55 protein-coding genes and 4 pseudogenes (1 of these 59 running past the window's edge) are annotated in these 55,009 nt (G+C 73.5%); 31 read left to right on the forward strand and 28 right to left on the reverse strand.

Annotated elements, in window-relative coordinates; translation table 11 throughout:
- The 4 genes from Q5694_RS02680 to Q5694_RS02695 all read right to left on the reverse strand — a co-directional run.
- A protein-coding gene (locus Q5694_RS02680; protein ID WP_333930315.1) for a GNAT family N-acetyltransferase crosses the window boundary here: on the reverse strand, positions 1-857 show its 5' portion. 229 nt of this gene lie to the left of the window's left edge; only the first 857 of its 1,086 coding nucleotides appear in the window; the start codon lies at positions 855-857; its stop codon lies beyond the left edge, outside the window.
- 115 nt (positions 858-972) lie between these two features.
- Positions 973-1,356, reverse strand: coding sequence for a hypothetical protein (locus tag Q5694_RS02685; RefSeq protein ID WP_333930316.1), 384 nt, complete (start codon positions 1,354-1,356; stop codon positions 973-975).
- 240 nt (positions 1,357-1,596) lie between these two features.
- Positions 1,597-2,655, reverse strand: coding sequence for an LLM class flavin-dependent oxidoreductase (locus Q5694_RS02690; protein WP_333930317.1), 1,059 nt, complete (start codon positions 2,653-2,655; stop codon positions 1,597-1,599).
- Complete coding sequence (locus Q5694_RS02695) at positions 2,655-3,161, reverse strand: SRPBCC family protein (protein WP_333930318.1); 507 nt, start codon at positions 3,159-3,161, stop codon at positions 2,655-2,657. The genes Q5694_RS02690 and Q5694_RS02695 overlap by 1 nt, the downstream gene beginning before the upstream one ends.
- A 313-nt stretch (positions 3,162-3,474) precedes the next feature.
- Between Q5694_RS02695 and Q5694_RS02700 the strand changes: the two genes are divergently transcribed.
- Positions 3,475-4,827, forward strand: coding sequence for a diacylglycerol/lipid kinase family protein (locus tag Q5694_RS02700; protein WP_333930319.1), 1,353 nt, complete (start codon positions 3,475-3,477; stop codon positions 4,825-4,827).
- Positions 4,828-4,944: 117 nt separating this feature from the next.
- Here the strand turns inward: Q5694_RS02700 and Q5694_RS02705 are convergent, their stop codons facing one another.
- The 3 genes from Q5694_RS02705 to Q5694_RS02715 form a co-directional block, all read right to left on the reverse strand.
- The gene (locus Q5694_RS02705; protein ID WP_333930320.1) at positions 4,945-5,271 is read right to left on the reverse strand and encodes an antibiotic biosynthesis monooxygenase family protein; all 327 of its coding nucleotides are present in this window, start codon (positions 5,269-5,271) and stop codon (positions 4,945-4,947) included.
- Positions 5,272-5,414: 143 nt separating this feature from the next.
- Positions 5,415-6,242 (reverse strand): hypothetical protein, encoded by an 828-nt coding sequence (locus Q5694_RS02710; protein ID WP_333930321.1) that lies wholly within the window; start codon positions 6,240-6,242, stop codon positions 5,415-5,417.
- A 158-nt stretch (positions 6,243-6,400) separates the two neighbouring features.
- Complete coding sequence (locus tag Q5694_RS02715; protein WP_333930322.1) at positions 6,401-6,550, reverse strand: hypothetical protein; 150 nt, start codon at positions 6,548-6,550, stop codon at positions 6,401-6,403.
- A 166-nt stretch (positions 6,551-6,716) separates the two neighbouring features.
- Here Q5694_RS02715 and Q5694_RS02720 point away from each other — a divergent pair, with 166 nt between their 5' ends.
- The gene (locus tag Q5694_RS02720) at positions 6,717-7,145 is read left to right on the forward strand and encodes a hypothetical protein (RefSeq protein ID WP_333930323.1); all 429 of its coding nucleotides are present in this window, start codon (positions 6,717-6,719) and stop codon (positions 7,143-7,145) included.
- Between the two features lie 247 nt (positions 7,146-7,392).
- Positions 7,393-9,033, forward strand: a complete 1,641-nt coding sequence (gene pgm / locus Q5694_RS02725; protein WP_333930324.1) for a phosphoglucomutase (alpha-D-glucose-1,6-bisphosphate-dependent) — start codon at positions 7,393-7,395, stop codon at positions 9,031-9,033.
- Between the two features lie 180 nt (positions 9,034-9,213).
- Here the strand turns inward: pgm and Q5694_RS02730 are convergent, their stop codons facing one another.
- Positions 9,214-9,705 (reverse strand): DUF5949 family protein, encoded by a 492-nt coding sequence (locus Q5694_RS02730; RefSeq protein ID WP_333930325.1) that lies wholly within the window; start codon positions 9,703-9,705, stop codon positions 9,214-9,216.
- Positions 9,706-9,857: 152 nt separating this feature from the next.
- Here Q5694_RS02730 and Q5694_RS02735 point away from each other — a divergent pair, with 152 nt between their 5' ends.
- Positions 9,858-10,145 (forward strand): zinc-ribbon domain-containing protein, encoded by a 288-nt coding sequence (locus Q5694_RS02735; RefSeq protein ID WP_333930326.1) that lies wholly within the window; start codon positions 9,858-9,860, stop codon positions 10,143-10,145.
- A 430-nt stretch (positions 10,146-10,575) separates the two neighbouring features.
- Here Q5694_RS02735 and Q5694_RS02740 read toward each other — a convergent pair whose 3' ends face one another.
- Positions 10,576-11,010, reverse strand: a complete 435-nt coding sequence (locus tag Q5694_RS02740) for a hypothetical protein (RefSeq protein ID WP_443040796.1) — start codon at positions 11,008-11,010, stop codon at positions 10,576-10,578.
- A gap of 166 nt (positions 11,011-11,176) precedes the next feature.
- On the opposite strand from Q5694_RS02740, the pseudogene Q5694_RS02745 reads away from it, so the two are divergent.
- The 6 genes and pseudogenes from Q5694_RS02745 to Q5694_RS02770 all read left to right on the forward strand — a co-directional run.
- Positions 11,177-11,632 (forward strand): annotated as a pseudogene (locus tag Q5694_RS02745) (SRPBCC family protein); the annotation flags it as partial.
- 345 nt (positions 11,633-11,977) lie between these two features.
- Entirely contained in the window at positions 11,978-12,985 is a 1,008-nt protein-coding gene (locus tag Q5694_RS02750; RefSeq protein ID WP_333930327.1) for a trypsin-like serine peptidase, read from the forward strand.
- 133 nt (positions 12,986-13,118) lie between these two features.
- Positions 13,119-13,322 (forward strand): annotated as a pseudogene (locus Q5694_RS02755) (DUF7638 domain-containing protein); the annotation flags it as partial.
- 195 nt (positions 13,323-13,517) lie between these two features.
- Positions 13,518-14,303, forward strand: a complete 786-nt coding sequence (locus Q5694_RS02760) for an SDR family NAD(P)-dependent oxidoreductase (protein WP_333930329.1) — start codon at positions 13,518-13,520, stop codon at positions 14,301-14,303.
- Between the two features lie 153 nt (positions 14,304-14,456).
- Positions 14,457-15,683 carry a glycoside hydrolase family 64 protein gene (locus Q5694_RS02765; RefSeq protein WP_333930330.1) on the forward strand — a complete coding sequence of 409 codons (1,227 nt, stop codon included), beginning with the start codon at positions 14,457-14,459 and terminating at the stop codon, positions 15,681-15,683.
- 199 nt (positions 15,684-15,882) lie between these two features.
- Complete coding sequence (locus Q5694_RS02770; protein ID WP_333930331.1) at positions 15,883-16,308, forward strand: DUF6003 family protein; 426 nt, start codon at positions 15,883-15,885, stop codon at positions 16,306-16,308.
- Between the two features lie 51 nt (positions 16,309-16,359).
- Here the strand turns inward: Q5694_RS02770 and Q5694_RS02775 are convergent, their stop codons facing one another.
- Together Q5694_RS02775 and fxsT are read right to left on the reverse strand one after the other, a co-directional pair.
- Complete coding sequence (locus tag Q5694_RS02775; RefSeq protein ID WP_333930332.1) at positions 16,360-17,325, reverse strand: YihY/virulence factor BrkB family protein; 966 nt, start codon at positions 17,323-17,325, stop codon at positions 16,360-16,362.
- A gap of 162 nt (positions 17,326-17,487) precedes the next feature.
- Entirely contained in the window at positions 17,488-19,509 is a 2,022-nt protein-coding gene (gene fxsT / locus Q5694_RS02780; protein WP_333930333.1) for an FxSxx-COOH system tetratricopeptide repeat protein, read from the reverse strand.
- Between the two features lie 245 nt (positions 19,510-19,754).
- Here fxsT and Q5694_RS02785 point away from each other — a divergent pair, with 245 nt between their 5' ends.
- On the forward strand, positions 19,755-20,639 hold the full coding sequence (locus Q5694_RS02785; protein WP_333930334.1) for an alpha/beta fold hydrolase: 885 nt from the start codon (positions 19,755-19,757) through the stop codon (positions 20,637-20,639).
- Between the two features lie 399 nt (positions 20,640-21,038).
- Here Q5694_RS02785 and Q5694_RS02790 read toward each other — a convergent pair whose 3' ends face one another.
- Together Q5694_RS02790 and Q5694_RS02795 are read right to left on the reverse strand one after the other, a co-directional pair.
- Entirely contained in the window at positions 21,039-21,410 is a 372-nt protein-coding gene (locus Q5694_RS02790; protein ID WP_333930335.1) for a TraR/DksA family transcriptional regulator, read from the reverse strand.
- Positions 21,411-21,465: 55 nt separating this feature from the next.
- On the reverse strand, positions 21,466-21,795 hold the full coding sequence (locus Q5694_RS02795) for a TraR/DksA family transcriptional regulator (protein WP_333930336.1): 330 nt from the start codon (positions 21,793-21,795) through the stop codon (positions 21,466-21,468).
- 387 nt (positions 21,796-22,182) lie between these two features.
- Here Q5694_RS02795 and Q5694_RS02800 point away from each other — a divergent pair, with 387 nt between their 5' ends.
- From Q5694_RS02800 to secD, 3 genes are all read left to right on the forward strand, one after another.
- On the forward strand, positions 22,183-23,148 hold the full coding sequence (locus Q5694_RS02800) for a HAMP domain-containing sensor histidine kinase (protein WP_333930337.1): 966 nt from the start codon (positions 22,183-22,185) through the stop codon (positions 23,146-23,148).
- Entirely contained in the window at positions 23,145-23,798 is a 654-nt protein-coding gene (locus tag Q5694_RS02805; RefSeq protein ID WP_333930338.1) for a response regulator transcription factor, read from the forward strand. Before Q5694_RS02800 ends, Q5694_RS02805 begins: the two co-directional genes overlap by 4 nt.
- A gap of 653 nt (positions 23,799-24,451) precedes the next feature.
- Positions 24,452-26,704 (forward strand): protein translocase subunit SecD, encoded by a 2,253-nt coding sequence (gene secD, locus Q5694_RS02810; protein ID WP_333930339.1) that lies wholly within the window; start codon positions 24,452-24,454, stop codon positions 26,702-26,704.
- 209 nt (positions 26,705-26,913) lie between these two features.
- Here the strand turns inward: secD and Q5694_RS02815 are convergent, their stop codons facing one another.
- Positions 26,914-27,243 (reverse strand): helix-turn-helix transcriptional regulator, encoded by a 330-nt coding sequence (locus Q5694_RS02815; protein WP_333930340.1) that lies wholly within the window; start codon positions 27,241-27,243, stop codon positions 26,914-26,916.
- A gap of 108 nt (positions 27,244-27,351) precedes the next feature.
- Between Q5694_RS02815 and Q5694_RS02820 the strand changes: the two genes are divergently transcribed.
- A complete protein-coding gene (locus tag Q5694_RS02820; protein WP_333930341.1) occupies positions 27,352-27,756 on the forward strand; it encodes an STAS domain-containing protein in 405 nt (134 codons plus the stop codon).
- Between the two features lie 100 nt (positions 27,757-27,856).
- On the opposite strand, the gene Q5694_RS02825 is transcribed toward Q5694_RS02820, so the two are convergent.
- From Q5694_RS02825 to Q5694_RS02845, 5 genes are all read right to left on the reverse strand, one after another.
- The gene (locus Q5694_RS02825; RefSeq protein ID WP_333930342.1) at positions 27,857-28,651 is read right to left on the reverse strand and encodes a GAF and ANTAR domain-containing protein; all 795 of its coding nucleotides are present in this window, start codon (positions 28,649-28,651) and stop codon (positions 27,857-27,859) included.
- A 196-nt stretch (positions 28,652-28,847) separates the two neighbouring features.
- Entirely contained in the window at positions 28,848-29,612 is a 765-nt protein-coding gene (locus Q5694_RS02830) for an alpha/beta fold hydrolase (protein ID WP_333930343.1), read from the reverse strand.
- Positions 29,609-29,815: a mycothiol transferase gene (locus Q5694_RS02835; protein WP_333930344.1), complete on the reverse strand. Its 207-nt coding sequence runs from the start codon at positions 29,813-29,815 to the stop codon at positions 29,609-29,611. Before Q5694_RS02835 ends, Q5694_RS02830 begins: the two co-directional genes overlap by 4 nt.
- 163 nt (positions 29,816-29,978) lie before the next feature.
- Entirely contained in the window at positions 29,979-30,506 is a 528-nt protein-coding gene (locus Q5694_RS02840) for a DUF4232 domain-containing protein (RefSeq protein WP_333930345.1), read from the reverse strand.
- 194 nt (positions 30,507-30,700) lie between these two features.
- Entirely contained in the window at positions 30,701-31,225 is a 525-nt protein-coding gene (locus tag Q5694_RS02845; protein WP_443040797.1) for a MarR family winged helix-turn-helix transcriptional regulator, read from the reverse strand.
- Positions 31,226-31,309: 84 nt separating this feature from the next.
- Between Q5694_RS02845 and Q5694_RS02850 the strand changes: the two genes are divergently transcribed.
- Positions 31,310-31,963 (forward strand): maleylpyruvate isomerase family mycothiol-dependent enzyme, encoded by a 654-nt coding sequence (locus Q5694_RS02850; RefSeq protein WP_333930346.1) that lies wholly within the window; start codon positions 31,310-31,312, stop codon positions 31,961-31,963.
- Positions 31,964-32,408: 445 nt separating this feature from the next.
- Entirely contained in the window at positions 32,409-33,194 is a 786-nt protein-coding gene (locus Q5694_RS02855; protein WP_333930347.1) for a DUF899 family protein, read from the forward strand.
- A gap of 485 nt (positions 33,195-33,679) precedes the next feature.
- On the opposite strand, the gene Q5694_RS02860 is transcribed toward Q5694_RS02855, so the two are convergent.
- The 4 genes and pseudogenes from Q5694_RS02860 to Q5694_RS02875 form a co-directional block, all read right to left on the reverse strand.
- Positions 33,680-35,065, reverse strand: coding sequence for a hypothetical protein (locus tag Q5694_RS02860; RefSeq protein WP_333930348.1), 1,386 nt, complete (start codon positions 35,063-35,065; stop codon positions 33,680-33,682).
- Positions 35,066-35,307: 242 nt separating this feature from the next.
- Positions 35,308-35,767 (reverse strand): annotated as a pseudogene (locus tag Q5694_RS02865) (pyridoxamine 5'-phosphate oxidase family protein).
- Between the two features lie 114 nt (positions 35,768-35,881).
- Positions 35,882-36,426, reverse strand: a pseudogene (locus Q5694_RS02870) (DinB family protein).
- Positions 36,427-36,498: 72 nt separating this feature from the next.
- Complete coding sequence (locus Q5694_RS02875; protein ID WP_333930350.1) at positions 36,499-36,888, reverse strand: cupin domain-containing protein; 390 nt, start codon at positions 36,886-36,888, stop codon at positions 36,499-36,501.
- Between the two features lie 151 nt (positions 36,889-37,039).
- Here Q5694_RS02875 and Q5694_RS02880 point away from each other — a divergent pair, with 151 nt between their 5' ends.
- The 9 genes from Q5694_RS02880 (at position 37,040) to Q5694_RS02920 (ending at position 45,303) form a co-directional block, all read left to right on the forward strand.
- Entirely contained in the window at positions 37,040-37,465 is a 426-nt protein-coding gene (locus Q5694_RS02880; RefSeq protein ID WP_333930351.1) for a hypothetical protein, read from the forward strand.
- Positions 37,466-37,541: 76 nt separating this feature from the next.
- A complete protein-coding gene (locus Q5694_RS02885; RefSeq protein WP_333930352.1) occupies positions 37,542-38,303 on the forward strand; it encodes a ZIP family metal transporter in 762 nt (253 codons plus the stop codon).
- A gap of 155 nt (positions 38,304-38,458) precedes the next feature.
- Positions 38,459-38,752 carry a hypothetical protein gene (locus tag Q5694_RS02890; RefSeq protein WP_333930353.1) on the forward strand — a complete coding sequence of 98 codons (294 nt, stop codon included), beginning with the start codon at positions 38,459-38,461 and terminating at the stop codon, positions 38,750-38,752.
- Positions 38,753-39,020: 268 nt separating this feature from the next.
- On the forward strand, positions 39,021-39,584 hold the full coding sequence (locus Q5694_RS02895; RefSeq protein ID WP_333930354.1) for a snapalysin family zinc-dependent metalloprotease: 564 nt from the start codon (positions 39,021-39,023) through the stop codon (positions 39,582-39,584).
- A 494-nt stretch (positions 39,585-40,078) separates the two neighbouring features.
- Positions 40,079-42,142 (forward strand): discoidin domain-containing protein, encoded by a 2,064-nt coding sequence (locus tag Q5694_RS02900; RefSeq protein ID WP_333930355.1) that lies wholly within the window; start codon positions 40,079-40,081, stop codon positions 42,140-42,142.
- Between the two features lie 47 nt (positions 42,143-42,189).
- A complete protein-coding gene (locus Q5694_RS02905; protein WP_333930356.1) occupies positions 42,190-42,429 on the forward strand; it encodes a hypothetical protein in 240 nt (79 codons plus the stop codon).
- Positions 42,430-42,876: 447 nt separating this feature from the next.
- The gene (locus Q5694_RS02910; protein ID WP_333930357.1) at positions 42,877-43,623 is read left to right on the forward strand and encodes an SDR family oxidoreductase; all 747 of its coding nucleotides are present in this window, start codon (positions 42,877-42,879) and stop codon (positions 43,621-43,623) included.
- Between the two features lie 75 nt (positions 43,624-43,698).
- Positions 43,699-44,628, forward strand: a complete 930-nt coding sequence (locus tag Q5694_RS02915; RefSeq protein WP_333930358.1) for an SDR family NAD(P)-dependent oxidoreductase — start codon at positions 43,699-43,701, stop codon at positions 44,626-44,628.
- Positions 44,629-44,664: 36 nt separating this feature from the next.
- The gene (locus tag Q5694_RS02920) at positions 44,665-45,303 is read left to right on the forward strand and encodes a TetR/AcrR family transcriptional regulator (protein WP_333930359.1); all 639 of its coding nucleotides are present in this window, start codon (positions 44,665-44,667) and stop codon (positions 45,301-45,303) included.
- A 171-nt stretch (positions 45,304-45,474) separates the two neighbouring features.
- Here Q5694_RS02920 and Q5694_RS02925 read toward each other — a convergent pair whose 3' ends face one another.
- The gene (locus Q5694_RS02925; protein WP_333930360.1) at positions 45,475-47,094 is read right to left on the reverse strand and encodes an FAD-binding oxidoreductase; all 1,620 of its coding nucleotides are present in this window, start codon (positions 47,092-47,094) and stop codon (positions 45,475-45,477) included.
- A 67-nt stretch (positions 47,095-47,161) separates the two neighbouring features.
- Here Q5694_RS02925 and Q5694_RS02930 point away from each other — a divergent pair, with 67 nt between their 5' ends.
- From Q5694_RS02930 to Q5694_RS02945, 4 genes are all read left to right on the forward strand, one after another.
- A complete protein-coding gene (locus Q5694_RS02930) occupies positions 47,162-47,809 on the forward strand; it encodes a TetR/AcrR family transcriptional regulator (protein WP_333930361.1) in 648 nt (215 codons plus the stop codon).
- A gap of 116 nt (positions 47,810-47,925) precedes the next feature.
- Entirely contained in the window at positions 47,926-48,384 is a 459-nt protein-coding gene (locus tag Q5694_RS02935) for a PPOX class F420-dependent oxidoreductase (protein ID WP_333930362.1), read from the forward strand.
- A gap of 198 nt (positions 48,385-48,582) precedes the next feature.
- Positions 48,583-49,440, forward strand: a complete 858-nt coding sequence (locus Q5694_RS02940) for an endonuclease/exonuclease/phosphatase family protein (RefSeq protein WP_333930570.1) — start codon at positions 48,583-48,585, stop codon at positions 49,438-49,440.
- 114 nt (positions 49,441-49,554) lie between these two features.
- Positions 49,555-50,172 carry a TOPRIM nucleotidyl transferase/hydrolase domain-containing protein gene (locus Q5694_RS02945; RefSeq protein ID WP_333930363.1) on the forward strand — a complete coding sequence of 206 codons (618 nt, stop codon included), beginning with the start codon at positions 49,555-49,557 and terminating at the stop codon, positions 50,170-50,172.
- A 79-nt stretch (positions 50,173-50,251) separates the two neighbouring features.
- On the opposite strand, the gene Q5694_RS02950 is transcribed toward Q5694_RS02945, so the two are convergent.
- Positions 50,252-51,133, reverse strand: a complete 882-nt coding sequence (locus tag Q5694_RS02950; RefSeq protein WP_333930571.1) for an NAD(P)-dependent oxidoreductase — start codon at positions 51,131-51,133, stop codon at positions 50,252-50,254.
- A gap of 144 nt (positions 51,134-51,277) precedes the next feature.
- On the opposite strand from Q5694_RS02950, the gene Q5694_RS02955 reads away from it, so the two are divergent.
- On the forward strand, positions 51,278-51,877 hold the full coding sequence (locus Q5694_RS02955) for a TetR/AcrR family transcriptional regulator (protein ID WP_333930364.1): 600 nt from the start codon (positions 51,278-51,280) through the stop codon (positions 51,875-51,877).
- Between the two features lie 43 nt (positions 51,878-51,920).
- Here Q5694_RS02955 and Q5694_RS02960 read toward each other — a convergent pair whose 3' ends face one another.
- The 3 genes from Q5694_RS02960 to Q5694_RS02970 all read right to left on the reverse strand — a co-directional run bounded on the left by Q5694_RS02960 (position 51,921) and on the right by Q5694_RS02970 (position 54,929).
- The gene (locus tag Q5694_RS02960) at positions 51,921-52,559 is read right to left on the reverse strand and encodes an HD domain-containing protein (RefSeq protein WP_333930365.1); all 639 of its coding nucleotides are present in this window, start codon (positions 52,557-52,559) and stop codon (positions 51,921-51,923) included.
- A 130-nt stretch (positions 52,560-52,689) separates the two neighbouring features.
- Entirely contained in the window at positions 52,690-53,679 is a 990-nt protein-coding gene (locus tag Q5694_RS02965; protein ID WP_333930572.1) for a GlxA family transcriptional regulator, read from the reverse strand.
- A gap of 794 nt (positions 53,680-54,473) precedes the next feature.
- Entirely contained in the window at positions 54,474-54,929 is a 456-nt protein-coding gene (locus Q5694_RS02970) for a tellurite resistance TerB family protein (protein ID WP_333930366.1), read from the reverse strand.
- Positions 54,930-55,009 lie beyond the last annotated feature (80 nt).

Consider the following 55,009-nt stretch of genomic DNA (forward strand, 5'->3'; position numbering starts at 1 on the left):
ACACCGTCGGCCGCAGCGGCCCGCAGCATCCTCAGCTGCAGCACCAGGCCGGGGGAGTACCGCCCGTAGGCGCGGTCGTACGCCGGGAACCACCACGACAGCACCGTGCGCGAGCGCAGGCCGAAGTGCGCGGCCACGGGCCGCTCCCCGGCGTACAGCACGGACAGCACGCCCCGGCACTCCCGGTCCTCGCCCTGCCCGAGCAGGTCCACCAGCCGGGTGATCCACTTCTGCGCGAAACGGTCCCGCCGGCCCGTGCGCCGGTACTGCGCCGACTTCCACGCCATCAACGCCTCCAGAGCCCCGGAATCCCGGGAGTCGTAGGCGAACCGCACCTCGCCGACCCGCCGGGCCAGCCGGCGCTCCTTGGCCAGGGTCTGTCTGAGGAAGCCCGGCGACCTCTCCCGCAACCCGTCCGCGTACCGCTCGTAGCCCTCGCCGAGGTCGACGACGGGCGAGGCGAGTTCCTCGGCCGCGTACGGCTCGAACCAGCCCTGGCCGGCTTCGAGGTTGTCGAACTCCCAGGTCGACAGCCCGCACACCCGCAGCAGCCCGTGGGCGTCCAGCCGGATGCCGGGCCGCAGCACGGCCCCCTGACTGTCGGACACCCCCAGCCCGATGGCCCGCCCCCGTCCCAACGGCCCCGACTCGTAGGGGAAGTAGCCCACGGGACAGTCGTCCTCCAGCAGCACCGCCACTCTCGCCCCGGGCCTGACCCGCCCCACCGCCAGCGTGAACGCCGGGTCGAGGAAGGGGTTGGCCGGGGCACCGGACTCGGTCCGGATCTCCCGCCACATCTTCACGTCGTCCGGGCTCAGTTCGTCCGGCCGCAGAACGACGACGCGCTTTCCGGGCATCACTGCCTCCTGTGTCATCGGCGTGGGGACACACGAAGGCCTGCACGTCACCGCGATCGGGTACCGGGGCGGTACCCGGGCCGCACGGCGCAGGCCCTGGGCGGTACCGCCGCCCTCAGCAGCGGAACGCCTGCAGTTCGACGGCACGAGGAGGCGTCGCGACCGCCGCGGGAGCCCGTCCCGGTGCCGCCGCGCGGAACTCCGCGCCGTCCCGGAACGCCTTCGGCGCCCCGGCCGCCGGGGTGTCGGCACCGGCCGCGCCCCCGGTCCGGGGCACCCGCACGAGGAGATGCCGCAGCGACGGGTCCTGCTCGCAGGGAGACGGCTCCCCGGTCGCCGCGGCTCCGGAGTTCTGCGCCGGGCCGGTCGCCGCGGGCCCCACGGCCGCGGTGACCGTCACGGCGTCGGGCCCGTCGTCCGCCGGTCCGGGCGCGAGCAGGGGCAGCACCAGCAGGCAGGCCACCAGGCCCAGCACCGCCGCCCATCGTCCGCGCACCATCCGCCCCCCTGCCCTGCGCGCCGAGGGGAGGAAACCGAGCGGGCCGGTCCCTGAGGACCGGCTCCGGACCGGCCCCCCCGACACGGCCGGCTGCGCCTTCCAGTAGGTCCGAGCCCGCCCCGCCCCGTCAAGCCCCGATCGTCTCTCGGCCCCTGGCCCGGTCGGGCGCCGTCGATGGCGAGGACGTCCGGGCAACCGCTCGGACAGGTCCCCGGGTGCGCCGATGACGGCCGCGGCGCGTCAGCTCTCCGCGTTCACCTCCCGGACCAGTTCGATCGCCCTGCCGAGTGTGGCGAGCCGGGCGTCGAGCGTGTCACCGGCCGGGTAGAGACGGACCGTGTCGACACCGGCGTCGCGCCAGACGCGCAGCCGGCGCCGGACCATGTCCTGCGTGCCGATGAGGGTCGTCGCCAGCACCATCTCGTCCGTGACGAGTCCCGCGGCCCCGTCCCGGTCGCCCGCCCGCCAGCGCTCCCGGACCTCCGCGGCCACCTCGGCCCAGCCCTGGCGGCTGTAGGCCCGGTTGTAGAAGTTGGTCGACACCGAGCCCATGCCGCCCAGGCTGAAGGCGAGTTCCTTCTTCCGGCCGGCGACCATGGCGGCCAGAGCCTCTTCGTCCGGGGCGAACGCGACCTCGGCGCCCTGGCACACGTCGAATGCGGCCCGCTCCCGCCCGGCTGCGGCCAGCCCCTCCTCCAGCGGGGCGAAGTACGCCCGCGCGGCCCCCTCGGGCACGAAACTGGTGCCGAGCCAGCCGTCCGCGATCCGCCCGGTCAGCCGCAGCATGGCGGGCGACAGCGCGGCCAGGTAGACCGGCACGGGGTGCTCGGCGCGCAGTGACAGCCGCATCGGCACCGCCTCCCCACCGGGCAGCGGGATCGTGAACTCCGAACCGCTGTAAGCGACTTTGCCGCCCGCGATCACCTGCCGGACGATCTCCACCGTCTCGCGCACCCGGGCCAGGGGGCGGGCGAACGGCACCCCGTGCAATCCCTCCACGACCTGGGGGCCGGACGGACCGAGTCCCAGCAGGAAACGCCCGCCGGAGAGGTTGGACACGGTGATGGCGGTCTGTGCCAGCGCGACCGGTGTGCGCGTGCCCACCTGCATCACGCCCGAGCCGAGCAGCATCCGCTGCGTACGCGCCGCGTAGTAGCCCAGGGCGGACGGGGCGTCGGAGCCCCACGCCTCGGCCACCCAGCAGATGTCGAGCCCGAGCTTCTCGGCCTCGACGACGAAGTCGGCCTGCCGGGACCAGGAGCCGAGAGCGGACGCCTCCACGGTCGTGGCCGTGCGCATCACGCCTCCGCCCGCCGCTTGACGTGCTCCAGCGTGGCGGTCATGCCCCGCTCGAACTCCCGCAGCCGCACGAACACGATCTTCTGCTCCTTGCCGGGCATCGCGTCGATGGCGACGGAGAGCCCGGAGCGGCCGGGCCCCATCCGCATCCACTGGGACAGGTCCGTGCCGCCGTCCCCCGCGCGGAGGCCGAACCGCCAGAGCGCGCCGGGCTCGGCGGGGTCCCCGACCGCCCAGGCGAACAGCCGCCCGGGGTCGCAGGCGACGACGGTGGAGGTGGTCTCCCACTCGCCGAACTCCTCGTGCCGGCTCCGGCCGACGAACCGGGCTCCGACGGCAGGACCGGTGCTCCCGTCGGCCCACCGGGCGGACAGCAGCTCACCGCTCATCTCCGGCATCAGCGTCACGTCCGACACCAGCTGCCACACCCGGCCCGGCGGGGCGTCGATCCAGGTCGCCACCTCCACCGTCGGCTGATCCGCGTACCGCGCGCCCGTCCATTCCATCGCGTGCCGGCCTCCTCGCCGTCGACGACCGTGACCTGCAGAGTTGCGTAACGAGACTCACTGGTCAAGAGGTGGTCGCCCCGCCGTGGGCGCCGATGGGGGCCGATGTGCACCGGTGTACGCGGGCGGTGCCGGGCGAGCCGCGTACGCTACGGGTGACTCCGCCCCGGAGGATCTTCACGTCCGGCCGGCCGACCGGCGGGGGAGCCGTCAGCGACGACGGTGGCCGAGCCGGCGCGCCGGCGGGCACCATGGTCGCGGCGGGGCGCGATCCGCCGGCCCGCCCGCGCCCGGCCTTCGAGCGGAGGACGAGATGGGATCGGCGATGAGCGAGCAGCACCACCGCCGGCAGCGATGGGCCGCGAGAGCGGCCCTGGCCGCCGCCGCCCTCGCGGTGCTGCTGCCCCTCGTCGCGGGCGGGCTGGGCGGACTGCTGCTGCTCGCGGCGGGCGCGGCCGGGCTGGCCCTGACCGCCGCCGCGCTCTGGTGGGTCCTGTCCCGGCGGGGTGTGGTCCGCATGGCGGCCGCCGCCCTCTCCCTCGCCGCCCCGGTCGCCCTCATCACCCTCTTCGCCGCGGCGAACCTGCTCTGGGTGGTGCTCCTGTCCCTGCTGCTGTGGTCCGCAGCGGTGTGGAGCGGCCGGTACGCGCTGCGCAGCACCGGACTGCGGCCGGTCCGCGTCAAGGAGTACCGCACACCGCCGCCCGAGCGCCCCTTCCTGCTGCTCAACCCCCGCTCCGGCGGCGGCAAGGTGGAGAGGTTCCAGCTCAAGGAGAAGGCCGAGGCCCTGGGCGCCCGGGTGGTCCTGCTCGACCCCGACCAGCAGCAGGACGTCACCGCCCTCGCCCGCGCCGCCGTGGCCGACGGAGCCGACCTCCTGGGCGTCGCGGGCGGCGACGGCACCCAGGCCCTGGTCGCCTCCGTCGCGGCGGAACACGGCCTGCCCTTCCTCGTGATCGCGGCCGGCACCCGCAACCACTTCGCCATGGACCTCGGCCTGGACCGCGACGACCCCGCCACCTGCCTGGACGCCCTCACCGACGGCGTGGAACTCCGCGTCGACCTCGGCTTCGCCGCCGACCGTCCGTTCGTGAACAACGCCTCCTTCGGCGTGTACGGGGCCGTGGTGCAGAGCCCCGGCTACCGCGAGGACAAGGTGGGCGCCGCCCTGGAACGGCTGCCCGACCTGCTGACCCGGCAGAGCGGCCCGCGCCTGACCGCCCGGGCCGACGGCACGACCATCGCGGACCCGCAGGCCGTCCTGGTGAGCAACAACGCCTACCGCATGGACGACCCCTTCGGATTCGGCCGCCGCGAACGGCTCAACTCCGGGCGGCTCGGCGTACTCGCCGTCCGGGTGGACAGCGCCGTCGAAGCGGCCGAACTGCTGCTCTCCCCCCGCCCGGAGGGGCTGACGGTGCTGACCGCCCACCACGTCCTCGTCGAGGCCGACGAACCGCAGCTGGAGGTCGGCCTCGACGGCGAGGGCCTCACGCTGCCCTCACCCGTCCACTGCCGCATCGCCCGCCGTGCCCTGCGCGTACGGGTGCCCCGCGACCGGCCCGGGGTGCCCGAGGCGCCGCCGCGGCTGGACTGGCGGCGGCTGCGCAAGCTGGCGGCCGCCGTCGGCCGCACCGCGGCACCCAGCCGGTCCCGCCGCGGCTGATCCCGGGCCCGTCACGCCCGAGGTCCCCCGCGCCGCCGGGCGGCGCGGGGGACCTCGACGGGGGAGGAGTTCCCGTGCCGCCGGGCACGGGAACGTCGGCAGAAGACCTCCGTCGGCTCAGGCGTCCTTCGGGCCCGCCTGCTGCACGACCTCGAAGGACCACAGGGTCGAGCCGCTCGCGGCGGGCCTGGGCCGCTCGCCGCCCTCACCTCCGCCCTGGTGCGCCGACTTCATGGGCCCCTCCATCCACGCCTGGAACGACGCCTCGTCCCGCCACCGCGTGTAGACGAGGTAGGTGTCGGTGCCCTCCACGGGACGGAGCAGCTCGAACCACTCGAACCCGTCGGAGTTCTCGACGGCGTGCGCGCGGGAGGCGAAGCGCTTCTCCAGCGTCTCCCGCTGCTCGGCGGGCACGGTCAGCACATTGATCTTGACTACGCTCATGGTCCCATCCTGCCCCATGACCCGCCGGCGGCGGTCGCCGGAACCGGTCACGGCCCACCTCCGTCCGCCCCGCACGCGCGACGGCCGCGGACGGCCTCACCGGGAGGGTCCGTGGCCGGCTGCGTCAGGCGGCGGGGCCTGGATCAGCTCTGCTTCCCGCCCTGCTCGAGGATCTTGCCGGTCATGTCGGTGACCTGCCCCGCCGGGGGTGCGTCCGCCTCGACCTCGGTGCCGAAATCGGTGAAGTCCATGACCGTGCGCACCGTGAACCGCTGCGGTGCGGAGGAGGCCTCCGAGGACGAGCGCTCCTGCGACTGCGCCGGCGCCTTGACCGTCATGTCGATCTGCTGCCGCCGCATCCGGCCCTCGTCGTCGAGCCACACGTCCATCGGCAGCGTGGGGCCGACCTGCTTGCGCAGGGTGTCGCCGTTGGGCAGTTGGGCGACATCGACGAAGACGCGGTAGTGGGTCGTGCGCACACCGCCGATCGTTTCGGTGCCCTTCTTGGTCACGTCCTTGTCGGTGACCGCCTTGGCGTACGCCGCCGACTGCGCCGGATCGCTCATCGAGCCGTCACCGGCGCCCTGCTGCGCGGCGACCTTCCCGATGTCGATCTTGATCCAGGGCTTGCCGCCGGGCGCCTGGCCCTCGGGCACCTTCTGGTACAGGATGCGGTCGATCACCCGCTGCTCGATCCGCTGCCCCTGCACGCTGAGGGTCATGACGCTGTCGCCGTCCTCCAGGTCGACGGCGCCCTGACCGTTCGCCGTCTCCGAGCGGCCCTCGGCGGAGGTCTGCACCCGCAGCCTCACCTTCGCGGTGTCCTCCTCGGCCGTCCTGTCGTAGGCCGAGCGCACCGCCTGCGTGCCCTGCTCCTCGGCCCCGGCGCTCGTCCTCGCCGCGGAGGCCCCCGCCTCGTCCTTCGCGCCGCCGCCGTCGCCGCAGCCGACCAGCACCGTTCCCGCCAGCACACCGGCGACCCCTAAGGCGCAGAGCCTCCTGCCGTTGCCCGCCCCGGCCATGAAACCAGCTCCTCTCGGATGAGTGATGCCACCCAGGTGCCCAAGACGGGCGGCAACACACCTACGGGTGCGAAGAGTTGGTCAACGGGACGAACAGGACCCTCCCGTCAGTGCCCGCGGCCCCGCAGCTTGCCGAGCAGACGCTGGGCCTGCGAGCGCTTGCGCGGGTCGGCGGCGGCCCGGCGTGCCTGTTCCATGGCCCTCCGGCCCTGTGGGCTGCGGGCGAAATCCTTGATGCGGTTGAGCATTCCGGCCATGACGCACCTTCCTCGGTGTTCGGTGTTCGGTGACCCGTGATCGGGTGCTCCGTTGTGTGTCTCCGTAGCCCGACTACCCCCGTCTCGCGGTGCTCAGGCACCCGTACCCCGACCGGCGCGCGACCGAACGGGTTTGCGTCCGGAGCCAGAGGCAAGGCGGTGTCACATGACTGAAGAGAACAAGCGCACGAATCAGAAGGCGACCACGACGCGGACGGCCGAGTCCAAGGCCCGAAGCGCCACGGACAAGGCGACCGCGCCGGCGTCCCAGGCCGCGAAGCGTGCGGCCGGCAAGGCCGGTGACGCCACGTCAGCGGCCAAGGCGGGCGCCGAGCGCACGGCCGAGACGACGAAGTCGGCGGCGCAGACCGCGGCCAAGTCCGTCGAGGCCGGGCGCCAGGCGGTCGTGACGGCCTCCGGTCATGTCGCCACCACGGCCAAGACGGCCTGGACGGTCATCGCCCACCGCAAGCTCGTCGCCGCGGGTGTCGGAGCCGGCCTCACCGTGCTGAGCGCCGCCTCCTACGCCGTGGGCCGCCGCGCGGAGCGCGGTGCGCACGGGCCGCTCACCCGGCTCACCGGCGGGCGGATCTGAGCGTGGCCGGCACGTACGGCGTGCCGGCCACGAGGGACACAGGCGGCGCGGCGCGTCACCGGTCGATCCGGGGACCCGTAGCGCCGCCCTCTCGTGCGCCCGGAGGCGCCCGCAGGCGCTGACGGGCCGGGACACCGGTGCGCGCGTGCGCATCCGGTCGTGGCCGGGGTCCCCCCTCGCGCGGTGCGGGCGTGACGGGGAAGGATGTGACGCAAGCGAAAGAACAACCCATGCGGAGGAGCGGGCCATGCAGCACCAGCGAGCGGGCAGTCCGGCCGGACCCGAGGATCTCGTCGACGTCGCCAGGCTGGTCACCGCCTACTACGCGCTCCACCCGGACCTCGACGACCCGGGGCAGCGCGTCGCGTTCGGAACCTCCGGGCACCGCGGCTCGTCCCTGGCGAGCGCGTTCAACGACGACCACATCGCCGCGACGAGCCAGGCCATCTGCGAGTACCGCGCCGAGCAGGGCATCGACGGCCCCCTCTTCCTGGGCGCCGACACCCACGCCCTGTCGGAGCCCGCGCGCGTCACGGCCCTGGAGGTGTTCGCCGCCAACGAGGTGACCGTGCTGATCGACCAGGCGGACGGCTACACGCCGACCCCGGCGGTCTCGCTCGCCATCCTCACCCACAACCGCGGCCGCACCACCGGCCTCGCGGACGGCGTCGTCGTCACGCCCTCCCACAACCCGCCCGGCGACGGCGGGTTCAAGTACAACCCGCCCAGCGGCGGCCCCGCCGCCTCCGACGCCACCTCCTGGATCCAGGACCGGGCCAACGAGATCATCCGCGGCGGCCTGAAGGACGTGCGCCGCATCCCCTACGCCCGGGCCCTCGCCGCCCCGGGCACCGGGCGCTACGACTTCCTGGGCGCGTACGTCGCGGATCTGCCCGGTGTGCTGGACCTGGACGCGATCCGCACGGCCGGGGTGCGCATCGGCGCCGACCCGCTGGGCGGGGCGTCGGTCGCCTACTGGGGCCGCGTCGCCGAGCAGCACGGTCTCGACCTGACCGTGGTCAACCCGCACACCGACCCCACCTGGCGTTTCATGACCCTGGACTGGGACGGCAAGATCCGCATGGACTGCTCGTCGCCGTACGCGATGGCCTCGCTCATCGAGCAGCGCGACCGCTTCCAGGTGGCCACCGGCAACGACGCCGACGCCGACCGGCACGGCATCGTCACCCCGGACGCGGGTCTGATGAACCCCAACCACTACCTGGCCGTCGCGATCTCCTACCTCTACGCCCACCGCGACCGCTGGCCGGCCGCCACCGGCGTCGGCAAGACCCTGGTGTCCTCCGCGATGATCGACCGCGTCGCCGCCGACCTGGGCCGCGAACTGGTCGAGGTGCCCGTCGGGTTCAAGTGGTTCGTCGACGGGCTGGTCGGCGGCACCATCGGCTTCGGCGGCGAGGAGTCCGCCGGTGCGTCGTTCCTGCGGCGGGACGGTTCCGTGTGGACCACCGACAAGGACGGCATCCTCCTGGCGCTGCTCGCCGCGGAGATCACCGCCGTCACGGGCAAGACCCCGTCGGAGCACTACGCGGCGCTGACCGCCCGCTTCGGCGAGCCGGCCTACGCGCGCATCGACGCGCCCGCGACCCGGGAGGAGAAGGCACTCCTCGCGAAGCTGTCCCCGGCGCAGGTCACCGCCGACACGCTGGCCGGCGACCCCGTCACGGCCGTTCTCACCGAGGCTCCCGGGAACGGCGCGGCGATCGGCGGCATCAAGGTGACCACGGACAACGCCTGGTTCGCGGCCCGCCCCTCGGGCACCGAGGACGTCTACAAGGTCTACGCCGAGTCGTTCCTCGGCCCCGACCACCTCGCACAGGTCCAGGACGAGGCCAAGGCCGTGGTCTTGGCGGCCCTGTCCGCCTGAGCCGGAGCACACCGCGGCCCGGAACGCCTGCGCGCGGCCCGGGCCGCGGTGTGCCGGGCGCCGGTCACTTCCGTGCGGCCGGGCTTGTGCGGGTGTACCGAGGACCGGCCGCTGCCGCGCGACCGGCATGCGGGCGCCCCGGTCACGGCCCTTTCGCGCGACCGGGCCGGGGGCCGTCACTCAGGCGCGCAGGCTGCGGGCGGGCAGGACGACGTGCGACGACGAGGTCATGGTCTCCTCGTCCGAGGTGAACGCGGCGAGGGTCCTCACGTCACCGGGCTCGGTGCCGGCCGGCCAGGGCCGGGTGGCGAAGATGAGGTAGGCGAAGCCGAGTTCGGCCACGGCCTGCAGCCAGTTCTCCGGCGGGACGAACTGCGCCCTGAGGTTCTGGACGGTCAGCACGGCCGACCCGGGCACGACGAGCAGGCTCACCGGCAGGCCGGGGCGCTGGGTGGCGTGCACGAGACCCTCTCCCGGGGGCAGCCCGGCGCCCGTCAGCAGCTGCTCGACGGCCTTCGACGTGGCCTGCGGACCACCCGGGCCGTCTCCGAGGGAGCAGGCCAGAAGGTAGGGGACGTTCCCGCCGGGGGTCGGGCCCGGCCAGGACTGCAGGACGAGGGAGCCCAGGTCGTCGGTGGATACGGACTGCGTTTCGGGTGAGATCGAGGTCACCGCGGCACGGTACCGGCGCTCCGGGCCCCGCTCGGCCCGCCGTCACCCGAGTGGACCACACGCCGCCGGGCTCTCCACACGATCGAGGGGTGCGCACCGGGAACCCGGGATACAGGACACTGGAGGAAGATCCGACCCGGGAAGGACCACACGTGATCATCTTCGGCACCAAGGGCTATCTGTACCAGCTGGCGATACTGACGCTGGTGTGCGGCCAGTGCGGCAACCCCGCCGCGCACACGCTCAGGAAGCGCGTCACGAAGTTCACCCTGTTCTTCGTCCCGCTGTTCCCGATCTCGACGAAGTACCAGACGCAGTGCACCTTCTGCGGCGCGGAACAGAAGCTGACCAAGGAGCAGGCCGAGCAGCTCCGGTCCCAGGACGCGTCGGGCCCCGGCGGCCAGGCGTACGGGCAGCCGCAGCAGCAGCACCGCTTCTGACCCACGCGCCCGATCCCGGGTCGTGACCGGCGAACCGCCCCGGGCCGGGCCCACCCGGCGCGGGCGGCCTCGCGTGCACGCACCCGCGTGACCCCGCCAGGCGTCGATTCTCGCCCGGCCCGGCTTCGGCGAAACGTCCCGGTCGGAGCGTCCCCCGCCATGACGAACGACAGCCACCTCGCGTTCAGGCCGGGCATCCTCTGCGTCGGCACCCCCGTGGTCCTGCTGACGACCGAGAACGCCGACGGGAAGCGGACCTCGCCTCCGCCTTCTCGGCGCCCTCGGGCAGTACGGCGTGCTGGGCCTGGGCGGCGACAGTCGCACTGTCCGCAGTGCGGCCACGGCTTCCGCGCGAAGACGCCGGGCACCGGCGCCCCCGCCGCCTGAGCGGACCGGGCGGCTGTCCCTGTCCGGTGCGGCCGGGGCCGGCTCAGCCCGCCGGCCGCACGGCGGGCACCGTCGCCCCGCCCCGGCGGCGGTCGTACCGCAGTGCGGCCGCCGTGGCGAGGGCGCCGGCCCCCTCCCACAGCCCGACGCCGACGAACACGCCGGGAGCCCGGCCGGTGAGGGCGGCGACCGTGAAGACCGTGCAGGTGAGGAGCCGGAAGGGCACTGTCCACCGGAAGAAGGCCCGCCAGTCGGCCAGCGCCGCCAGGACGTAGTACACGCCCATGTTCAGCGCCGCCATCGACGACGCCGTCATGAACGCGGGGGTGAGGTCCCCGGCCGCGCGGCCGCGGGGGGAGTCGAGCCCCAGCAGGGCCAACTGGGCGGCGGGCGAGACCAGGCCGACGGCTCCGAGGGCGGCGGCGAGGACGCCGAACACGGCCATGGTCCAGCCGGCGGCGGAACGGGGAAGGCGCACGCCGGGATCGTATCCGCGTTCGACGAGGTCGGTCAGGGGTGCGGCGCGATCCCCGCCCGCGGGGAGGTGGCAAACGCCGTATCAGGGGTACCCGTCGATCACGGGCCCGGACCTCAGTGGGCCGATGGGCCTCCTGCAGTCGATCAGTGAATACGGAGGCATACGGATGAGCACCGTCAAGGAAACCGTGGAAGTCGGCGTCCCCGTGCACACCGCCTACAACCAGTGGACGCAGTTCGAGGAGTTCCCGAACTTCATGGAGGGCGTCGAAGAGGTCAGGCAGGTGGACGACCGCCACAACCACTGGACGACGAAGATCGGCGGAGTGCGCCGCGAGTTCGACACGGAGATCGTCGACCAGCTGCCCGACGAGCGCGTCACCTGGCGGACGACCAGCGGCGACACCAACCAGAGGGGCTCCGTGCGCTTCGAGCGTGTGGACGACACCCACACCCGGGTGGAGCTGGTGATGGAGGTCGAGCCCAGCGGGGCGATGGACAAGGTCGCGGACATGATGGGCACGATCGACCGCCGGGTCAAGGGCGACATGAAGCGGTTCAAGGAGTACATCGAGGAGCGCGGCGCCGAGTCCGGCGCGTGGCGCGGCCGGATCCAGCCGGGCGGCGGCACCGGTCCCACCGGCGGCACCGGCCCCACCGGCCCCACGGGCCCGGTGGGCGGCACCGACCCGCTGGGCGGCACGGGCGGTACCGGCGGCATGGGCGGTTCCGGCTCCGCCTACTGACACCCACGGTTCCGGCAGGACCCGGTCTCCGCACGGAGGCCGGGTCCTTCCCTGTGCCCGCGCGCACCGTGCCACGCGGTATTTCGGCCATCGTTATGACATGCACCTGTCCATTCTGGTGTTCCGGTGGCACGCTGCCCTCTGACTGTCCGCAGTGACACCCCTGCCTGACCGGGCGGACCGGCACCCCGGCGCCCGGCCCCCACAGCAGAAGGAGACCGCGTGATAGGCAGACCCCGCAGCCCTCGCTCCTCCGGTGGCGGCACCCCCGCCCGCCGCACCCTCCTCGGCGCACTCGCCGCCGTCGCCGCCCTGCTGGCGACGGGCGTCACCGCCGCGCCCGCCGGCGCCGCACCGGACCCCGGTGTCCTGAGCCCCTCGGCGCAGGAACGGGCCCTGTCCTTCTGGACCGCCCAACGGATGCGCGAGGCCACCCCGCTCGACGTCCTGACCATCGACCCCGCCGACGTGCGCAGCGCGGCCCCGCGCAAGGGCAGGGCGGCCGTCGTGCCGCCCAGCGCACCCGCCTCGGCCGTCGGCCCCCTGGCCTTCCCGCACAGCGGCGGGCCCTGGTCCGGCGGGGGAGCGGTGACCAGGACCGCGGGCCGGGTGTTCTTCACCTACCAGGGACGCACCGCCTCCTGCTCCGGCAACGCGGTCACCAGTGCCAACAAGTCCACGGTGCTGACGGCCGGGCACTGCGTGAAGATGCAGGGCGCCTGGCACACCAACTGGGTGTTCGTGCCCGGTTACCGCGACGGCCAGCGCCCCCACGGCACCTGGACCGCGGCCAGGCTCCTGTCCACGCCCCAGTGGACGGCCAGTGAGGACATCAACTACGACATCGGCGCCGCCGTGGTCTCCCCGCTGGACGGCACGAGGCTCACCGACGCGGTCGGCGGCCAGGGCGTGGCCTTCAACACCGGCTACAGCAAAGCGATGTACGCCTTCGGCTTCCCGGCCGCGGCGCCCTACGACGGCGAGAAGTTCATCTACTGCAGCGGCACCACGTTCCGCGACTTCCTGCTCTCCGGCGACCACGGACTGACCTGCAACATGACCGGCGGCTCCAGCGGCGGTCCCTGGTTCACGCAGTTCGACGAGGCGACCGGAACAGGGCTGCAGTCGTCGGTGAACAGCTTCAAGTACAACTTCCTGCCCAACGCCATGTACGGCCCGTACTTCGGCGCGGACGCGCAGAACCTGTACCAGAGCGCCCAGTCCTCCTGACCCGCCGTCCCCTCGGCAGCCGGTCCCGCGCTGAGCCGCGGCGCGGGACCGGCTGCCGCCGTTCCCGCAAGCCAGAGGGTGGCCGGGCCTCAATTGCGTCGCGGCGCGGCGCCCCCTTGCCACAATGACCCGGATGATCGGCGAACGGGTCACCTACCGCACCGCGGACGGCATACGCGTCCCGGGAACCTGGCGGCACGCCTTCATCCGCAGCGGCGACCACTACCTCACCGACCTGTGCGTCTACGCGGACGGGCTGATCGGCTGCTGGGGCCTGGTCACCCTCGACGAGTTCGAGCGGAAACCGCGCTCCGGCTGGGTCACCACCCGACTCCCGACGCCACCCGTGCCCGGCTGACCGGCCCGACCACCGCCTCCTCGCCCCGGCTGCGGGACGCCGCCGCCCGGCTGCTGCACACCCTGGGACCCGCCCGGCACGACTGATCAGGCTGCCGTCCGCGGTGGCGCCCGCGTCGCCCGCGCCCCCGGAACGGCGCGGCGCCGTGGTCACGGCAGGCAGTACGGTCGGCCCATGACGGACACCACGCGCTTCGAGGGGTACGGAGTTCTCATCACCGGCGGGGGACGCGGCATCGGCGCCGCCACCGCCCGCCGGTTCGCACGGGAGGGAGCACGGGTCCTGGTCGCCGACCGGGACCCGGACGCTGCGGAGCGGACGGCGCGGGAACTGTCCGAGCAGGGGTTCACGGCCGCCGCGTGCGCCTGCGACGTGGCCGACCAGGAGGCGGTGGACGCGGCCGTCGCCCGCGCCGTGCGCGCCTTCGGCTCGCTCGACGTCCTGGTCAACTGCGCCGCCCACTGCTCGCCCGACCTGCCCCGGTTCGAGGAACAGCCGGACGAGTCCTGGGCGCGGGACCTGGACGTCACGCTGACCGGCGCCTACCGCTGCTGCCGCACAGCCCTGCCGCACCTGGTGGAATCCGGGCGCGGCGCGATCGTCTCCGTCGGCTCGGTCAACGGCCTGCAGGACTTCGGCAACCACGCCTACAGCGCCGCCAAGGCCGGTCTGGCCTCCCTGACCCGCACGCTGGCCGGACACGCGGCCGCGCGCGGCGTCCGCGTCAACCTCGTCGTTCCGGGCACCGTGCGCACCAGCGCGTGGGAGGGCCGGGACGCGGACCTCGAGGCCGTGCGGGGGCTGTATCCGCTGGGCCGGGTCGGGGAGCCGGAGGACATCGCCGCCGCCGTGACCTTCCTGGCCTCCCGCGACGCGTCCTGGATCACCGGGACGGCCCTGGTCGTCGACGGCGGCCTCACCGCGGTCAACACCGGTTTCCACCAAGCCCTGCACGATTGACGAACCGTCGGTTTCCGGCCTGAACCGGCGCTTCGACTTGTGAAGACTTCGACAATCTGAGAGCGCTCTCAACGCCATGTCTTGACCGGTACGGAACACGCCAGGAAAGTGTGGCGCCACCTGCTCCTCTCCCCACACCCGCAGGAGTGCGCCATGCCCGGACTCGAGTCTCCCCGCTTCACCCGCCGAGCGTTCCTCGCCGGCACGGCCGCCGTCGCGGCCACGGCCGCGGTCGGTTCCCCCACCGCCGCGGCCGCGCCCGTGACCTGTGAACTCGCCCTGGAGAACCGTTCACTGCCCGGCACCGTCCACGCCTACGTCACCGGCTTCGAACAGGGCACCGGCCGCTGGCTGCTGCTGCGCCCCGGCGGGGGCGTGTACCGGCCGGAGTCCCCGTCCCGCCCCCTGACGCCGCTGCCCGTCGACTGCGCCATCCCGCTGCGCCCGGCCGGCGCCGGCCCGGTCGTCCTGACGCTGCCTCGGATGTACGGTGCCCGCGTCTACTTCGTGCGCGACAGCAAGCTGGACTTCTTCCTCAACCCCGGACCCGCCCTGGTCGAACCGTCCTTCGCCACACCGGCCGACCCCAACTTCCACCGCGTCTGGTCCTTCGCCGAGTTCACCTTCAACTCCTCGCAGCTGTACGCCAACATCAGCTACGTCGACCTCGTGACCGCCCTGCCCATCGGCCTGACGCTGACGGGCGACGCCACACACACCGTCGCGCCCCTCCCGGCCGGCGCCGTCCAGCGCATAGCCGACGGCCTGGTCGCCCAGGCGGCCCGCGACGGACAGCCCTGGGACAAGCTGGTCGTCCGCTCGGGCGGCTCCGTCCTGCGGGTGATCTCCCCGCAGAACCACATGGCCCCGTACTTCGACCGGCCCGACCAGATGCCCTTCCGCGACGCCTTCACCGGCTACATCGACCGCGTCTGGCAGAAGTACCGCACCACCGACCTGCGCATCGACCTGCAAGGAGGGCGCGGCGTCCGCACCGGACGGGTCTCCGGCGACGTGCTGACCTTCACGGGGGGCCACTCCTTCACCAGGCCGACGTCGAAGGACGTGTTCACGTGCAACCACGGCCCGTTCACCAACAACCCCGCCGACTCCGACGACCGCAAGGCCCTCCTGGCCCGCCTCGCCGCCGGCTTCAACCGCTCCACCCTCCTCACGCACCCCGACCAGCCCAACGGCCCCGCCCCGTCCGACTACTACCGCGACCCGTCCACCAACCACTGGGCGCGACTGGTCCACGCCCACACGCCCATCGGCTACGCCTTCCCCTACGACGACGTGCGCCCGGACGGACGCCCCGACGTCTCGGGCGCCGCCCACGACCCCAACCCCCGCCGCTTCACCCTGACGGTCGGCTCGTAGGCGCTCGCGGAGCCCCACCCGGTCCCGGCCGGGTGGGGCCCGTCCGTTCCGGCCGGCGCGGCACCCGCCCGGCCCCCACGGGCGACGCTCGCCCGCCCCTGTGCCGTACGGGCTCATCTGCGCCGTCCGACGGCGCTAATCCGGACGCGGCGGGGTAAAGGGAGGTCCATCAGCCCCCCACTGTGACAAGGAGCCGGTCTTGACCGACGACGCCTACCTGTTCCTGCTGGACGACCCGTCCGCGCCGCTCGGCGTGCCCCCGGCCGCCGTCGGCGAGCTCGCCTGCATGGAGACGCCCGCGGTACGCGCCTGGCTGGACGCCCACGACGCCACGCCCACCTCCCCGTACCTGCGGCTGCTGCCGCCGGAGGAGACCGGCGCCATCCCGGCGGACGCCGAGAGCGTGCCGGTCCCGCTCGGCGACGAGGAACTCAGCCGGCTGCGCCACGCCATGACCCCGCAGTCCCTCGCCCGTCTCGAAGAGGAACTGCTCGCCTACCGCGACTGCGCCGACGGCCGCGACGGCCTCATCGGCCGTGCCCTGGCCGCCGGCGTGCCCCCGCACCGCGTCGTCGAACTGACCGGAGTGGACCCCGCCACGGTGACCGCCGCGGCGAGCAGCTGAAGACGCGGCGGGCGGCTGCCGGCCCCGGAGCCGCCCCCGATCCGCCCGGCCTCACGCGCCCGGGCCGGGATCCGGCTCGACAGCCGAGTCGATCCCGGCCCGGGCCGCTTCCAGCTGGGCGGCGAACGCGATGCCGAGGAACAGCGCCACCGCCGTCAGGTTCGCCCACAGCAGCAGCGCGATGAAAGCGGTCAGCGGCCCGTACACGGCGCCGAACGCACCGCTCTCCTCGACGTACAGCGCGAGCAGCCAGGTGGCCGCCACCCACAGCAGCAGGTGCACCGCCGAGCCGAAGGCCAGCCAGGTGTAGCCGGGCTGGACCCGCCGCGGGGACCAGCGGAAGATCACGGCGGAGGCCACCCAGGCCAGGACGAGCCCCACCGGGATCTCGAGCACGCCCCACCACCGCCCCACGCCGCCCTCCCAGCCGGCGGTCTCGGCCACGGCGTCTCCCACGGCCCGGCCCGCGACCAGGACGACGAACCCCAGGACCAGCGGCAGGCCGGCGGCCAGGGCGAGCACGAACGACCGGGCGTACTTGCGCGGAAGAGGACGGTCCCGCTCGATCCCGTAGATGCGGTTGGCGCCGCGCTCGATCTGTCCCATGGCCGACGACAGGTTCAGCAGCGCGAAGCCGAGGCCGAGCCACAGGGCCACCGTGCTCCAGACGTCGCCGTGTGCGGTGCGCCGCGTTCCTTCGAAGGCGTCCTCCACGATCTTCGCGCTCGCCCCCGGCACGATCCGGCCCAGCGTCAGCTCGATGACCCGGCCCACGGCCTCGGTGTGCACCGACGTGGCCAGCCCGACGAGCGCCACGGTGCACGGCACCAGACCGACCACCACCTGGAAGGCCAGCGCCCGTGCGTTGGTGAAGCCGTCCGCGTACCGGAACCGCGCGAAGGAGTCCATCAGGAACCGCCAGCCCCCGTAGTGGCGCAACGCGGCGAACGCTTCGTCTCCGGAGAGTTCCTCCCCGATCATGTCCCGGGTCTGCGGGACGTGCACAGCGGTTCCCATGGTGTGGACGCTCCTTGTCGCGCGGCTGCTCCCTGCCCGGATGCCCCGTAATCCTGGCCGTCCGACCTGTTGTGCCGTTCCCGACCCACGGTCCCGACCCCGGCGCTCACCCGCTCGGCACGCCGCGGCCGCTCCGGGGCCGGCCGCGCACGGGCCCGCCGCCTACGCCGTCAGCCGGTCCGCCAGGACCCGGGCCTCCTCGGTCTTGGGGTGGTCGCCGCCGAGCCGGGAACGCAGGATCCGCTCACCCCGGCGGGCGCACTCCGCCGAGGACGGTTCGCCCAGCGCCCCCAGCACCCGCGCCTTGAACAGCAGGGCGTAGCCGATGTAGAGGTGGTCGGGCGGATAGCGGACCTCGCGGATCCGCAGGGCCCGCTCGATGAGCGGCAGGGCGGCCGCCGGGTCGCCGATCTCGAAGTGGACCGTCGCCAGGGCGATCAGGTCGAAGCTGACGTACGGATCGTCCGGCCCGTGTGCCGCCTCGTCGATGTGGAGCGCCCGCTCGGCCAGCGGCAGTGCCGCCCGGTGCTCGCCGAGCATGCACAGTGTCCGTGCCAGCGTCGCGAGGTCCGTCGCGACGGCGGGATCCCCGGCAGGCAGAGCGGCCTCGTGCAGCCGCAGCGCCCGCTCGGCGAGGGGCCGTGCCGTCTGCGGCGCGCCCAGGTCGCGGTGGATCTGTGCCAGCGTGATCAGGTCGAACCCGATCTCCGCGTCCCGACCCTCCAGTGCCTCGTCGAGCGCGAGGGCGCGCTCGCACAGGGGCAGTGCCACCGTGCGGTCACCGATCGAGAGGAGGAACTCCGCGGCCAGCCGCAGCAGCTCCGCCGTCTCCGCGGTGGCGCCGGCGGGTGCGTCGCCTCGGGTCACGGCCAGCACGTGGGGGAGCAGCCGGTGCCAGCGCGGCCCGGCCCCGGGATCGCCGTGGACGTCGTGCGGTACGGCCGCCAGCAGGGCACGGCACAGGCCCGCCCGCGAGGCCGCCCGGCGCTCCTCGGTCATCGAGGCGCGGACGGCCGCCTGGACCAGCCGGTGCAGCAGCAGGGAGGAGTCCTCGCGCCGGGCCAGACCGAGCCCGGCCAGGGCGCCCACGGTCGCGTCCCAGGCCGGCGGATCCGCGGCCGACGGCACCAGCGGCTCGGGCGCTCCCGTGAACAGGTCCAGCGCGATGGGTTCCGGGGCCAGCAGGGCGCACAGCTCCAGGAGCCGCACGGCGTGGGGCTGTTCCCGCCGGAGCCGGTCCACGCCGAGCTGCCACAGCGTCGCGACGACCACCGACGGCCGGTAGGCCGGCTCGCCCCGGGCGATCATGTCGTCGAGCCGGGTGCGCAGCAGGGCCAGGTACTGCTCCGGTGGTGTGTGGTGGTAACCCATGTAACCCGCGGCCTGCTCCAGCGCGAGCGGCAGGTCGCCGAGTTGGCCGGCGATGAGGTCCGCGGTCCCGGCGCTCGTGCCGGGCACCCTCCGGACGAGGAGGTCCACCGACTCCTGTCTGCCGAACACCGGCAGGTCCAGCACGCCGCCCGCCGCCGACCAGCCGCTCACCCTGGTGGTGACGACGACGTGGCCGTTGCGCCCCAGGTCGCCCGAGGGCAGCGCGTGCAGCAGCGTGCCGGGGTTCTCCGCGTTGTCGAAGACGATCAGCCAGGGCCGGCGGTCCCGCAACGAGGAGTACACCCCGGACACGGCCTGCTCCGAGCCCACCTCCCGTAGTCCCAACTCCCGTGCGAGAGAGGCGAACTGGGTGGCGATGAGGTCGGGGTCCTCCGCGTCGACGAAGGCGACGAACCGGTACTTCGACAAGTGGCGGTACGCGTACTCGACGGCCAGTTGCGTCTTGCCGACCCCGCCCAGGCCGTGCACGACCTGCGTCGCCGTGTCGCCCGCCGAGGTGAGGCGCCGCCGCAGTTCCCGCAGGGCGTCGTCCCGTCCGGTGAAGTGGACGTTGCGGGGCGGCAGCCGGTACGTCATGGGTGCGGCCGGACGCGGCGGGGGCTCCTCGCGCGACTCCTGGCGCAGTCCGGCCCAGGCGAGGGGGACCAGCAGCAGGAGCACGACCCAGGGGTGCGTGCGCACGAAGTCGAGCGGTCCGGGCCAACGGCTCTGCCCCGACGCCGCGTTGAACGCGAGGCTGCCGACGAACAGCACCAGCAGACCGGCCACGGTGCCGACCAGTCTGCGCCACATGCGGGTCCCTCTCCGATCGCGACGACGGCCGACGCGATCGTAGCCGAGAACTCGGATCGGGGGAGGGGGCGTTGGCGGTGACCACTCCCTTGGTGGCCACGGAGGGAGCGGCCTCGCGGCACCCGGTGGCTCGTGCGTCCCGGCCTGTCGACGCCGGCCGCCGCCGGACCGGCCCGGGAGCGGCACCCGCATGGACCGGTCGCCCAGGGGCACCTGAACCGGGTCGCCGGCACCGGGGAGGCCATGTGTTCGACGGATTCGAGCTGACGCGACGTGAAGGGGCCGGAGCCCACCTGCGGGTGCGTCACGGCGGCAGCGGCCCGGCCGTCCTGCTCCTGCACGGGCATCCGCGCACCCACGCCACCTGGCACCGTGTCGCTCCCCTGCTGGCCGCGGCCGGGCACACCGTCGTCTGCCCCGACCTGCGGGGGTACGGGCGCTCCGACAAGCCCGCCACGGACGCGCACCACCGCCCCTACTCCAAGCGCGCCATGGCCGCCGACTGCGTCGCGGTCATGCGGGGGCTGGGGCATGAGCGGTTCGCCGTCGCCGGGCACGACCGGGGTGCGTACGTGGCCACCCGTCTCGCCCTGGACCACCCGCGGGCCGTCTCGGCCGTCAGCGTGCTGGACGCCGTCCCCATCGGCGAGGCGCTCCGGCGCTGCGACGCCACGTTCGCCGCCGCCTGGTGGCACTGGTTCTTCCTCGGGCAGACCGAGAAACCCGCCGAGCGCGTCATCAACGCCGACCCCGACGCCTGGTACGCGGCCACCGCCGAGCAGATGGGCGCCGAGGCCTACGAGGACTTCCGGCGCGCGATCCACGACCCCGCGACCGTGCACGCCATGTGCGAGGACTACCGCGCCGGGCTGGGCATCGACCGGGAGCACGACGACGCCGACCGGCGGGCCGGCCGGCGCATCGGCTGCCCCCTGCAGGTGCTGTGGGCCACGGGTGACGACATGGCCGACCTGTACGGCGACGTGCCGGCGGTCTGGCGGGACTGGGCGGGCGACCGCGTCGAGGGCGGTACCGTCGACTCCGGCCACCACATGGCCGAGGAGGCTCCCGAGGCCCTGGCGACAGCTCTGCTCGCCTTCTGGCGGAGCACCGGCACCGCCGGCGGGTAGACCGGTCCGGTACGGATCCGGCGGCAACGGTCCAGCGCGGTGGCGGCAGCAACGGTCGTGCGGAACCCGCGGTGCCAGGACGGGACCGGCCGGTCGTCGGCCGGCACCGTCGCTTCAGCGGGGCCCGGCCGGGACCAGGGCGAGATCGTCCAGCGGGGGCGGTGCGGGACCAGGCCGTGTCCGAGCCGGCGAGGTTGCGGCGATCGAGGACGCGGTGCGGGCACCCCGCGGGGAGGGCGCCGGTCGCGTGCAGGGCCAGGGTGGCCAGGAGGGCGCCGCCGATGCCGCGGCTGCGGATCTGCTCGGCCGTCAGAAGCGGGTCCGTGATCCTGCCGCCGGTGCCGGCCCGGACGCGCACACCCGTGCCCGCGGGCAGCAGGCGGCGCCTACGGACGGCGGTCACCGGCCGGCCTCCCTCACCTGCCGGCAGCGCCCGCAGTAGCGGGCCTGCGGCACGATCGCCAGCCGCTCGGCCGCGACGGGGCCCCGGCACAGCCCGCAGACCCCGTAGCGGCCCTCGTCCATGCGCCGCAGCGCAGCCTCCACGTCGGCGAGGACCATGCGGGCGCACGCGACGAGCTTGACGTGCACCTCGACCCGGGAGGGGACGTCGTCGTGTCGCGGCTCGTCCGTGCGGGACGGGGCTGCGACGGCGAGCTGCTGCAACTGCTCCCGGCGGAACAGGCGCTGCTCCAACAGGTTCTCCCGCAGGGCTGTGAGCTCCTCGGGCGTCAGATGCGTCGTACGGTCGGCGATGAGCCGGTGGTTCACCACTGGACCCCTCGGGCAGAGCGCTGGGAAGGAACGGCGGGGACCGGCCGCCCCGTCAGGCGGCGGCGCGGCGCTGGCAGGCAACGCAGTAGGGCGTGTACGGGAGGATCTCCAGCCGTTCCCCGGGAACGGGTTCGGCGCAGCCGAGGCAGGTGCCGTAGCTGCCGTCGTCGACCCGGGCGAACGCGTCGTCGATCTCTTCGAGGACCCGTCGGATGGCGTCCCGCTGCATCGACGCCAGATGGTCGTCCACGCTCTGCCCGGTCTCCTCGAGCGCGTGCAGCTGTGTCAGCCGGGTGCTGCGGGCGTGTTCCAGGCGCCGGCGCACCTCGGGGGTGGTCATGCGCTCGGGACGGGGGTCGGTACGAGGTGCGTCGACGGTCACTGGGCTGATCCCTTTCCGTTGGCCGGGCGGTGGTGCGCCCGGACGGGCGGCCGGGCACCGGGCGGTGCCGCCGCGGAGTCCGCTGGCGGGCGGTGCCCGGTGCGGCCACCGCGCCGGGCTGCTCGGTCCTGCTCTCCACCTTGGGCCGGGACGCGGTGCATACCCATCGGGCGCGGGACCCATTTGCGGCAGTGCGCGGGATGCAGACCCGGGCCCTGGGTACGCCGCGCTCCGGGAAATGGGGGCCGGGCCCCATATACCCGCACGGGCCGGGGCGGGCAGGCTGGCCCGGAGCGCCCGGCCGACGGCCGGGCACGGCAGCCGGTCCGGGCCGTACGACGCCCGACAGCCGAAGCGGGCCGCAGCGCGGAAGGAGACTGACGACCGGTGTCGCTGTTCTGGCGGATCTTCGCCCTGAACGCCGTCGTCCTGGGCACCGCCACGGGACTGCTGTTGTGGGCGCCCGTGACCGTGTCGGTGCCGGTGCTGCTGACCGAGGCGATCATCCTGCTGGGCGGCCTGGCGGTGATGCTGGTCGCCAACGCCGCGCTGCTGCGCTGGGGGCTGGCCCCGCTGGACCGGCTGACCCGCCTGATGACCACCGTGGACCTGCTGCGCCCCGGGCAGCGGCTGTCCGCCCGCGGCGGCGGCGAGGTCGCCGAGCTGATCCGCACCTTCAACGCCATGCTGGAGCGCCTCGAGCAGGAACGGGCCGCCAGCAGCGGCCGGGTCCTGCTCGCCCAGGAGGCCGAACGCCGCCGCATCGCCCAGGAACTGCACGACGAGGTCGGGCAGAGCATGACCGCGATCCTGCTGGGGCTCAAGCGGGCCGCGGACGAGGCACCCGGCCCGCTGCGCAAGGACCTGCAGGAGGTGCAGGAGATCACCCGGGAGAGCCTGGACGAGGTCCGCCGGCTGGTGCGCCGCCTGCGCCCCGGCGTGCTCGACGACCTCGGCCTGGTCAGCGCCCTCACCTCGCTCACCGAGGACTTCGCCACCCACACGGGGCTGCAGGTCACCCGCCGCTTCACCACCGACCTTCCCCCGCTGGAGCCGGAGACGGAACTGGTCCTCTACCGCGTGGCCCAGGAGTCCCTCACCAACGTCGCCCGCCACGCGGACGCCCGGGGGGCCGTCGTGGCGCTGCACCACTCGGAGGCGGGCGTGGTCCTGGCCGTGACCGACGACGGCTGCGGCATCAAGGCTCCGCGGGAGGGCGCCGGCATCCTCGGCATGCGCGAACGCGCCCTGCTCATCGGGGCCGCCCTGGACATCACCCCCGCTCCGCGCGCCGGAACCCAGGTCGAGCTCACCGTGCCCGTGCCCGTGCCCAGGAAGCAGTCCTGCCCATGACCGAGAACATCCGCATCCTTCTGGCCGACGACCACGCCCTGGTGCGCCGCGGCGTCCGGCTCATCCTCGACCAGGAACCGGAACTGCAGGTGGTCGCCGAGGCGGGGGACGGCGCCGACGCGATCGAGCAGGCCCGCAGCCACGACGTCGACCTGGCCGTGCTGGACATCGCCATGCCCCGCATGACCGGCCTGCAGGCCGCCCGCGAACTGGCGGGTCTCAAGCCGGGGCTGCGCATCCTGATCCTCACCATGCACGACAACGAGCAGTACTTCTTCCAGGCCCTCAAGGCCGGTGCCAGCGGCTACGTGCTGAAGTCCGTCGCCGACCGGGACCTGGTCGCCGCGTGCCGGGCGGCCATGCGGGACGAGCCGTTCCTGTACCCGGGCGCGGTGACCGCGCTGATCCGCAACTACCTCGACCGGGCCCGGCACGGCGAGGAGACCCCCGACCAGGTCCTCACCCCCCGTGAGGAGGAGGTCCTGAAGCTGGTGGCCGAGGGCCACTCGTCGCAGTCGATCGCCGACCTGCTCTACATCAGCATCAAGACGGTCCAGCGCCACCGCGCCAACCTGCTGCACAAGCTCGGCCTGCGCGACCGGCTGGAGCTGACCCGCTACGCCATCCGCGCGGGCCTGATCGAGCCGTGAGTCTCCCCGGCCGTCCGGGGACCCGGCCGCCAACTCCCCGGCCGGGCCTCCGGACACCCCGCGCGACCACCAGCCCGGTCCCCCTGTGGGCCACCGCACTGCTGGCACTCCTCCTCGCCGTGGTGCCGGGCGCCGCACAACCCGGCCGATCCGCGCATCCCGCGGGGGCGCAGCCGGTACCGTCCGCACCCGGACAGCTCGGCAAGGCGCACGAACCGACGACCGGCGGGCCGGGCGCGGGGCCCGGAGCCGATGGGTCCGCCCACGTCGGGTGTGCGGCGTCCTGCACCGTCGGGGTGGCCGGTGACGGGGTGGCCCCCGGCGGGCCGGGCGCGGGGCCCGGAGCCGATCCGTACGCCCACGACGGCTGTGTGACGGCATGCGCCGTTCACGCGGCCCACCGGCTCGAACCCCTCGGTGAGCGCACGCCGCCGCCCGGCCACCCCGTCGCCGTCGCCGGCCGGGCGGCGGCCGCCGCCGTCCTCACGGCTCCGCCGACGGCGACGCGCGCACCGCAGGGGCACCCGCGCACCCTTCACGCCTCCCCCGACCGGGGACGGTCACCTCCGGTGTCCTCCGGCGTCTGAACCCACCCTGTCCTTCACCGCGGCCGCGCCGGCCGCCGCCGCGGTGTGCCCGCCGGAGGCCCCGTCTTGATCCGTTCGTCCCGGGTGAGAGCCCTGCTCGCTCTCGTCGTCATCGCCCTGTCCCTGTACATCACCGTCACCGTGCCGGTCCGCCTCGGTCTGGATCTGCGCGGCGGCACCCAGATCGTCCTGGAGACCCGCTCGACCGACACCGCCGAGGCCGGCCCCGAGGCCACCGACCGCACCCTGGAGGTGCTGCGCGGCCGTGTCGACGCGCTCGGCGTGGCCGAGCCCACCCTGCAGCGCTCCGGCGACCGCCGGATCATCGTCGAGCTGCCCGGTCTGCAGGACCCGAGGAAGGCGGCCGGCGTACTGGGCCGTACCGCACAGCTCACCGTCCACCCCGTGACCGGTCTCGCCGACAGCGCGGCCGAGGGCTCCGGGTCCTCCTCCGAGCAGCCCCGGGAGCGGGTCCTGCCCGACGAGTCGGGCCGGCCGCTCAACCTGGGTCCCGCGGCGCTGACCGGGCAGGACGTCAAAGGGGCCGATGCCCGGTTCGACCAGCAGAGCGGCGCCGGATGGCACGTGACCGTCGACTTCGACGCCTCGGGCCGCGGGAAATGGGGTCGGCTGACCGGCACGGCCGCCTGCCACCCCGCGGGGAATCCCGAACGCCGTGTCGCCATCGTCCTCGACGAGAAGATCATCTCCTCGCCGCAGGTCGACCCGTCGGTGGTGTGCCGGGAGGGCATCACCGGCGGCGCCACACAGATCACCGGGTCCTTCGGCGACGACGAGGCACGCGAACTGGCCCTGCTCATCAGCGGCGGCGCCCTGCCCGTGCCCGTGGAGCTGATCGAGCAGCGCACCGTCGGCCCCACGCTGGGCGCCGAGGCCATCACCGCCAGCACCTGGGCCGCGGTCGCCGGCACCGGCCTGACCGCCCTGTTCATCGTCGCCGTCTACCGGCTCATGGGCGCCCTCGCGGTGCTGGCCCTGGCCGCCTACGGCCTCATCTCCTACGCCGCCCTGGCCGCGCTGGGAGCCACCCTCACGCTGCCGGGCCTGGCCGGGTTCGTGCTGGCCGTCGGCATGGCCGTCGACGCCAACGTGCTCGTCTTCGAGCGCGCCCGCGAGGAGCACGCGCAACACCGCCGGGCCAGCCCCCGCTCCGCCCTCGCCGCCGGTTTCCGCAAGGCGTTCAGCGCCATCGCCGACTCCAACATCACCACCCTCATCGCCGCCGGACTGCTGTTCTTCCTCGCCTCCGGGCCCGTGCGCGGCTTCGGCGTCACGCTGGGCATCGGCGTCCTGGCCTCGATGGTCAGCGCCCTGGTCGTCACACGGGTCCTGGCCGACCACGCGGCGTCCCGCCCGTGGGTGCGCCGCCGCCCTCACGTCACCGGCCTGACCACCGCCGGGCGGGTCAGGAGCCGCCTCGAACGCTCCCGGCCGGAGCTGATGCGCCGCCCGCGCCGCTGGCTTGCGCTGTCCGCCGCCGTCCTGGCCGTCGCCGCCTCCGGCATCGCCGTCCGCGGTGTCGACCTGGGCGTGGAGTTCACCGGCGGACGCCTGGTCGAGTACACCACCACCCGTCCCGTCGACCCCGAGCACGCGCGCGCCGCGCTCGCCGACGCCGGCTTCCCCCGTGCCGTCGTGCAGTCCTCCGGAGACAGCGCCCTGTCCGTGCGCACCGGCGAGCTGACCGATGCGCAGGCGGAGGCGGTGACCCGTACCGTCGGCACGCTCGGCGGCGACACGGAGAAGGTCCGCGACGAGCTGATCGGACCCAGCCTCGGCGAGGAACTGCGCCGCAACGCCCTCGTCGCGCTGGGCGTGGCCCTCGCCGCGCAGCTGCTCTACCTGACCGTCCGCTTCCGCTGGTTGTTCGGCACCGCGGCGGTCGCTGCCCTGGCCCACGACGTCGTCATCCTGGTCGGTGTCTTCGCCTGGCTCGGCAAGCCCCTCGACGGGGTCTTCCTGGCCGCGCTGCTGACCGTGATCGGCTACTCGGTCAACGACTCGGTCGTCGTGTTCGACCGCGTCAGGGAGCTGTGGCGACGCGAGCGCGCAGCCCCCCTGCCCGGCCTGGCCGACCGGGCGATCGTCCAGACCCTGCCGCGCACCGTCAACACCGGCATGGGCGCCGCGCTGATCCTCGCCGCCCTGGCCGTCCTGGGCGGGGACTCCCTCACGGACTTCGCCCTCGCCCTGCTCGTCGGGCTGGCCATCGGCACGTACTCGTCGGTCTTCACCGCCACCCCGCTGGCGATCGAACTGGACCGGTACGCGGCCCGTTCCCGGCCTCCCGGCCGGTGACCGGCGCGCAGGTCCGTCCCTCGCGCCGCGGACGTCAGGGCCTGTCTGACCATTCCCTCCTGCCTCGCGACGCCATGCACGCACTCTCGCCGCACCGGGCGCAGAGCCGAGTACATCCCGTACGACGCCCTACGCCCGGCACGCCGACAGCACGCACCTGACGCCGCGAGCCCGCCCTCCGGGCGACAGCGGGAATCGTCAGACAGGCCTTAGGGGCCGGCCGGCCCGGTGTGGCGGTCGGTCTCGTCCTGGACGAGGAGGGAGAGCAGGGAGGCGACGGGCAGACCGGCTTCGGCGGGGTGGCGCAGCACCTTGCCCGGTTCGACGCGGTAGGTGTTGCTGCGCCCGTCGCGGGTGTGGGAGAGGTACCCGTCGTGTTCGAGGTCGGCGATGATCCGGGAGACGGCCCGTTCGGTGAGGCGGCAGCGGGCGGCGATGTCGCGGATGCGGGCGTGGGGATTGTCGGCGATGGCTGCGAGCACGCGCGCGTGACTGGTGATGAACGTCCATCCGCTGTGGGACCGGGGCACTGCGACCATGACCTGCATCTTAGACGCACGTGGTTGCCTGAACCCCGATACATGACATACTTTTCCGGCAACGGACGACCGCCTCCCGCAGGGGAGAACCACAGAAGGAGCCCGAAGGTGCCGTGGGAAGAGGCCGCCGAGACGGCGCTCGTGAGCAACACCGGCGGAACGCCGCTGTTGCGGCGGCAGACGACCGGGCATCCCGCGCAGGCGGCCTCGGTGCACCAGTACGCCAAGGGCGGGGCCTGGGTCGTCGCCGCGCGCGGCGCCTACGACCTGGACTCGATCCAGCCGCTCGCGGACGCGCTGGCGAGCGCGGTCCGCAACCACCCGACCGTGGTCCTGGACGCCTCCGGCGTGACGTTCGCCGACTCGACGTTGCTGAACCTGCTGATCGTCACGCACCAGGCCGGCGACCTGCGCCTCGTCGCACCGTCGGTCCACCTCCGGCGGCTCTGCGAGATCACCGGGGTCGACCGCCTGCTGGACATCCGCGAGACGCTCGACGCCGCCACCGGGTGAGCCGGGCCGGACCCACGAGAGCACGTGGCGTCCGGTTCAGGCCGCAGCCGTCGCCCGGACGCGTACCCCGATCGCCGCGGCCCGCTCCGACCGGCGGAACCTAGGCCGTGCCCGGCGGGTCGCGCAGCACGTCCGCGGTGATGTCCGCCAGCGACCGGCCGCTGCGGAACGCCTCCGCACGCATCAGGGCCAGCGCGTCCTCCTGGCTCAGTCCCCGCCGGGTCACCAGAGTGGCGACGGCACGCGCGGTGTCGAACCAGTGGGCGCGGACGACCGCCCTCGGCTCCCAGTCCGGGGCCTGCGACCCGGTGACGATCATCTCCCGGGTCGTCATGAGCGCGGCCGTCACCGCGTCGGCCACGTCCGACGCCTGCACCAGGTCCTCCTCGTCGAGCGCGTGAGCCCTCAGGGCCAGCAGGTCGACGGTGCCCAGTACGTAGTCGCCGAAGAAGAGGGGCAGCGCGTACACCGACCCGATGCGCGGCAGCTTCTCGCGCATCAGCGCCCCGAACAGGGGCCAGGGGGTCAGCTCGTGGCGCAGGTCGTGCACGGCGACCGGCTCACCGGTGTGCGCCGCGGTGATGCAGGGGCCCTCCAGCAGCGTGAACTGGAGCTCCTCCAGCTGGAGTGCGGCGTCGTCCGACGCGGCGAGCAGCTGGCGGGACGGGGTGTCGGTGAGCAGTGAGAGAGTGGCGCCGTCCACGCCGAGCCCGTCCCGCACCGCCTCGCACACCCGTCTCGGTACGTCCTCGAGCGAGGCGCTCGCCGCCGCTTCCGCGACCATCCGCGCCGCCTTCACCGCCTCGACCGTCATCGCGCCCCCCGGTGCGCGGGCGTACGGGTGAGCGGGGAAGAACAGGGGGTTCCGCACGAGCGGGTGGCGGCGTCCCGCCATGTCCCCCCGCGGGGTGACGACTGCGGCATGTGTGGAGGAAAGGCCATGGCCGGGAAGTACCCGGCCTGGCCGTGAAGATGCCGCCGGACGTGCGGCGCCCGGTGAGGGAGACGGGGGCCGCGCGATGCCGGCCGGCCGGGTCGCGGCGCCGGCCGTGTCCGCGGCAGGCGGATGCCGAGGGCGGATCGGAAGGGTGTCAGAACGGCTGGTGCCGTGCGCCGTCCAGCACCGCGGCCGTGACGTCCGGACGGCGATGCGGGAACGCGTGCGCCCCCCGCACCATCACGGCCCGCCCCCGGCCGGCCCGCCCGGCCAGGTACCGCACCCACCCGGGCGGGCTGAGGGCGTCGTTCTCGGCCCCGACGACCGTCACCGGGCAGGACACCGCCGGCAGCACCTCCTCGGGGGCGTCCGCCTGACCGGATCGCGCGCAGGTCAGAAGCCGCCGGGGCCCGGCCCTCAGGTAGGACGGCAGCACGGCCGGCACGACGCCGGGGGACTCCTGTACGGCCGTGCGGAGCGCCGCGCCGCACAACGGCCCCATCCGGCGCAGGCGGGGCGGGAACGTCGGCGCCAGCAGGACGAGGGCCCGTACGCGCCCGGGACTGCGCACGGCGGCATGCAGCGCCGCCTGGGCGCCCGTGGAATGTCCGGCCAGCACCACGGGCCGGCCCGGCACCTCCGCCAGCCACCGGGCGACCGTGTCCGCGAGCGCCCCGAGCGTCTCCCCGCAGACGGGCCCGGCGGGATCGCGGAATCCGGGCACGTCCAGCAGCCGCGCCGGCCCCGACCGCGCACAGCGCTCCAGCGTCCGCAACAGATAGCCGGGCGCCCCCAGCCCCGGCACCAGCACCACGGGAGCGCCCCCGGTGTCCAGGCGCGCCGTGCCCATGCTGCGCACCGCGGACGTCCCGGCGCGGTCGCGGGTGACGTACAGAAGCGGCTTCCCGTGCTGCGTCATGATCGACGAGTACCCGGCCCCGGGCGGAGTCGTCCCGTGACGCTCTCGGGATCGGCGGCCGGTCGAGCCGCCGTCGAGGTCCGGAGAGTGCCGGCATGGCCCGCGTGCCGGCCGGTCTCCTCGGTCGCACGGGTGAGCGCCCACCGCACATCGGGGGCGGGTGTCGAAGCCGGGGCCGGCCCGGGGGAGCGGTGCCGCCCCATCGGTGCACCCGTCGACCCGGTCCGGGCGGCGGGTCCCGGCCACGGCCTGCCGCGGTTCCGGCGCACGTTCCCGATCGGTGTGCCGGGTGGCAGGGAGGCACCCCTGCACCCCGGGGGGTGCCGAGACGCCGGGCACCACAGGGGTGCCCGGCGCGGCGCCCCGTCAGGCGGAGAGGGGTACGGCGTCGGCGGGGTCGGCGTGCCAGTTGGTCGCCACGGGTCGGTCGACGGTCACCGTCTCCGGCAGCTTCAGGGTGACGGAGTTCGACTCGTCGCCCAGGACGGAGAGGTGCAGCCGGTCGAACTGCTTGCCGTGCTCGTCGGCGGTGGTCTTCGGGTTGATGCCCGCGTATGCGGCCCGGGACCCGGACAGGGTCACGCCCTCACCGACGGCGTGCTCCGCCGGCCCGACCTCGGTGTCGGCGGAGGAGCCGAAGGAGGCGGAGGGGAAGACGCCCGGCAGGTGGCAGGTGATGCCGGGCCTGGCCTTCGCGATGAGGAGGAGGTGGCCGCCCGCCTGCGTCCCGGACGTGACCCCGAAGGACAGGTCGTCGGTGACGCAGGCCCGCGTGACCGGGCCACGGCTGTCGGCGGCGGCGTGGGCGGCCGCCGTGGCGGCGGCGGTCAGGGCGGCCGCCGTGACGGCGGCGAGGGCGAGGCGGGTGGACGGGGAAGCGAGGCGCGAGCGCATGGCGTGATCTCCAGGTGCGGAAGTGACCGTCCGGCGGGTCGCTCGGACAACCGCAGCGTGGATCGGCATCCGTCCCACGAGCCACTGAACGCGGTCACTTCGGGACGCCGGAACGGTGGAACGCCCGCTGACCGGCGGCGATACCGTGAGCCTGGAACGGTCGGCCGGGACGGAGCCGGTGACGCGGACGCCGTTCAGCCGTTGCCCGGAGCCGGCCGGCGGGCGGGAGCGGCCGCCGGTCCGTGCTGCAACCCGCCACCCGGAACGGCTGCCGGGGCGCGCTGGGCCCACGGGTCCGTGATCTCCCTCAGTGACGTCAGCGCCTCGCGCAACTGCTGCATGCGCCGCTTGCCGAGGTGTTCCTCCCACTCCCTCTCCACCTCGGCGACGACGGCGTCGGCCACCTTCTTCGCCGCCCAGGCCTTCTCCGCGCCGCACACCAGCCGTGCCCGCTTGTCGGTCGGGTCGGGCACGCGGACCACATAGCCCGTCTTCTCCAGCTGGTCGACCAGGAACCCCGCGGTCTGTTTGGTGACCTGCGCCTGCTCGGCCAGCTCGGTGAGGCGGGTGCCCCGCGGGCCGATGCGCTGCAGGACACGCGCCTGGGCGGGCGTGAAGTCGTCGAAGCCGGCCTCGGCCAGGGCGGCGAAGACGCGGCTCTCCAGGGCCCGGTAGGGCAGGAACAGCAGCACGCCCGTATTGAGTTCACCCGCCGCCATCGTCGTCCCACTCCTTGTTTCGCCTTGACACTCGTCAGAGTAGCTGACTACTTTGGTCAGAGAATCTTATCACCTGAGTGGGTGATGATCGTGGGCGCAGCACTGGATGCGGACGAACTCTGGCGCACCGTCGATCAGGAGCGGAGCAGCCTCGCCGACCTGCTGGAGAGCCTCGGCCCCGCGCAGTGGGACACTCCGACGCGGTGCGGGGACTGGCGGGTCCGGGACGTGGCCGCGCACCTGACCGTCGCGGCGCGCTTCTCCACCGGACGGGTGCTCCGGGAGATGCTGCGGGCCCGCGGCAACTGGAACCGGATGATCCACGACTCGGCGGTGCGCGAGGGGAGCCGGCCCGTGGAGCAGACGCTCTCCGACCTGCGCGCGATCGTCGGCTCCCGCCGTCTGGCGCCCACCACCTCGCCCCGGGAGCCGCTCCTCGACCTCCTCGTCCACGGCCAGGACATCGCCCTCGCGGTCGGCCGTACGCGTGACATGCCCCGGGCCGCCGCCCGGGACGCCGCCGACCGGGTCTGGACGATGCGGATCCCGCCCCGCCCGTGGCCTCTGCCGAAGGCCCGGCTCGTCGCCACGGACATCGAGTGGGCGCGCGGGGACGGCCGGGAGATCCGCGGTCCCATCGCCGCGCTGCTCCTGCTGCTCACGGGGCGGCCGGAAGCGGCCGGGGAGTGGGCCGCACGCAACGGCGAGCCGTGGTCGGGAGCCGCAACCGGCCGATGACAGGCCGCCGGTACGATCCGCCGCCCCGAGGTGTGACCCTCGGTGCCATGGGTCGCCCGGTGGCCCGGCCTCGGTGCCATGGGGCACCTGGCGGCATGACGTCGGTCCGACGCCCCCGCCCGGCGGCATGCATCGGTGCGATGGCCCGCCCGGCGCACGGCCCCGGTGCCCTGCCCCGCCCGCCCGGCGGCATTCCCTCGGTCCCGCGGCCCGCCCGGCGGCCCCGCACCGATGCCGTGCCCCGCCGCAGGTTCTCGGTGCCCTGCCCCGTCTCCGGGACGCCGCCACCGCCTTCCCCGGCCGAGGCGGACAGGTGCGGCGAACGCGTCCCCCAGGGCCGATGAACAGCGCCCCGCATCCGAGTCTGTCCTCCTGAACGCCCCGGCCCCGGCCCGGCCCGTCCGTCGTACGGTGCCGGGCGGCCGCAGACCTCACGGAGGACACCATGACGACCACACCCGACGACCCGGCCGCCGAGCTGCTCCCCGGCCGTCCGCCCGTCGTCGACCTGGACACCTGGCGCGCCGCGCGGGACGAACTCCTGGTCCGCGAGAAGGCCCACACGCGTGAGGGCGACGCCATCGCCGCCGCCCGGCGCAGGCTGCCGATGGTGGAGTTCGACGGGACGGTTGAGGTCGTCGGCCCCGACGGCCCGGTGCCCTTCCTCGATCTGTTCCAGGGCCGCGACGAACTCGTCGTGTACAAGCACATGTGGTACGACGGTGCGCCTCACCAGGGGCAGTGCGAAGGCTGCACCACCACCGCCTGGCACCTCGAGGACGCCGTCTACCTCAACGCCCGAGGCGTCTCGTTCGCCGTCCTGACCTCGGGTGCCTGGGACGAGGTGGCCGCCTATGCGGAGTTCATGGGCTACACCCAGCCCTGGTACTCCGCGCGCGGCACGGACGCACCGGTCGGCGGCGAGATGGGCCACCTCACCTGCTTCCTGCGACACGGTCACCGCGCGTTCCTGACGTACTCCACGACGGGCCGGGGCAACGAGCGGGTCAACGGATCCCTCGGCCTGCTGGACATGACGCCCTACGGGCGAGGCGAGAGGTGGGAGGACACGCCGGACGGCTGGCCCGAGGGACGTGACGCGTGCTGGTCCTGGCGTACGGACGCGGAAGGCAGGGCCACGTGGGGGCCGACCAGTCGCCCCGTGCCCCAGTGGACCCGCCCCGGCGCGACTCCGGTGGAGACCCTGGGCCGTCACGGCCCCCACCACTGACACCCGTCCGCCCACTCCCTCAGACGCAACCGGTGTCCCTGATCGACGCGCCCCTGGAGCGATGACGGCCGCGGACCAGGAGAACCCGCCCGGCACGCATCGAGCGCGTGGCGGAGGCGGCCGAACAGGACACGGGCCCGCGCCGTGCCTGATACCCCCGGTCGGGCACCGGCACGGGGACGGCGACCGGTTCTCGCGCTGCCCGGACTTCGGCCAGGCGGGGTGGGCGACCTGCCCCGGCCGGAGTCCCACCGGGTGCGTACGCGCGCAGGGTGCTCCCGGTGGGACCAGGGCCTGTCCGACGATTCCCTCCTGCCTCGCGACGCCATGCACGCACTCTCGCCGCACCGGGCGCAGAGCCGAGTACATCCCGTACGACGCTCCACGCCCGGCACGCCGACAGCACGCACCTGACGCCGCGAGGCCGCCCTCCGGGCGACGGCGGGAATGGTCAGACAGGCCCTCGCCCTGCCCGGCCGAGCGGCTCAGGGCGCGATGCCCACCGAGGGCAGCCGGCTCCACTTCTTCTCCTGCCGGGCGGTCAGGGCCGGCCAGCTCAGGCCACCGGGGCGGGGGTTGACCCGGGTCGCGTACGGCCGGGGAACGAAGGACGGCTCGTAGAAGCAGCCGGTGCCGTAGCGAGCGTCGTGCCCGGGGCATGCGGCCGCGATCGAGCCCGGTGTGGGTTTCACGCCGGTGCGGACCCATGTGTCCAGTGCCGCGATGGAGTTGGCGTACTCGGACGAGCTCAGGCCGCTGTGCTCGTGCTCGTCGGTGAAGGTCTGCACGAGGTTCCGGTCTCGCCCGGCACCGCGCAGACTGGCCCGGTAGGCGGCCTCGTGCTCCACGAACGCCGTCGGGTCGTCGATCGCGTGCAGCGTCAGGACGGGGATCGACACCCTGCCGGTGAGGTCGCTGTCGTAGGAGAGGTCCCGTACCGCGGTCGGGTCCGCCGAGAAGCGCTCGACGCCCGCGTTGAGGGCCGCGTCGTCGTGGGAGCCGGAGTAGACGACTCCCTTGTTGGAGAAGGGATTCCGTCCGCCCAGCCGGTTGTGCACGATGTCCCGGAACGTGAAGGTGGCGAACCTCAGATGAGACTCCAGCGTCCGCTCCGGGATGCCGGTGACGGCGAGGATGTCGTCGAGGTTGCGCTGCTGCAGCGCGGTGCGGTCCTCCGGCGGTGAGGAGAACCCGGTGCACTCCTGGAGCCGTGCACGCAGACCGGACGAGGTCATCGTCGAACCCGCGCGCAGCCCCGTCCACAACGGATACTGCGTCTCGTCCGGCCGCGGGTGGTTGCGGCAGTAGTACTGGTAGACCACACGCAGGTCCACTCGGTAGTCGTATCCGCGCGAACCGCCACCGAGGACACCGTTGGTGAGCAACGCGCCGTCGTAGGGTCCGTGCTTCTTCGAGCCGTACAGTTCGACGGCTTTCGCGGCGACGTTGCCGCCCCACGACTGTCCGTGGAGGTAGGTCCGTTCGGGCCGGCGGAAGGTGGAGACGAAGAGCCGGCGCAGGCTTTCCGTGTCGGCTGCCGCCATCCTCGTTCCGTAACCACCGCGACGGTACGAGGAACCGGCCCAGGCGTACCCCTGCTCCACCATGACCGACCAGCGTTCGAGGTCCCCGATGCTGCGCTCGGGGTCGGACCCCTCGCCGAGGTCCGGCCCACCGTGGGCGTGCATGACCAGGGAGCCGTTCCACTTGTCGGGCACGGCGATCGCGTAGTAGGCGCCCTCCGCGCTCCGCCCGGTGTAACAGGTCGCCGTACCGGCCAGGTCGGCGGGACAGGTTGCCGGGGTCGGTCCGTCGGAAGCGGCGGCGGGTGCGGAGAGCCCGGGAACGACGAGCACGGCGACGAGAGCCATTCCCAGCGCACCGCTCACGGCTCCGCCCCGAGGGGCAGGGAGAACCGCCCGTATACGTCTGGCCCAGTCCACCTTCGACGGCATGCTCATCAGGCGCTCCCCTCATCTCACCGGACGCGTCCTTCGCGCGGCGGGCCCGATGCTAGGTGTGCCGGACAAGCAACTGAACGCCCCATCGATTGATTTCATATTGTTCGGGGGACGATGGCCGGGCGAAGGACGCGCTGCTCATCGGCAACGCGCTACTCGACCCAGGCCCCGTCGCGCATGACGGGCCTGCCGCGCAGTTCCGGCTCGCCCTGCCAGGCACGCACGCTCTCCGGCACCACGCGCACGTACGCAGGGGAGTCCTCCTCCGTACGCGGGTCCCATCCGAACTCGGCGGCGAAGCGCTCCGCCACGTCCCCGGGCACCTCCCGGGCCGGGAGGCACTCGGCTTCCCCCTGCACCGGGGCAACGTCGAACGTGTCCGGGCAACGCCAGCCGCACACGGGGTCGCTCACGGAGGTTGCGCACCGTCGCGGACGAGGCACCGGTGCCCATCCACACGGCCCGCCCGTCCCGTAGGAACCACAACGGGACTTGGTGCGGCCCGTGATCAGGATGCGCCGTCGCCACCCACACATCGCACTCGGCAACGAGCCGCTCCACCGTGTCGCGCCTACGCTCCGCTGCCGGGCGGCGCACCCCCGTGCTCCCCATGAGCGCCGACCTCAGCGAACGGACTCCCGACACACATGAGGCGTGGGACCTAAACCCCGGGACCGATGGCAGCACGGCAGGCAGCCTGCCCCCTGAGGACGACCCGCTGGCGGTTCAGACGCCGATCGCCCCGTCGATGCGTTCCGCAGCAGGTCCGCGTGACCGTTGTGGCGGGCGTACTCCTCGACCATGGGGAGCAGGACCCAGCGCAGTGACACCGTTCCGCGCCAGGCGTCCTCGCCCTCCACGTCGAGGTGCGGCGCCCGGTCGGTGAACCGCTCGGCGAAGTCCACCTCGGTCCGCCAGGCCGCCCAGGCGGCCTCGATCACCTGCGGGTCGCCCGTCGCGCCGTCGAAATCCCCGTCGGGATCGGTGACGGACGAGAAGCGCAGCGGGGCGTCCTGCCCGGCCAGGACCTGCCGGAACCAGCGGCGTTCGACATCGGCCAGGTGCCGGACCAGCCCCAGGAGCGAGAGCGTGGACGGCTCCACCGAGCGCACGGCCAACTCGGCTGCCAGACCTGAGCACTTGACTTCCAGAGTTGCCCGCTGGGCACCCAGCATGTCGACGAGCATGCGCCGCTCGTCCCCCGTCGTCGGGCCCCCGAACCGGCTCCCGTCGTCGCCGAACAGCTCACCTCGTCCGGTGCGGACGCTCACGTCGTCCCCCTCCTGCGCCGCCCTGTGCGTGCCTCGCCGCCCCGGAGTACGCCGCGTCCCGACCGGTCCGCGTCAGCGTCGGCCGATCCGCATGCCCGGACGCCGTCGGTGCACCGTCACGTACGCCATGCCGTTCGCGCCCGCCGTCAGGCTGCGCACGCTGCCGTGGGGGAGCCAGACGAGACTGCCCGGTTCCAGCGCCTGCGGCCGCTCCGCCGGACCGAGAGTGCCCTCACCCGCGACCACCAGCAGCAGTACGTCGAGGTCCGGCTCGGCGTGGGCGTCGATGTGCCCGTGGGGCGGGATGCGCACGAGGTTGGCGTCGAGCTGCCGTCCCGGCTCGGCCAGTCGCCACAGCGCCCCGGTCGACTCCGAGCCCGCCTCGGCGATCGACACGGTGTTGCCCAGAATCCGCGGCTGGGGAACGCCGTGAGTGCCGGGACGCTCCTCCGGGTCAGCCATGGATCGACCTTCTGTGCGCTGTACGCCCTGCCCTGGACGGATGCAGCAATCTAGCATCGTGCCGCCCGCCCGTGACCTGCGGCCACGTGGGCGGGACCCGGCCTCGTGGATCCCTTGCCCGATCCCCGTCCGCGCAACGAGAGGAACGCACATGGATGCCGCGTCCGCAGCCACGGCGGCAGTCGCCTTCGTCTGGCTCGGGATGGTGCTGGCGATCTCCTTCCTGGAGGCGCCGCTGAAGTTCAGGGCGCCCGGCGTGACCCTGCCCCTGGGTCTCGGTATCGGCCGGCTGGTGTTCCGGGCGCTCAACCGGGTGGAGCTGCTGCTGGCCGCCACCGTGGCCGCCACGGTGTTCGCGGGTGACGTCCGCGCCGCCGTGATGGCGCCGGCCGCTGTCGCACTGGCGCTGCTGGCCGTGCAGCTGCTGCTCATCCGGCCAAGCCTGAACCGCCGTTCCGATCGCGTCCTTGCCGGTGAGGACCTGCCGCGCTCCCACGCCCACGTCTTCTACATCGCGGCGGAGGTGGTCAAGGTCCTCGCCCTCCTCGCCCTGGGCATCCGTGGCCTCATGAACTGATCGAACGGTTGCCGGACGGTCCGGTTCCCACCCTCCCCGGCGTGCCGATCACGCTGCGGTGGGTACACGGGCCGGCATGTCCGAGGTGATACAAGCAGGCGGCTGGGGGTTGCTCGCGGGCAGCGCGCTCCTGGTGGGAGCGGTGATCGGCTACGGCGTACGCGTGCCGCAGCGGGTCATCGCGCTGGTGATGGCGTTCGGCGCGGGCGTGCTCCTGTCCGCCGTCTCCTTCGAGCTGGTCGGTGAGGCGTACGAGCAGGGCGGGCTGGGCCCCGCGGCGGTCGGGACGCTCGGCGGTGCCGTGGCGTACACGGCGGGCAACCTGTGGCTCGCGCGCCGCGGAGCCCGCCACCGCAAGCGCTCGGGCCACCACGCCGTGCAGGCACAGCCGTCCGAGCAGCAACAGAGCGGTTCCGGTCTCGCCCTCGCCCTCGGCGCGCTGCTGGACGGCGTGCCCGAGTCGGCGGTGATCGGCGTGAGTCTGCTGGACGGCGGCGCGGTCAGTCTCGTGACGGTCGCCGCCGTGTTCATCAGCAACATCCCCGAGGGCCTGTCCAGCTCGGCCGGCATGAGGAAGGCCGGGCGCGGCAAGGGGTACGTCTTCGCCGTGTGGGGCGCGATCGCGGCCGCGAGCACGGTCTCCGCGATCCTCGGCTACGCCGTCCTGGGCGGCTTCTCGGACACGGTGATCGCGGGAGTGACCGCGGTGGCCGCCGGGGCGATCCTCGCGATGATCGCCGACACGATGATCCCCGAGGCCTTCGAGGAGGCTCACCTGGCGATCGGGCTGGTGACGGTCGGCGGCTTCCTCGTCTCCTTCGCGCTGTCCCATGCCTGACGCCTGCGTCAGTGCGGTCCAACCGGCCTGCCGACCGCCGTCGTTCGCCCGCCGAGCCGGCGTGTTCGAGGGCACGGGCGGAGGGCCGGCGGGCTTCTGGGTCACGAGTTGGCCATGGGACGTTGGACCGCGGGATTCGGGGTACCAGCGTCGGCATGGCACCGGAAACTGATCACGCTGAGTCCGTACGAGCCCTGCGGCAGCTGCGCAAGATCCGCATGTTCTACGCCGCGGGCGCGGCCCTGTGGGCCGTGTCGGCCGCCTCGTCGGCATGGGACGAGCCGGGAGGGCGCCAGATGTGGGTGTCGCTGGTGTTCCTGGTGGTCTTCGCCGCCCTGCTGTTCATGTCGTCCCTGTGGCTGCGGCGCCAGCAGGCCGACGGTTCCGGCGAGGCCGTTCATCACGCCGCCCCCCGGCGGACGGCCCTGGGCCGGCACGCCAACGCCTGACCGCCGCGGCACGACCCGTCGGAATCGGCGGTCGGCCCGTCCTGAGCGCCGCACAGGCGACACCGGGAAACGGGCCGGCCGCCGATGCGCGTGATGCGGTCACAAGTCGGCGACCGAGCCGGCGACTTCCCTCGGGGAGGGGCGCCGCGCGATGTGCCGGCCAACCCAGGCTCCCACTGATTGACGGATTGATGTCCCGTACGGGTGGGCAGGGGAGGGCCGAGAATGTCATGAGCACGACTGCCCTTCCCCCACGAGGAGGTCGATCATGCACGTCCGCATGCTGACGGGCGGCGTCGCCGCCGCCTGTCTGGTGTCCCTGTCGCTGACGGGCGGACAGGCCGTCGCCGCCGCCCCCGCGACGAACGCCGCCCCGCAGGCAGCCAGGGTCCTCACCTACGATGCCAGCGGTTCGGCGGAGTTCAAGAGCGCCGTCGACCGGGGCGCGGCGATCTGGAACGAGAGCGTCGACTCCGTCGAACTGCGTCCGGTGGCATCCGGGCAACGGGCGAACATCCGGGTCCTCGCCGACAACGGCTGGCCCCGCGCACTGCCCGCCGGCCTGGGCAGCGGCACCGTCTACATCGGACGGCAGGCCGTCAACCAGGGCTACAACACCGTCCGCATCTCCTCGCACGAACTCGGGCACATCCTGGGCCTCCCGGACCGCAAGCCCGGCCCCTGTTCGAGTCTGATGTCCGGCTCCACCGCGGGCGTCGCGTGCACGAACCCGTACCCGAACACGGCCGAGAAGGCGGAGGTCGAAGGCAACTTCGGCGGCGCGCTCGCCCAGCGGGCCCAGGCGGTTCGCGCGGGGGTGATCGTGGACTGACGCGGCCGGACCGCACCGGTCCGGGCGCGTCCCGTCCCGGCGGCCGTGTCCCCAGCGCGTCCCGTCCCGGCGGCCGTGTCCCCAGCGCGGGCCGCCGGGATGATCCGCCTCGACGCGCGGGCGGCGGCGGGACCGTAGGGGCGTGCGCCTGCGCTTGCGGCGGCCGACGACACGCCCCCGACCGCCGCGTCGGCGACATGCCCCGTATCGCCGGTCGGCGACGCGCCCCGTATCGCCGGTCGACGACATGCCTCGTACTGCTGCGCGGGCGGCCGCCCGCCCGGCTTTTCGCCGGTCCGCGCTGCCACTCGCCCGCGCTCATGATGACCCGTCAGTAAGTGGTGGCACCGGATGACTTGACGCGCTGACCGCCAGTGGTCATCCTCGACGCATCTTGAGTGTGGTCATGACAAATAGGTCGCTCCCGGGCTCCCGCGTCCGGAGCAGGCCGATGCGTCGGCCGCGCCTTCCCGCTGACCGAGGGACGTGGGGCTGTGACCCGTACGAAGCGCTCGCACCGCCGGCGTAGGCACATCACCGTCACGTCGCTCCTGCTGCTCGTGCTGGCCGTCGTGCTGGGACCCACGCCGAGCTCCGCGGCGGGCGGCGACTGGTGGGAACCGACGGCGCGTCCCACGCCGGACTCGGGCGTCAACGTCACCGGCGAGCCCTTCACCGGCACGGCCGCCGACGGCGAGGTGCGCGGCTTCGTCGACGCGCACGACCACATCTTCTCCAACGAGGCCTTCGGCGGACGCCTGATCTGCGGCAAGCCGTTCTCGGAGCAGGGGATCGCCGAGGCGCTCAAGGACTGCCCCGAGCACTACCCCGACGGCTCACTCGCCGTCTTCGACTTCATCACCAAGGGCGGTGACGGCAAGCACGACCCGGTCGGCTGGCCCAGCTTCGAGGACTGGCCCGCCCACGACTCCCTGACCCACCAGCAGAACTACTACGCGTGGGTCGAACGCGCCTGGCGCGGCGGCCAGCGGGTCCTGGTCAACGACCTGGTCACCAACGGCGTCATCTGCTCCGTGTACTTCTTCAAGGACCGCAGCTGCGACGAGATGACCTCCATCCGCCTCCAGGCGAAGCTGTCGTACGACATGCAGTCCTACATCGACGAGATCTACGGTGGGCCGGGGAAGGGCTTCTTCCGCATCGTCACCGACAGTGCCCAGGCCCGTGACGTGATCAAGCAGGGCAAACTCGCGGTCGTCCTCGGGGTCGAGACCTCCGAGCCGTTCGGCTGCAAGCAGGTCCTGGACATCGCGCAGTGCAGCAGGGCCGACATCGACAAGGGCCTGGACGAGCTGCACGCGCTGGGCGTGCGCAGCATGTTCCTGTGCCACAAGTTCGACAACGCCCTGTGCGGGGTCCGCTTCGACTCCGGCGCGCTCGGCACGGCCATCAACGTCGGCCAGTTCCTGTCCACGGGCACCTTCTGGAGGACCGAGAAGTGCACCGGTCCGCAGCACGACAACCCCATCGGCGGCGCGACGGCGGCCGAGGCCGAGAAGAAGCTCCCGGCGGGCGTGGCCGTCCCGTCCTACAGCGCCGACGCCCAGTGCAACGTCCGCGGGCTCACCGACCTCGGGGAGTACGCCGTACGCGGCATGATGCAGCGCGGGATGATGCTCGAGATCGACCACATGAGCGTCAAGGCCACCGGCCGGGTCCTGGACATCTTCGAGGCCGCGTCCTACCCCGGCGTGCTCTCCTCGCACAGCTGGATGGACCTGGACTGGACCGAACGGGTCTACGGGCTCGGCGGGTTCATCGCTCAGTACATGCACGGCTCCGAGGGCTTCGTCGCCGAGGCCGAGCGCACCGAGGCGCTGCGCGACAAGTACCGCGTGGGCTACGGCTACGGCACCGACATGAACGGCGTCGGCGGCTGGCCCGCCCCGCGCGGTGCGGACGCGCCCGACAAGGTCACCTATCCGTTCACGAGCGTCGACGGCGGCTCGGTGATCGACCGGCAGACCACCGGCCTGCGGACCTGGGACCTCAACACGGACGGAGCGGCCCACTACGGCCTGGTCCCCGACTGGATCGAGGACATCCGGCGGGTCGGCGGACAGGACGTCGTGGACGACCTCTTCCGGGGGGCCGAGTCCTACCTCGACACCTGGGCGGCCTCGGAGCGGCACCGGCCGATGACCGATCTGGCCAAGGGAGCGACCGCGTCCGCGAGCTCCTCGGAGTGGAGCCTGTTCACGAGCTACAAGCCGCACCGGGCCGTGGACGGTGACAACGGCACGCGCTGGGCGAGCGACTGGAGCGAGGACCAGTGGTACCAGCTCGACCTGGGCTCCACCCGGACCGTCCGGCAGGTCACCCTCGACTGGGAGCGGGCCTACGGCACGGCGTACCGCGTCGAACTCTCCACCGACGGCGTGAACTGGCGCACCGCCTGGTCCACGACGGCGGGCGACGGCGGTCTGGACACGGCCCGCTTCTCCGCCACGCCCGCCCGCTACGTCCGCATCCACGGCCTTGAGCGGGCCACCGACTGGGGCTACTCCCTGTACGAGGTCGGCGTCCACGGAAGCTGAAGCCGGGCGCACGGAGGAACTCGCCGGACTCGGCGGCCGCAGGGCCCGTGGTGTACGTGGAGGCGGAGTACTTCGGCGGTCCGGGCGAGCGGCGGGCCGCCGGGTGGGACGGCGGCGGACTGGTGTTCCGACCCCGTCATGTGGGGGAGGGTGAGCCCTCCCCGCCGGCCGGCAGCCCGATCTGCCAGGCGCTGCGGCGACTGTGTGTCGTGACCGGCGCCGGCGAGGACGAGGTCCCGGCCGTCGGGCTGCACCGGCATCGCGACGACGCGCCGTGGATCGGCTGACGGCCGCCCGGCGCGAAACCCGGCCGCGCGACGACCGCCGCACTCCGCTCCCGCCGGAGCCGAACGGGTACGGAGATGATCCCCGGCCACTGCTCTCCCTCGACGTGCAGGGACCGCTCAACCCGCATGCGACCGAACCGGAGCAGCGACCCGACGACCGCACCCGTCCTCGGCCTCTCGGACCTGCCCCTCGTCGGCTTCGGGCCACGCCGGTGGCCGGTCCTTCGCGTGGGTGGACGACGAAGAGGGGAGCCGGTCCAGGCGTACATGGCGGCACGCCACTCCACGCCCCGACCCGTCGTGCCCGGGCGCTCGGCAGGCCGCCGAGCGAGCGCCTTCGGGGGAGGCCCGGGGCTTGGGGAAAATCATGAGCGAAAAAGTGGACGGTGCGTTCATATTCTGCTTATATGGACTCAACGTTCACTTCCTGTCCGGAGGAGACTGATCATGAACACCACCCCTGACACCACCCCCCGTGTCGCCCTGGTCACCGGCGGCTCCGGCGGCATCGGCAGGGCCGTCGTCGAGCGGCTCGTCGAGGACGGCTTCGCCGTCGCGGTGCACTACGCCGGCAACGAGGCCAAGGCCGACGCCATCGTCGAGGAAGTCACCGCGTCCGGCGGCCGGGCCGTCGCCGTGGGCGGTGACGTCGCCGACGAGCACGCGATGGAGGCCGCCTTCGACGCCGTCGAGACCGCGTTCGGAGGGATCGACGTCGTGGTCAACACCGCGGGGATCATGGTGCTCGCGCCCATCGCCGAGCTGAACCTGGACGATCTCGACCGGATGCACCGCACGAACATCCGCGGCACCTTCGTCGTCGCCCAGCAGGCCGCGCGCCGGGTCCGCCGCGGAGGCGCGATCATCAACGTCTCCACGTCGGTCACCCGCACCCAGCTGCCCGCCTACGGGGCGTACGTCGCGAGCAAGGCCGCCGTGCAGAGCATCTCGCTGATCCTCGCCCGGGAACTGCGCGGCAAGGACATCACCGTCAACACCGTCGCACCCGGCCCGGTCGCCACCCCGCTCTTCCTCGAAGGCAAGGACGAGGCCACCGTCGCCGACTTCGCCAAGGCCACCCCGCTGGAGCGGCTGGGTGAACCCCGTGACGTCGCCGAGACGGTCGCCTTCCTCGCCGGCCCCGCCCGCTGGGTCAACGGCCAGACCCTCTACACCAACGGCGGTCTGGCCTGACCCGGCCCGGCCGCGCACGGCGGCCATGTCCCCTCGCCGTTCCGCCACCACAGCCCTCACCGCAGGAGAAGAACCATGTCATCCGTCGTCCTCATCACCGGTGCCGCCACCGGCATCGGCAACCTGACCGCCCGCGCGCTCGCCGCGGCAGGCCACACCGTCTACGCCAGCATGCGTGACGCAGGGGGCCGCAACGCCGGGCGCGCCGGGGAACTCCTGGAGCTGGCCCGCCGCGAGGGGCAGGATCTCCGCATCGTCGAGCTGGACGTGCAGTCCGACACCTCGGCCGAGGCGGCGGTCGCCACCGTCCTCGAGGAGAGCGGCCGGCTCGACACGGTCGTCCACAACGCGGGACACCTCTACGTCGGATACGTCGAGGCGTTCACCCCGGAGGACATCCGGCGCCTGCTGGACATCAACACGCTCGGCATCCAGCGCGTCAACCGCGCCGTCCTGCCGCACATGCGCTCCCGCCGCTCCGGCACCCTGCTCTACGTCGGCAGCACCACCTCCGTGGTCGTACCGCCGTTCCTGGGGCCCTACGTCGCCTCGAAGGCCGCCGCCGACGCGCTCGCCCAGGTCACGGCGTACGAGGTGGGACGGTTCGGCATCGAGACCACGATCGTCATGCCCGGTCCCTTCACCCGGGGGACGGAGCACTTCCCCAACGCCGACCGCGCCGGTGACGCCGAACGCACCCGTGCCTACGCCGAGTTGGACGCGATGGTCGCGCGCAACGAGGAGGCCACCGAAGGGCTGTTCCCGCCCGGCGTGGACGCGCACCCGCGTGCCGTCGCCGACGAGATCGCCCGCGTGCTCGCCCTGCCGGCCGGCACCCGCCCCTTGCGCACCGTCGTCGACTTCAGCGAGGCCGGTGTGGAGCGGGTCAACGAGGTGCTGCGACGGGCCCAGCAGGATTTCGTCACCCGCCTCGGCTTCGGTGAACTCCTCCACGTCGAGCCCGGGCCGGCATCCGCGCCGAACGCGGACCGTACCCCTTCCTAGACTGGTCCGGTCCCGATCGAGCGAGGGAGTGACGACGTGACGAAGCAGGCCGAGGACGGCGCCGGGCGTCCGGCCCGCGGGCGGGGGCGCCGCCCGGCCGACGAGGTGCGCGCGGACGTCTTCCGCGTGGTCGGGGAGATCCTCATGAAGGAGGGGATCTCCGATCTGACCTTCGAACGGGTGGCCCGTCTGTCCGGAGTCAGCAAGACGACGCTGTACAAGTGGTGGCCCTCCAAGGGCGCGCTCGCCCTGGACGGCTACTTCCACGCCGTGGAGGAGACGCTCGCCTTCGAGGACACGGGCGACGTCCGCGCCGATCTGACCCGTCAACTGCGGGCGTTCGCCCGCATCATGACCGAGAGCCCGGCCGGCCGGGTGGTGACCGAGCTGATCGGCCAGTCGCAGACCGACGAGGACCTGTCCGCGGCCTTCCGTTCCCTGTACTCCTCCGGGCGCCGGCGGCTGGCGGGGGAGAGGTTGCTGCGTGCCAGGGAGCAGGGACAGATCCGCGCGGACGTCGACGTCCAGGTCCTCGTCGACCAGTTGTGGGGCGCCGTCTACCACCGTCTGCTGATCCCGGACGAGCCGGTGACCGAGGACTTCGTGCTGGCCCTGGTCGCCAACGTGATGGACGGTGTCGCCCCCCGGTCCGTGGACCGCCCGTCCGGCTCCTGAGCCGCAGGGCCCGTGGGCCCCGAACGCCTTCGGCCGGCCTCGGTGACCGGCCGGGCCGACGGCGGTCGTTCGGCGGTGCCGCTGTCCGTGCCGGCGCGAGCCGCCCCTTCGCCGCCCCCGCAGGCCCGATGGGCCCGCTGCCGGCCCCGCCGCCCCGCCGGCTCCGCCGCCTCAGTCGACGAGGACGCCCGGGTTGAGGACGCCCCGCGGGTCCAGGGCGTCCTTGGCGGCGCGCAGGGCGAGCGCGAAGGGCTCGGGGCGCTGGACGTCGTACCCGGGGCGGTGGTCACGGCCGACGGCGTGGTGATGGGTGATGGTCGCGCGGTACCGGTGGAGAACCTCGCAGGCGGCTGCCTTGATCTCGTCCCACACGGCGACCTCGGCACCGGGGCGTCCGGCGACGGCCACGGTGAAGTAGGGGGCCGCACCGTCCGGATACACGTGTGTCAGGCGGCAGTTGACTGTGGCCCGGTGCCCGGTGGCCTTCAGCGCGGCGGCACCGACCTCGGTGCGTACGGCGTCGACCAGGTCGGCGAGGCGGTCCCAGGTGGCGGCCGTCTCGAAGGTCTCCACCACGGCGCCCATCCGGGCCAGGCCGTCACGCAGGTAGGGCATCCGCAGGAACGCCGAGCGCCATGCGCTCACGGCGGCGTCGGCCCGGGCGTCACGCCCGGCCGCCGGTTCGTCGCCGGCACCGCCCTGGCCGCCGTGCGCGCGGGCCAGTTCCCACGCCCCGGCGAGGCGGTCCCCGACCGGGGAGGTGGCGGACTCGAAGCCCAGCACCAGGACGGAGGAACCGTCCTGCGACGCCCCGGACAGCAGTGCCTCACCGGGATCGAGCAGGCGGCAGTTGGCCGGGGCGAGATCGGACCGGGCGAGGGCGCGCACCGCGTCCAGCGCCCGGTGGAAGTCGGCGAAGGCGACGGACGTCGACGCCTTGAAGCGGGGACGTTCCTGCAGGCGCATCCACGCTTCGGTGATGACCCCGAACGCTCCCTCCGAACCGAGGAAGAACCGGTCGGGCGACGGACCGGCCCCGGACGCGGGCAGGCGCCAGGACGTGCCGGATCCCGCGGGCGTGACCACGGTCATGCACTGCACGAAGTCGTCGATGCGGGTGCGCCCCGTGGCGTAGTGGCCTCCGGCGCGAGTGGCCAGCCAGCCGCCCAGGGTGGAGAACTCGAAGCTCTGCGGGAAGTGGCGCAGCGTGAGCCCGTGGGGCCGCAACTGCCGTTCCAGTGCGGGTCCGCGCGCACCCGCCTGGATCCGGGCCGAGCGGCTGACCGCGTCGACCTCGAGGACCCGGTCCATCGCGGTCAGGTCCAGGGACAGCACGGCGCGGTGGGTGTCGCCCCGGTACTCCACACCGCCGACCACCGAGGTGCCCCCGCCGAACGGGACGACGGCCACACCCTGTTCGCCGGCCCAGTCCAGCAGGTCCGCCACGTCCTGGTCACGGAGCGGGTGGGCGACCAGGTCGGGGATCCGGCCCGGCCGGCCGCGCAGGGCCCGGGCGACGTCGCGGTACGCCTTGCCCATCGCGTGGGCGGCTCGTACGCCCGGGTCCGCGCTGACGAGGTGGGCCAGCCCGGCGGGCGGTGCGACGCCGGGGCGGCCGATGCGCAGGTCGGCGATCCGCGGCGGGGGCAAGGGGCGTGCGTGCGTGCCCGGCAGGAGGGCCCCCAGGGCGGTGCACTCCGCGTCACCGGGGTGGGCGTCGGCGTAACCCCAGCCCCACCACGAGCGGGTGCGGGCGGAACCGGTCGGGGACGGCGCGGCGGACGAGGACATCTGTGTGCTCCCGACGGGACGCAGGAAGTTACCCGGCGGAAAATTACCCTAGGGTAATATCGCTGGCATGCCAACGGTTCCGTCCCGGGCCGGCACCAAGAAAGTGCCCAGGGCCGCTCGCGAACGACAGATGCTGGCGGCCGCCACCGAGGAGTTCGGCCGCCGCGGCTACGAGGCCACCACCATGGCCGCCGTCGCCGCCCGGGTGGGCGTCACCAAGCCCCTGCTCCACCAGTACTTCGGCAGCAAGCAGGACCTCTACCTCGCCTGTCTCGACCCGATCGGCACCCGCCTGCTGGACGCCGTCCGCACCGCCATGACCCGACCCGCCCCGGGCGCACCGCCCACGCCCCTGCGCGTGCTGAACGCCCTGTTCACAGCCCTGGACGGACAACGCGAGGCATGGTTCGTCCTCTACGACCCCACCCTGCCGCCCGGTGGCTTCGCCGCCCGGCGTGCCGCGCACTACCGCGACGCCATCGACGACCTGGCCGCCCTCGGCACGGCCGACCTGCTGCGCACCGCGGGTTGCGCCGACCCCCTCGACGCCGACGCCCTCACCTACGCGTGGCGCGGCCTGTGCACGGCCCTGGTCCGCTGGTGGGTCACCCACCCGGACCAGACACCGCAGGCCATGACGGAACGTTGCGCACGCCTCTTCACGGCGGGGAGCGGTCTCTTCGCCGCGGACGAGGGGGACAGGCGAGCCGTCTGACTCGGCGGGAGCGCCCGCGCTGTTCAGGCGCTCGTGCATCACGCGCGAGCCCCGACTCGCCCGAGATTCACGGTCGTTCCCGAAATGGCCCCGGCCCGCCGTGCGTTGAGCAGGGCATGACTCAACGACCCACGCCCCGCTCGCTGACCGATGAGGACGCCTCGAAGCTGCTCGCCGGGCAGCAGTTCGGCACGCTCGCCACCGTGAAGCGCAGCGGCCACCCCCATCAGACGACGATGGTGTACAGCTGGGACGCCGCGTCGCGCACCCTGCGCTTCTCCACGACGGCCGACCGCATCAAGGTGAAGCACCTGCGTCGCGACCCGCGTGCGTCGCTGCACGTGCAGGGTGCAAACGTGTGGTCCTTCGCCGTCGCCGAAGGAGAGGCCGAGATCTCCGAACCGACCACGGTTCCGGGCGACGCGGCCGGCCGCGAGCTGCTCGCCATGATCCCCGACTTCGCGAAGCCCGAGGACGAGGACGCGTTCCTGCGGCAGCAGGTCGCCGAGCGCCGCGTGGTGATCCGGCTGAAGGCGAACCGCCTCTACGGCACGGCGATCGACGTCGACGGCTAGGGCCCGTCTGGCAATTCGCGCCGTCGCCCGGAGGCAGGAGGGAACTGTCAGACAGGCCCTAGGACTCCCGGAGTCGCGCTCCGGACCCGTGACCGGTGTCGGAGCGTCGGTCACCGGGCAGTTCCCCGGGCGGCCCGGATGGTTCACATACTCATCCCATAACCTCGTGCGTGAGAGGTCGTACGCCCTGAGGAGGTTCTGGTGCCCGGAAGAGGCCCGCGGTTGCTCGCCGGAGTCCTGGCCGCGGTGTGCTTGCTGCTCGTCGGCCCCAGCGCACCGAACGGTGCCCTCATCGGCAGCTCCGCACCGCTCGAGGCCGCCCGGGACGTCGTACCCCACCGGGTCATGACGTGGAACATCTGCAACCCCTGCGAGGTCGGCGACGTCGAGCGGGCGGCGGAGATCGCCGCGTACGCTCCGCAGGTCGTCGGCATGCAGGAGGCGTGCGTCCGGGACGTCGAGAGGATCCGCGACTATCTGGAGCACCTGCACGGGCTGGTCTACCACGTCGAGTACGGGTCGGTCCTCAGGAGCTGGGGGCGCTGTGGTGGTCTGCCGTGGAACCCCGGGGGCTTCGGCCAGGCGATCCTCTCGGCGGCCCCCATGTCCGGCCTCGTCACCGCCGAGTACCCCGACGGCGGGTCCGAGGACCGCGGGTACATGGCGGTCACCACGACCGTGGGCGACCGCCCGGTCAGGGTCTTCAACACCCACCTCGCGCAGCGGCGCCAGGAAGAGGTGCGCGCGAACCAGGTCGGGGTCCTCGCCGAAGAGGTGGCGCGGCACGACCGGGCGATCGTCCTCGGCGACTTCAACGCGGTGCCGGAAGCACCCGAACTCACCGGGATGTGGGCCCTGGCCACGGACACCGACCCCGAGTGCCGCCCCGAACCCACGGGCACGTGCCGGCCGACCACCGACTGGCAGAGCAAGTTCGACTACGTCTTCCTGCGCGGCCTCGCCCCCCGCGACCACCAGGTCCACCCCACCCCGGCCTCGGACCACCACGCGGTGTACGCCGACCTGGACCTGCCGCGACGAGAGGGCGGGCGCTGACCGGCGCAGGACGACAGCCGAGCGCCGTACGCGGCCACCGACATCCGGGTCCGGTCGGTCCCCGCGAGGGAAACGCGCTCGCGCTCGGGCGCCCGTGGGGCCGAGACTCGGTGCATGGGTGACATGGGGCAGTTCGAGGAGGCGGTGGCCGCGTGGGCGGTGGGCGACTCCGGCGGGCCCGCACGCGAACTGGCGTCGCACCTGCGTGTGCGGGTCGCCGTCCTGCTCGAGGGACAAAGCGACGTGGCCGCGGTCAACGCGCTGGCGGCCCGCCGGGGCCGGGACCTGGCGGCCGAGGGGACCTGCGTCCTGTCGATCGGCGGAGCCATGAGCGTCGGGCGCTACGCCCGCCTCCTGGGCTCACCCGGACTGGGCCTGCGCCTCACGGGACTGTGCGACGAGGCCGAACGCGGCTACTACGCCCGCGGTTTCGAGGCGGCCGGGGCGGCACGGCGCGACTTCTTCGTCTGCGCGGCGGACCTCGAGGACGAACTGATCCGCGCCCTGGGCGTGGCGCGCGTGGAGGAACTCGTCCGGGAGGAGGGGGACGGGCGGCCCTTGCAGACTTTCCTGCGTCAGCCCGCCCAGCAGGGCCGCGCTCCGCAGCAGCAGTTCCGGCGGTTCCTCGGGACGAAGAAGGGCCGCAAGATCCACTACGGTCGCGTCCTGGTCGAGGCGCTCGAAGCGGGCCAGGTGCCGGAACCGCTGGAGCGTCTGCTCGCCGTGCTGTGAGGCAGCCGGCTCCGTGGCGGCCGCACCAGCCGTTCCCGCCCGCACCGCACCGCACCGCTCCGGCCCGCGCCGTCCTCGCCTACGCCGTCGCCCGCGCGGTCCGTGCCTCGATCGCGCGGAGTACCGCGACCATGTCCTCACCCCCGTGGCCCCGCCGTACCGTCTCCTCGTAGAGGGCGTGGCAGACGTCGAGGAGCGGGGAGGCCAGGTCGGCCTTGCGGGCGGCCTCCGCGATCAGCCGGTTGTTCTTCAGCACGTCCGCCGCTGCCGCCTGGACCGAGAAGTCACGCTCCAGGAGCTTCGGCGCCTTCCCCCGGGAGACGGCACTGGCCATCGGGCCGGCGTCCAGGACGTCCCGCAGCAGTCCCCGGTCCAGCCCCTGCCGCTCGGCGAAGTGGAAGGACTCCGCCAGCCCGGTGACCACGGTGATCAGGAACAGGTTCACGGAGAACTTCATGAGCAGTGCGCCCGGGACGGGCCCGCACGCGAACGTCTCACGGCACACGGGGGCGAGCAGCGGCCGCACGGCCGCCACGGCGTCCTCGTCCCCCGCCAGCATCCCCACCAGCTCACCCCGCTCGGCGGGCACGCGGCTGCCGGAGACCGGGGCCTCGGCGTACCGTCCGCCCGCGGCCCGGATGTCGTCCTGCAGGGCACGGGAGTACTCGGCCGAGGTGGTGCCCATGTGGACGACCGTGCGGCCGGCGACGCGTGCGCCGAAGGCCGGGGTGCCGCGCCCCAGCACCGCGTCGACGGCGGCCTCGTCGGCCAGCATCAGCAACACCGTGCGCGCCCGGTGGAACACCTCCTCGGCGCTCGCCGCCACGTCGGCGCCGGCCGCGCGCAGCGGCTCGCATCGCCCGGGCGTGCGGTTCCACACCAGCAGCCGCGTCCCGGCTCGGACGAGGTTCAGGGCCATGGGCTGTCCCATGACCCCCAAGCCGATGAAACCGACGTCCATGACGCACCGCCCTTCCGCCCGCTCCGAGAACAGGCCGTCGCCGAGACCCTCGACTATGACAGCCGTCATAGTAGCCGTCGTCATGACGGCGGTCATAGGGTGGACCGGGGACGGGACAGCGAGCGTGGTGGACGGAGGACGGCGATGGCGGAGCGCGCACGGGGGCCACGCGAGCGGATGGTCTTCAGCGCCGCCCAGCTCATCCGGCGCGAGGGAGTCGTCTCCACCGGCATGCGCGAGGTCGCCGTCGACGCCGGCGCGCCTCGCGGTTCCCTCCAGCACTACTTTCCCGGCGGCAAGACGCAGCTGGTCGACGAGGCGGTGGGCTGGGCGGGCGGTTACGCGGCCGAGCGGGTCGCCCGGTTCCTGGACGCCCTGCCCGAGCCGACCCCCGGTGCACTGTTCGCCGCGATGGTGCGTCAGTGGACGGACGAGTACGAGACGGCCGGGTTCGCCGGTGGCTGCCCGGTCGCGGCCGCCACGGTCGACTGCGCGGAATCGGCCCCCTCCACGCGCCGGGCCGCGTCCGCCGCCTTCGGCAGGTGGACCTCGGCGGTCGCCGACGCCCTGAGGGCGATGGGCGTGCCGGGGGAGCGGGCCGGCGGACTCGCCACGCTCATGATCAGCAGCCTGGAGGGGGCCATCCTCCTCGCCCGGGCCGAGCAGGACGTAGGCCCTCTGACGACCGTGGCCCGGGAACTGGGCCCCGTGCTCGACGCGGCGGTCGCGTCGAACGACGACTGAGGTTCCCGGGAACGCCGCACCGCTCACTCGGACCGGGTACCGCTCACTCGGGCCAGTCGGAGCCGGTGATGACGTCCACGAAGTCGACGCGGCGGAAACCGGGCACGAAGTGCGCGAGCACGTCCGCGTTCACGGTGCCGAACGTGGTCGCCGGGCGGTGCCGGAACCCCTCCGTGAACGCCTGCAGGATCTGCCGCTTGAAGTCCGGGCGCGGGTGGGCCGCGGTGACCTCGTCGATCTGGGCCCGGGTGAGGTTGCCCAGGTTCAGGCCGAGCACGTCCGTCTCCACCCCCGCGGTGGTGGCCGCGATCTCCGGCGCCAGCTTGTAGGGCACCTCGGGCGTGGTGTGCAGCGCGACAGCCGTCCAGACCGTGTCGGCGTCGGACTCGGACAGCCCGTGGGTCAGGGCGAACGCGCGGGCCTGGTCGGCGCCGTCCATCTCGAATCGCTGGTCGTCGCTGCGGTAGGGCTCGACCAGCCCGGTGTCGTGGAACAGCGCCGCCACGTACAGCAGTTCGGGGTCGGGACGCAGGCCCAGCACCTCGGCCTGCAGGCTGCCGAAGAGGTACACCCGCCGGGAGTGGTGGAAGATCAACGGCGGGGTGGTACTGCGGATCAGATCCGTGGCCTCGCGGACGAGCGTGCTGTCGGGGACGACGACACCGGCGATCTTCTCACTCATGACGGTTCTCCTTGGCAGAGGTGGTCGGTGCCTCCACCCTCCGTCGGCCGGCGCCCCCGCGTCCGCTACCGGATGGCCGTCAACCCCTCACAAACGGCCATGCCCGCGCGGCGGCGGTCGCGGCCGGGCCTCACCGGGAGCCCTGAGGGGCGCGCGAGCCGGGACCCGTCGTGGTGAAACGGCGCTGGTATCTCGTCGGGGAGATGCCCAGATGACGGGCGAACGCGCGGCGCAGGCTCTCGTAGCTGGGGAAACCGGATCGGGCTGCCGCCTCCGTCGCGTTGTGCCCCGAGTCCAGCAGGGCCTTCGCCATGTCGAAACGGATCAGCTCCACGTACCTCATGGGCGTCGTGTCCAGCTCCGTGCGGAACATGCGGGTCAGGTGCCGGGGACTGACCCGCACGCGCGCGGCGAGGACCTCCAGGCTGTGATCGGCGGTCGGATCGGCCTGGACGGCGTCCTGGACCTGGCGCAGCACCGGCGTCTGCGGGGCCGGCCCCTGCAGGGACGCCGAGAACTGCGACTGCCCGCCCGCCCGCTGCATGTACACCACCAGCGACCGGGCGACGCTGCGGGCCAGGTCCGCGCCGTGCTCCTGCTCCACCAGGGCGAGGGCGAGGTCGATGCCCGCCGTGACCCCGGCAGAGGTGTAGAGGGAGCCGTCCCGGACGAAGAGCGCGTCGGGCTCGACGCGGGCCGTGGGGCAGCGTCGCGCCAGCAGCTCGGTGTGCTGCCAGTGGGTCGTGGCCCGCTTGCCGTCGAGCAGGCCCGCCGCGCCGAGGACGAACGCGCCGGTGCAGATCGAGGCGACCCGGCCGGCCTGGGAGGCCAGTTTCCGCGCGGCGGCGGCGAGGTCCGGGTCGACGTGGCCCTCAGGGATCCGGTCGCCCCCGACCACCAGCAGGGTGTCGAAGGCGGGGGCCGTGGTCACGTCGGTGTCGACGGGCACCCGGACGCCGATGGAGGAGGCGACCGGGCGGCCGCCGGCCGACACGATGGTCAGCCGGTAGCGGGCGCCGAACCGATTGGCCTCGGTGAAGACCTCGGCCGGCCCGGACAGGTCGAGCATCTTCATACCGTCGAACACCAGTACACCGATGCTGTGCTCGCTCGGCTCCATCGTCCTCACCCTCGGCCTCCCGGCTCCCCGGCGGAAGCACGTACCGTACATTCTCCTCGCTCTGCGGGCGGCTGTGCCGGGCCCCTGCCGTCGGTACGGCGGTCCGGTCGCGGTCGTCACGCCGTGTGGTGCGCGAACGCCGCTCGTGGGCGGCGGGGCCCTGGGACACCTCGCGGGCGAGGACCCGGCGCAGGCGCGCGCAGCTCGGGAAGCCCGCGAGGAGCGCGGCCTGCGCCGAGTGGACAGCTCGTCGCACGTGGGCCGGGGGAGGTGGCACGGGCTGATGCCCAGGTGCCCGGCGAGGTCACCCGCCGACGGGTGGACCGTGCCGCCCCGGGCGTAGGGCGTCGGGTTCCATTCGCGTCCCCGGACGACGTTCGTCGCGCTTGTGCGTCACCGTCCGGTGCGTCGTGGCGGGCCTGCCGTGGAGCGGGTCCGCGGCGCCGAGGCGACGCCCCGGTGCAGACGGACGCCACCCGGACCGCCCCGGGAGCGCCCGCGTCGCTTCGACGGGGTCGCGGCCGACCGGGGCGCGCGGGTGGACGTCACCGCCCGGCACCACGAACGCGCCGGTGCCCGCTCCGCTGCCGCCGTTGCGTCGACCGCGACCCCGATGCCGGCCGTCCGGGTGCCGGAGGGCTGAGACCACCACGGCGGGCCGCCCCCGTGCCCGCCCGGCGGCCCGCCGCGGTGGCCGGTCCAGCGTCACCTTCACGCGGGGCCCCGGACGCCCGGCCGTGCTCGGGCTCGTCCGATCGGCGAACGAGGGACGCCGAGGACGGCCTGACGGCCGGTCAGAGGTCGAACTCGTGCGGGGGCAGGTCGAGCGCGTAGCACGCCTCGCGGACCACCGCCTGCTCGTCCTTGTCGAAGTCGCCGTCGGCGCCGCCGATGACGATGCCGATCTGGATGACGGCCCGCGCCTCGGCCGGCTTCTTCTTCGCCTTGGCGATCTCCTGCATGACGCCCACCTTGCCGAAGTCGAAGTCGGCGGCGAGTTTGTCGAGGTTCTCCTCGAAGCGACGGCGCAGGTCGTCGGCGGGGAAGTTCTGCAGGACCTCGTTGGTGGCGATGAGCTGGGCCACCCGCCGCCGCTCGGACGGATCGACGGAGCCGTCGGCGGCGGCCACCAAGGCGCACACGGCCATGCTCGCGTCGCGGAACGCGCCGCTCTTGAGGTCGTTCTTCTTCGCGACGAGCTGGGTCTGCATCGCCGAGGCGGACTCCTTGAGGCGGTCCCACAGTGCCATGAGTGAACTCCGTGAACGTGTCGGTGATTTCTACAGCACTGTAGAAGCTATCAGGTGGTGCGGGGTCGTGTGCCGCAGGA

It is taken from the genome of Streptomyces sp. AHA2 (assembly GCF_036857595.1).
In the GTDB taxonomy this organism is placed as follows: Bacteria; Actinomycetota; Actinomycetes; order Streptomycetales; family Streptomycetaceae; genus Streptomyces.

Excerpts from the sequence above, each read along its gene's own strand:
- Q5694_RS02685 (WP_333930316.1), bottom strand. The coding sequence starts at position 1,356 with ATGGTGCGCGGACGATGGGCGGCGGTGCTGGGCCTGGTGGCCTGCCTG.
- Q5694_RS02690 (WP_333930317.1), bottom strand. The coding sequence starts at position 2,655 with ATGCGCACGGCCACGACCGTGGAGGCGTCCGCTCTCGGCTCCTGGTCC.
- Q5694_RS02695 (WP_333930318.1), bottom strand. The coding sequence starts at position 3,161 with ATGGAATGGACGGGCGCGCGGTACGCGGATCAGCCGACGGTGGAGGTG.
- Q5694_RS02700 (WP_333930319.1), top strand. The coding sequence starts at position 3,475 with ATGGGATCGGCGATGAGCGAGCAGCACCACCGCCGGCAGCGATGGGCC.
- Q5694_RS02705 (WP_333930320.1), bottom strand. The coding sequence starts at position 5,271 with ATGAGCGTAGTCAAGATCAATGTGCTGACCGTGCCCGCCGAGCAGCGG.
- Q5694_RS02715 (WP_333930322.1), bottom strand. The coding sequence starts at position 6,550 with ATGGCCGGAATGCTCAACCGCATCAAGGATTTCGCCCGCAGCCCACAG.
- Q5694_RS02720 (WP_333930323.1), top strand. The coding sequence starts at position 6,717 with ATGACTGAAGAGAACAAGCGCACGAATCAGAAGGCGACCACGACGCGG.
- pgm (WP_333930324.1), top strand. The coding sequence starts at position 7,393 with ATGCAGCACCAGCGAGCGGGCAGTCCGGCCGGACCCGAGGATCTCGTC.
- Q5694_RS02760 (WP_333930329.1), top strand. The coding sequence starts at position 13,518 with ATGACGGACACCACGCGCTTCGAGGGGTACGGAGTTCTCATCACCGGC.
- Q5694_RS02765 (WP_333930330.1), top strand. The coding sequence starts at position 14,457 with ATGCCCGGACTCGAGTCTCCCCGCTTCACCCGCCGAGCGTTCCTCGCC.
- Q5694_RS02775 (WP_333930332.1), bottom strand. The coding sequence starts at position 17,325 with ATGGGAACCGCTGTGCACGTCCCGCAGACCCGGGACATGATCGGGGAG.
- fxsT (WP_333930333.1), bottom strand. The coding sequence starts at position 19,509 with ATGTGGCGCAGACTGGTCGGCACCGTGGCCGGTCTGCTGGTGCTGTTC.
- Q5694_RS02805 (WP_333930338.1), top strand. The coding sequence starts at position 23,145 with ATGACCGAGAACATCCGCATCCTTCTGGCCGACGACCACGCCCTGGTG.
- Q5694_RS02815 (WP_333930340.1), bottom strand. The coding sequence starts at position 27,243 with ATGGTCGCAGTGCCCCGGTCCCACAGCGGATGGACGTTCATCACCAGT.
- Q5694_RS02825 (WP_333930342.1), bottom strand. The coding sequence starts at position 28,651 with ATGGCGGGACGCCGCCACCCGCTCGTGCGGAACCCCCTGTTCTTCCCC.
- Q5694_RS02830 (WP_333930343.1), bottom strand. The coding sequence starts at position 29,612 with ATGACGCAGCACGGGAAGCCGCTTCTGTACGTCACCCGCGACCGCGCC.
- Q5694_RS02835 (WP_333930344.1), bottom strand. The coding sequence starts at position 29,815 with ATGGGGCGGCACCGCTCCCCCGGGCCGGCCCCGGCTTCGACACCCGCC.
- Q5694_RS02840 (WP_333930345.1), bottom strand. The coding sequence starts at position 30,506 with ATGCGCTCGCGCCTCGCTTCCCCGTCCACCCGCCTCGCCCTCGCCGCC.
- Q5694_RS02845 (WP_443040797.1), bottom strand. The coding sequence starts at position 31,225 with ATGGCGGCGGGTGAACTCAATACGGGCGTGCTGCTGTTCCTGCCCTAC.
- Q5694_RS02850 (WP_333930346.1), top strand. The coding sequence starts at position 31,310 with ATGATCGTGGGCGCAGCACTGGATGCGGACGAACTCTGGCGCACCGTC.
- Q5694_RS02855 (WP_333930347.1), top strand. The coding sequence starts at position 32,409 with ATGACGACCACACCCGACGACCCGGCCGCCGAGCTGCTCCCCGGCCGT.
- Q5694_RS02860 (WP_333930348.1), bottom strand. The coding sequence starts at position 35,065 with ATGGCTCTCGTCGCCGTGCTCGTCGTTCCCGGGCTCTCCGCACCCGCC.
- Q5694_RS02875 (WP_333930350.1), bottom strand. The coding sequence starts at position 36,888 with ATGGCTGACCCGGAGGAGCGTCCCGGCACTCACGGCGTTCCCCAGCCG.
- Q5694_RS02880 (WP_333930351.1), top strand. The coding sequence starts at position 37,040 with ATGGATGCCGCGTCCGCAGCCACGGCGGCAGTCGCCTTCGTCTGGCTC.
- Q5694_RS02885 (WP_333930352.1), top strand. The coding sequence starts at position 37,542 with ATGTCCGAGGTGATACAAGCAGGCGGCTGGGGGTTGCTCGCGGGCAGC.
- Q5694_RS02890 (WP_333930353.1), top strand. The coding sequence starts at position 38,459 with ATGGCACCGGAAACTGATCACGCTGAGTCCGTACGAGCCCTGCGGCAG.
- Q5694_RS02895 (WP_333930354.1), top strand. The coding sequence starts at position 39,021 with ATGCACGTCCGCATGCTGACGGGCGGCGTCGCCGCCGCCTGTCTGGTG.
- Q5694_RS02910 (WP_333930357.1), top strand. The coding sequence starts at position 42,877 with ATGAACACCACCCCTGACACCACCCCCCGTGTCGCCCTGGTCACCGGC.
- Q5694_RS02915 (WP_333930358.1), top strand. The coding sequence starts at position 43,699 with ATGTCATCCGTCGTCCTCATCACCGGTGCCGCCACCGGCATCGGCAAC.
- Q5694_RS02925 (WP_333930360.1), bottom strand. The coding sequence starts at position 47,094 with ATGTCCTCGTCCGCCGCGCCGTCCCCGACCGGTTCCGCCCGCACCCGC.
- Q5694_RS02930 (WP_333930361.1), top strand. The coding sequence starts at position 47,162 with ATGCCAACGGTTCCGTCCCGGGCCGGCACCAAGAAAGTGCCCAGGGCC.
- Q5694_RS02935 (WP_333930362.1), top strand. The coding sequence starts at position 47,926 with ATGACTCAACGACCCACGCCCCGCTCGCTGACCGATGAGGACGCCTCG.
- Q5694_RS02945 (WP_333930363.1), top strand. The coding sequence starts at position 49,555 with ATGGGTGACATGGGGCAGTTCGAGGAGGCGGTGGCCGCGTGGGCGGTG.
- Q5694_RS02950 (WP_333930571.1), bottom strand. The coding sequence starts at position 51,133 with ATGGACGTCGGTTTCATCGGCTTGGGGGTCATGGGACAGCCCATGGCC.
- Q5694_RS02955 (WP_333930364.1), top strand. The coding sequence starts at position 51,278 with ATGGCGGAGCGCGCACGGGGGCCACGCGAGCGGATGGTCTTCAGCGCC.
- Q5694_RS02960 (WP_333930365.1), bottom strand. The coding sequence starts at position 52,559 with ATGAGTGAGAAGATCGCCGGTGTCGTCGTCCCCGACAGCACGCTCGTC.
- Q5694_RS02965 (WP_333930572.1), bottom strand. The coding sequence starts at position 53,679 with ATGGAGCCGAGCGAGCACAGCATCGGTGTACTGGTGTTCGACGGTATG.
- Q5694_RS02970 (WP_333930366.1), bottom strand. The coding sequence starts at position 54,929 with ATGGCACTGTGGGACCGCCTCAAGGAGTCCGCCTCGGCGATGCAGACC.